46 protein-coding genes are annotated in these 54,660 nt (G+C 60.5%); 26 read left to right on the top strand and 20 right to left on the bottom strand.

The window, feature by feature from the left end:
- The coding region (locus B0D78_RS07790) for a helix-turn-helix domain-containing protein (RefSeq protein WP_143521727.1) at nt 1-276 on the bottom strand (276 nt) is incomplete at its 3' end.
- 516 nt (nt 277-792) lie between these two features.
- Between B0D78_RS07790 and B0D78_RS07785 the strand changes: the two genes are divergently transcribed.
- The 3 genes from B0D78_RS07785 to B0D78_RS07775 all read left to right on the top strand — a co-directional run bounded on the left by B0D78_RS07785 (nt 793) and on the right by B0D78_RS07775 (nt 4,752).
- Entirely contained in the window at nt 793-1,962 is a 1,170-nt protein-coding gene (locus tag B0D78_RS07785; protein ID WP_078016408.1) for a hypothetical protein, read from the top strand.
- Nucleotides 1,963-1,986: 24 nt separating this feature from the next.
- Entirely contained in the window at nt 1,987-3,189 is a 1,203-nt protein-coding gene (locus B0D78_RS07780) for a M20 metallopeptidase family protein (RefSeq protein ID WP_078016407.1), read from the top strand.
- Nucleotides 3,190-3,405: 216 nt separating this feature from the next.
- Nucleotides 3,406-4,752, top strand: a complete 1,347-nt coding sequence (locus tag B0D78_RS07775) for an ATP-binding protein (protein ID WP_078016413.1) — start codon at nt 3,406-3,408, stop codon at nt 4,750-4,752.
- Nucleotides 4,753-4,966: 214 nt separating this feature from the next.
- On the opposite strand, the gene B0D78_RS07770 is transcribed toward B0D78_RS07775, so the two are convergent.
- On the bottom strand, nt 4,967-5,731 hold the full coding sequence (locus B0D78_RS07770) for a TVP38/TMEM64 family protein (RefSeq protein WP_078016406.1): 765 nt from the start codon (nt 5,729-5,731) through the stop codon (nt 4,967-4,969).
- A 151-nt stretch (nt 5,732-5,882) separates the two neighbouring features.
- Between B0D78_RS07770 and B0D78_RS07765 the strand changes: the two genes are divergently transcribed.
- Nucleotides 5,883-6,446 (top strand): J domain-containing protein, encoded by a 564-nt coding sequence (locus B0D78_RS07765; RefSeq protein ID WP_078016405.1) that lies wholly within the window; start codon nt 5,883-5,885, stop codon nt 6,444-6,446.
- 93 nt (nt 6,447-6,539) lie between these two features.
- Here B0D78_RS07765 and B0D78_RS07760 read toward each other — a convergent pair whose 3' ends face one another.
- Nucleotides 6,540-7,724, bottom strand: coding sequence for an amidohydrolase (locus tag B0D78_RS07760; protein ID WP_078016404.1), 1,185 nt, complete (start codon nt 7,722-7,724; stop codon nt 6,540-6,542).
- A 284-nt stretch (nt 7,725-8,008) separates the two neighbouring features.
- A complete protein-coding gene (locus tag B0D78_RS07750) occupies nt 8,009-8,599 on the bottom strand; it encodes a GNAT family N-acetyltransferase (protein ID WP_168170055.1) in 591 nt (196 codons plus the stop codon).
- A 172-nt stretch (nt 8,600-8,771) separates the two neighbouring features.
- Here B0D78_RS07750 and B0D78_RS07745 point away from each other — a divergent pair, with 172 nt between their 5' ends.
- On the top strand, nt 8,772-9,650 hold the full coding sequence (locus B0D78_RS07745; RefSeq protein WP_078016402.1) for a LysR family transcriptional regulator: 879 nt from the start codon (nt 8,772-8,774) through the stop codon (nt 9,648-9,650).
- Nucleotides 9,651-10,002: 352 nt separating this feature from the next.
- Here the strand turns inward: B0D78_RS07745 and B0D78_RS07740 are convergent, their stop codons facing one another.
- The gene (locus tag B0D78_RS07740; protein WP_078016401.1) at nt 10,003-11,442 is read right to left on the bottom strand and encodes a methyltransferase domain-containing protein; all 1,440 of its coding nucleotides are present in this window, start codon (nt 11,440-11,442) and stop codon (nt 10,003-10,005) included.
- 214 nt (nt 11,443-11,656) lie between these two features.
- Nucleotides 11,657-13,972, bottom strand: coding sequence for a hydratase (locus B0D78_RS07735; RefSeq protein ID WP_078016400.1), 2,316 nt, complete (start codon nt 13,970-13,972; stop codon nt 11,657-11,659).
- 308 nt (nt 13,973-14,280) lie between these two features.
- On the opposite strand from B0D78_RS07735, the gene B0D78_RS07730 reads away from it, so the two are divergent.
- The 8 genes from B0D78_RS07730 to B0D78_RS07695 all read left to right on the top strand — a co-directional run bounded on the left by B0D78_RS07730 (nt 14,281) and on the right by B0D78_RS07695 (nt 25,012).
- Nucleotides 14,281-15,279, top strand: a complete 999-nt coding sequence (locus B0D78_RS07730; RefSeq protein ID WP_078016411.1) for an ABC transporter substrate-binding protein — start codon at nt 14,281-14,283, stop codon at nt 15,277-15,279.
- A gap of 99 nt (nt 15,280-15,378) precedes the next feature.
- Nucleotides 15,379-17,556, top strand: coding sequence for an ABC transporter permease (locus B0D78_RS07725; protein WP_078016399.1), 2,178 nt, complete (start codon nt 15,379-15,381; stop codon nt 17,554-17,556).
- A 30-nt stretch (nt 17,557-17,586) separates the two neighbouring features.
- Nucleotides 17,587-18,693, top strand: coding sequence for an ABC transporter ATP-binding protein (locus B0D78_RS07720; RefSeq protein WP_078016398.1), 1,107 nt, complete (start codon nt 17,587-17,589; stop codon nt 18,691-18,693).
- Nucleotides 18,694-19,025: 332 nt separating this feature from the next.
- Complete coding sequence (locus B0D78_RS07715) at nt 19,026-19,970, top strand: tripartite tricarboxylate transporter substrate binding protein (protein WP_078016397.1); 945 nt, start codon at nt 19,026-19,028, stop codon at nt 19,968-19,970.
- 27 nt (nt 19,971-19,997) lie between these two features.
- Entirely contained in the window at nt 19,998-20,501 is a 504-nt protein-coding gene (locus tag B0D78_RS07710; RefSeq protein WP_078016396.1) for a tripartite tricarboxylate transporter TctB family protein, read from the top strand.
- A gap of 16 nt (nt 20,502-20,517) precedes the next feature.
- A complete protein-coding gene (locus B0D78_RS07705) occupies nt 20,518-21,984 on the top strand; it encodes a tripartite tricarboxylate transporter permease (RefSeq protein ID WP_078016395.1) in 1,467 nt (488 codons plus the stop codon).
- 194 nt (nt 21,985-22,178) lie between these two features.
- Nucleotides 22,179-23,549: a Trk system potassium transporter TrkA gene (gene trkA / locus B0D78_RS07700; protein WP_078016394.1), complete on the top strand. Its 1,371-nt coding sequence runs from the start codon at nt 22,179-22,181 to the stop codon at nt 23,547-23,549.
- The gene (locus B0D78_RS07695; RefSeq protein WP_078016393.1) at nt 23,546-25,012 is read left to right on the top strand and encodes a TrkH family potassium uptake protein; all 1,467 of its coding nucleotides are present in this window, start codon (nt 23,546-23,548) and stop codon (nt 25,010-25,012) included. Before trkA ends, B0D78_RS07695 begins: the two co-directional genes overlap by 4 nt.
- A 194-nt stretch (nt 25,013-25,206) precedes the next feature.
- Here B0D78_RS07695 and B0D78_RS07690 read toward each other — a convergent pair whose 3' ends face one another.
- Nucleotides 25,207-26,091 carry a YitT family protein gene (locus tag B0D78_RS07690; RefSeq protein ID WP_078016392.1) on the bottom strand — a complete coding sequence of 295 codons (885 nt, stop codon included), beginning with the start codon at nt 26,089-26,091 and terminating at the stop codon, nt 25,207-25,209.
- 212 nt (nt 26,092-26,303) lie between these two features.
- On the opposite strand from B0D78_RS07690, the gene B0D78_RS07685 reads away from it, so the two are divergent.
- On the top strand, nt 26,304-26,903 hold the full coding sequence (locus B0D78_RS07685; protein WP_078016391.1) for a lactate utilization protein: 600 nt from the start codon (nt 26,304-26,306) through the stop codon (nt 26,901-26,903).
- A gap of 185 nt (nt 26,904-27,088) precedes the next feature.
- Here B0D78_RS07685 and B0D78_RS07680 read toward each other — a convergent pair whose 3' ends face one another.
- Entirely contained in the window at nt 27,089-27,460 is a 372-nt protein-coding gene (locus B0D78_RS07680) for a RidA family protein (protein ID WP_078016390.1), read from the bottom strand.
- A gap of 169 nt (nt 27,461-27,629) precedes the next feature.
- Here B0D78_RS07680 and B0D78_RS07675 point away from each other — a divergent pair, with 169 nt between their 5' ends.
- The 10 genes from B0D78_RS07675 (at nt 27,630) to B0D78_RS07630 (ending at nt 38,808) form a co-directional block, all read left to right on the top strand.
- On the top strand, nt 27,630-28,478 hold the full coding sequence (locus tag B0D78_RS07675) for an endonuclease/exonuclease/phosphatase family protein (RefSeq protein WP_078016389.1): 849 nt from the start codon (nt 27,630-27,632) through the stop codon (nt 28,476-28,478).
- A gap of 3 nt (nt 28,479-28,481) precedes the next feature.
- A complete protein-coding gene (locus B0D78_RS07670; RefSeq protein ID WP_078016388.1) occupies nt 28,482-30,464 on the top strand; it encodes a DUF2207 domain-containing protein in 1,983 nt (660 codons plus the stop codon).
- Nucleotides 30,465-30,749: 285 nt separating this feature from the next.
- Nucleotides 30,750-31,847: an ABC transporter substrate-binding protein gene (locus B0D78_RS07665; protein WP_078016387.1), complete on the top strand. Its 1,098-nt coding sequence runs from the start codon at nt 30,750-30,752 to the stop codon at nt 31,845-31,847.
- On the top strand, nt 31,847-32,866 hold the full coding sequence (locus B0D78_RS07660; protein ID WP_078016386.1) for a FecCD family ABC transporter permease: 1,020 nt from the start codon (nt 31,847-31,849) through the stop codon (nt 32,864-32,866). The genes B0D78_RS07665 and B0D78_RS07660 overlap by 1 nt, the downstream gene beginning before the upstream one ends.
- Nucleotides 32,863-33,651 (top strand): ABC transporter ATP-binding protein, encoded by a 789-nt coding sequence (locus B0D78_RS07655; protein WP_168170054.1) that lies wholly within the window; start codon nt 32,863-32,865, stop codon nt 33,649-33,651. The genes B0D78_RS07660 and B0D78_RS07655 overlap by 4 nt, the downstream gene beginning before the upstream one ends.
- 6 nt (nt 33,652-33,657) lie before the next feature.
- Nucleotides 33,658-35,217, top strand: coding sequence for an aldehyde ferredoxin oxidoreductase N-terminal domain-containing protein (locus B0D78_RS07650; protein WP_078016384.1), 1,560 nt, complete (start codon nt 33,658-33,660; stop codon nt 35,215-35,217).
- A gap of 152 nt (nt 35,218-35,369) precedes the next feature.
- Nucleotides 35,370-36,170: a transporter substrate-binding domain-containing protein gene (locus B0D78_RS07645; RefSeq protein ID WP_078016383.1), complete on the top strand. Its 801-nt coding sequence runs from the start codon at nt 35,370-35,372 to the stop codon at nt 36,168-36,170.
- Between the two features lie 106 nt (nt 36,171-36,276).
- The gene (locus B0D78_RS07640) at nt 36,277-36,951 is read left to right on the top strand and encodes an amino acid ABC transporter permease (protein ID WP_078016382.1); all 675 of its coding nucleotides are present in this window, start codon (nt 36,277-36,279) and stop codon (nt 36,949-36,951) included.
- Entirely contained in the window at nt 36,951-37,721 is a 771-nt protein-coding gene (locus B0D78_RS07635) for an amino acid ABC transporter ATP-binding protein (protein WP_078016381.1), read from the top strand. The genes B0D78_RS07640 and B0D78_RS07635 overlap by 1 nt, the downstream gene beginning before the upstream one ends.
- On the top strand, nt 37,705-38,808 hold the full coding sequence (locus B0D78_RS07630) for a uroporphyrinogen decarboxylase family protein (RefSeq protein WP_078016380.1): 1,104 nt from the start codon (nt 37,705-37,707) through the stop codon (nt 38,806-38,808). Before B0D78_RS07635 ends, B0D78_RS07630 begins: the two co-directional genes overlap by 17 nt.
- 287 nt (nt 38,809-39,095) lie before the next feature.
- On the opposite strand, the gene B0D78_RS07625 is transcribed toward B0D78_RS07630, so the two are convergent.
- The 8 genes from B0D78_RS07625 to B0D78_RS07590 form a co-directional block, all read right to left on the bottom strand.
- Nucleotides 39,096-40,457: a short-chain fatty acid transporter gene (locus B0D78_RS07625; protein WP_205948275.1), complete on the bottom strand. Its 1,362-nt coding sequence runs from the start codon at nt 40,455-40,457 to the stop codon at nt 39,096-39,098.
- 81 nt (nt 40,458-40,538) lie between these two features.
- Entirely contained in the window at nt 40,539-41,723 is a 1,185-nt protein-coding gene (locus B0D78_RS07620) for a thiolase family protein (protein WP_078016379.1), read from the bottom strand.
- Nucleotide 41,724: 1 nt separating this feature from the next.
- Complete coding sequence (locus B0D78_RS07615; RefSeq protein WP_078016378.1) at nt 41,725-42,423, bottom strand: 3-oxoacid CoA-transferase subunit B; 699 nt, start codon at nt 42,421-42,423, stop codon at nt 41,725-41,727.
- The gene (locus B0D78_RS07610; protein WP_078016377.1) at nt 42,407-43,096 is read right to left on the bottom strand and encodes a CoA transferase subunit A; all 690 of its coding nucleotides are present in this window, start codon (nt 43,094-43,096) and stop codon (nt 42,407-42,409) included. Before B0D78_RS07610 ends, B0D78_RS07615 begins: the two co-directional genes overlap by 17 nt.
- 34 nt (nt 43,097-43,130) lie before the next feature.
- The gene (locus B0D78_RS07605; RefSeq protein ID WP_078016376.1) at nt 43,131-45,089 is read right to left on the bottom strand and encodes a TRAP transporter permease; all 1,959 of its coding nucleotides are present in this window, start codon (nt 45,087-45,089) and stop codon (nt 43,131-43,133) included.
- Nucleotides 45,090-45,185: 96 nt separating this feature from the next.
- Nucleotides 45,186-46,139 (bottom strand): TAXI family TRAP transporter solute-binding subunit, encoded by a 954-nt coding sequence (locus tag B0D78_RS07600; protein ID WP_078016375.1) that lies wholly within the window; start codon nt 46,137-46,139, stop codon nt 45,186-45,188.
- 287 nt (nt 46,140-46,426) lie between these two features.
- Complete coding sequence (locus B0D78_RS07595) at nt 46,427-47,764, bottom strand: aminotransferase family protein (protein WP_078016374.1); 1,338 nt, start codon at nt 47,762-47,764, stop codon at nt 46,427-46,429.
- Between the two features lie 563 nt (nt 47,765-48,327).
- Complete coding sequence (locus B0D78_RS07590; RefSeq protein ID WP_158606310.1) at nt 48,328-49,911, bottom strand: PucR family transcriptional regulator; 1,584 nt, start codon at nt 49,909-49,911, stop codon at nt 48,328-48,330.
- A gap of 283 nt (nt 49,912-50,194) precedes the next feature.
- Between B0D78_RS07590 and B0D78_RS07585 the strand changes: the two genes are divergently transcribed.
- The gene (locus B0D78_RS07585; RefSeq protein ID WP_078016409.1) at nt 50,195-50,890 is read left to right on the top strand and encodes a 2-phosphosulfolactate phosphatase; all 696 of its coding nucleotides are present in this window, start codon (nt 50,195-50,197) and stop codon (nt 50,888-50,890) included.
- A 93-nt stretch (nt 50,891-50,983) separates the two neighbouring features.
- Here B0D78_RS07585 and rbr read toward each other — a convergent pair whose 3' ends face one another.
- The 4 genes from rbr to B0D78_RS07565 all read right to left on the bottom strand — a co-directional run bounded on the left by rbr (nt 50,984) and on the right by B0D78_RS07565 (nt 53,974).
- Complete coding sequence (rbr, locus tag B0D78_RS07580) at nt 50,984-51,526, bottom strand: rubrerythrin (protein WP_078016372.1); 543 nt, start codon at nt 51,524-51,526, stop codon at nt 50,984-50,986.
- Between the two features lie 110 nt (nt 51,527-51,636).
- Entirely contained in the window at nt 51,637-52,014 is a 378-nt protein-coding gene (locus B0D78_RS07575; RefSeq protein ID WP_078016371.1) for a Fur family transcriptional regulator, read from the bottom strand.
- Between the two features lie 145 nt (nt 52,015-52,159).
- Nucleotides 52,160-52,654 carry a hypothetical protein gene (locus tag B0D78_RS07570; protein ID WP_078016370.1) on the bottom strand — a complete coding sequence of 165 codons (495 nt, stop codon included), beginning with the start codon at nt 52,652-52,654 and terminating at the stop codon, nt 52,160-52,162.
- 24 nt (nt 52,655-52,678) lie between these two features.
- Nucleotides 52,679-53,974: an HD domain-containing protein gene (locus B0D78_RS07565; protein WP_078016369.1), complete on the bottom strand. Its 1,296-nt coding sequence runs from the start codon at nt 53,972-53,974 to the stop codon at nt 52,679-52,681.
- Nucleotides 53,975-54,172: 198 nt separating this feature from the next.
- Here B0D78_RS07565 and B0D78_RS12570 point away from each other — a divergent pair.
- On the top strand, nt 54,173-54,660 hold a 488-nt coding region (locus B0D78_RS12570), incomplete at its 3' end, for a helix-turn-helix domain-containing protein (RefSeq protein WP_143521782.1).

The raw sequence follows: 54,660 nt of genomic DNA, 5'->3' as shown, positions 1-54,660 counted from the left end.
AGAGGTGTTACAAAGGGAAGTAACGGAGCAGTCATACCGGTGAAGGCAGCAGTTTGCTGTCCGGCCATAACAGCCTTTGAAGACAGTCTCTGCATGTTTTCTGATCTCTCTGGAGATCGTACTCGGCGACTTCAGAACTGTTGAGGCAATACTTCTGAGAGATTCTCGCCGGTTGAGGGCGCTTTCAATGGCTTTTCTTTCAGCCAGAGTCAAATGTTTGTTCATGATGATGAACTCCTTTCCGAGATCTGTTGTCTCGTAAGAAAGGTCTTTCATCAATTCAGACTAAATGCAAGCTCCTTTTAATTCAGATTTAATGCAACGGGGTACCGGATGTTGCGTTGCATTTACCTTGAAGAATTTCACGAACGCTTTTCCGCCGCTTTCGTCTCATTTCGTCCTTGACAGCGAATAATTTCCGTGCTATAAGATGCCTCAAGCGATTTCCAATCTTTCGCAAAGGCGTGGATTTTCATGATCTCGGCAACCATCCCAAACAGCTTTGACAACGGCATGTGGTGGCGCAGCGTGGGGACTCTCTTCGACGAGGACCGACGCGCTGTCGTGCTGCGGTCTGAATAAATCCGTCCGGATACGAAGAGCCGGTTCCCATTCACGCGGGGACCGGCTCTTTTTATTTTATGCTCGGCGTCCGGAAAGGGGGGATGTCCATGGAGCCCGGTTGGCGGCTCAAACAAAGCGAACAGCGCAGCGTGCGGAACTCGTCGGCCGTCGTCGGCCGGACTTCACGGATCCCCGCGGGATCCCGTTCATCTCAGGGAGGTTTTTGTCATGCAGTTCACTCAGCTTCAGTCGATTCTCGTCGTTCTCGGCTTCTTCACCGTCGGCGATCTGATCGCCTCGCGCACCCGGGCGCTCGTTTCCATGCGTTTCGTCTCCTCGGCCATGATCCTCGCCGCTTTCTGGCTGGGGATGCCCGCGGACTTGTTCAAGACTACGGGCCTGATGAGCCTGGCGATGACGTTCATTCCCGTGCTGATGGTGCACATGGGCACGATGATCGACGGCCGGGCCATGCTGGCGCAGTACCGCACCGTGCTGATCGCGCTGGCGACGATGTGCGCCGCCTCGGCCGCCGTGATCCTGATCGGAAGTCCGCTGATCGGCATGAACTTCGCTCTCACCGCCACGGGCCCCATCTCCGGCGGCAACGTGGCCATGCTGATCATGAGCGAAGCCGCCCAGGCAAAAGGGCTGAACGACATCCTCGTGTTCATCACGATGCTCTTGATCCTGCAAGGGTTCATCGGCGTGCCCATCGCCAGTTTCTGCCTGCGCCGCGAAGCGCGCCGCCTCAAAGCCGCCTTCGCCGCCGGCGGGCAGGTCGCGGAAACCGAAGCTGAAAAGGGCGAGCGCAAAAAGCTGATCCCCGAACTGCCGAAAAAGCTGCGCACGCCGTTCGTGCTGCTGTGCAAGAGTTTTCTCGTCGCCGCTCTGGCCGTCGCCGCCGCGCAGGCGACCGGCAACCGCGTCCATCCCTTCGTGATGGCGCTCGTCTTCGGCGTCGCCGCGTACGAGCTGGGCTTCCTCGAGGGCCGCATCCTCGACATCGCCGCCTCCAGCGGCCTCTCCATGTTCATCATGCTTTTGCCCACGTACGTCAACCTCAGCAAGGCCACGCCGCAGATGGTGCTGTCGCTCTTTTACCCGATCGCCGTGTCCTTCGCCGCCGCCGTGATCGGTTTGGTCGCCTCGGCGTACCTGATCAGCCGTTTCGCGAAAAGTTCGTTCGACATGACGCTGGCCATCGGCGCCTGCTGCCTGATCGGCTTCCCCGGCACCTACATCGTCGCCGACGAAGTGTCGCGCAGCTTCGGCGACACGCCCGCGGAAAAGGAGTTCATCGAAAGCCGTATCATGCCGCAGATGCTTGTTTCCGGCTTCACGACCGTGACCATCGCCTCGGTGTTTCTGGCCGGGTTCCTGGTCAACTTCATGTGATCTCGAGAAAGGAAGAATAAAATCATGGACAAAGCGAAGATCCTCGCGCTGGCCGCTCAGGCCGAAGGCGAAATGACCGCGTTCCGCCGCGAGCTCCACCGCCACCCCGAACTGGGCTGGCAGGAAGTGCGCACCACCGACGCGATCGAACGCGAGCTGAAAAATCTCGGCTGCGCCGTTTTCCGCCGCGGCTTCGCCGGCACGCGGTGCGGCATCGTCTGCGACGTCAACCCCGACTCGCCCGGCCCCTGCGTGGCCGTCCGCGCCGACATTGACGCGCTGGCCGTGGCGCGCGAAGACAACGATCTGGAATACGCCTCCGCCGTGCCCGGCGTCATGCACGCCTGCGGGCACGACGCCCACGCCGCCTCGCTGCTGGGCGCGGCCAAAATCTTCAAGGCGCTCGAAAAAGAGCTGCCCGGCCGCGTTCGCCTCATGTTCCAGCCTTCGGAAGAGCAGGCCACAGCGCCCGGCGCCAAAGCCCTCATCGCAGAAGGCATGCTCGACGGCGTCGACGCCGTCATCGGCTATCACGTGCGCGCCGGTGCGCCCGAAAGCGAGATCCAGTTCACGCCCGGGGCCGCCACCACTTCCGGCGACATCTGGGAACTCGACGTCATCGGCAAGGGCGGCCACGGCAGCCGCCCGCAGGACGCCGTCGACCCCACCGTCGCCGCCGCGCAGATCATCTGCGCCCTGCAGACCGTCGTCAGCCGCGAGATCCCGCCCGGAGAGCGCGTCGTCGTCAGCATCGGCACGCTCAAAAGCGGCAGCGCCGTCAACGTCATCCCCGAAAAGTGCGAGATCACCGGCAACATCCGCACCACCAACCCCGATATCCGCGCCGCACTGCCCGAACGCATCGAACGCATCGCCAAGGGCGTCGGCCTGGCCATGCGCTGCCGCACCGATTTCCGCTTCATCCCCGTCTATCCCAGCATCGTCAACGACGAAGCCATGTGCCAGCTGCTCGAAGAGGCGGCCGGCGAACTGCTCGGCGCCGAAAAAGTGAAGCGCGTCCCCATCTCCTCCGGCTCCGACGACTTCAACTTCTACTCCGCCGAACGCCCGTCCGTCTACTTCAACGTCGGCATGGGCGGCCCCGGCACGCCCTACGCCGCCGCCCACCACTCGCCCCAGTTCCGCACCAATGACGCCATCCTCAAAACCTGCGCCGCCGCCGTCGTCGCCACGGCGTGCAAATTTCTGGAAGCGAAAACGAAATAAAGCATGAATGCAGTGCGAGGCTGCCTTTTTTCCCGCTCTCAAGCGGGTCAAAAGGCAGCCTCGCGCCGTGCGTCCCATAGTGTTACCTGCCTTTTCGTGAGAAAACTGCCATCTATAAAGTGCCTTTTCGTGATAAAATGGGAACAAACAAAGTGCCTTTTCGTGATGCACAACGACTGCTCGCTTTTAAACAGCGACGTGTGGAAGGAGGAAATCATGGCGGACATCAGACGAAAAATTTATGACCGGATGCTCGAGTGGAAGCGCCGCGACTGCGGCGCCAGCGCGCTTCTGATCGACGGCGCCCGGCGTGTCGGCAAGAGCTATATCGCCGAAAAATTTGCGAGGAGCGAGTACCGTTCGTATATTCTCATCGACTTCGCCAAAGCGCCGCAGACGATCAAAGATCTCTTCGACGAAGACGCGGACGACCTGGACCTGTTGTTCGGCAAGCTGTCCGCCTACTATGGAACGCCTTTGCACGAGCGCGATTCGGCGCTGATCTTCGACGAAGTGCAGATGTGCCCGTCCGCGCGCCAGCTCGTCAAGTACCTCGTGCAGGACGGACGATACGATTACATCGAGACCGGTTCGCTGCTGACGCTGAAACAAAACGTGCGGGACATCGTCATCCCCTCGGAAGAGGAGCATCTCGAGATGTTCCCGCTGGACTTCGAGGAGTTTCTCTGGGCGCTGGGAGACGAAACGACCATCCCGTTCCTGAAAGAGCGTTTTGACACCCTGACGCCGGTAGGACAGGCGCTGCACCGCAAGATCATGAACGATTTCCGCCAGTACATGCTGGTCGGAGGGATGCCGCAAGCCGTCGCCGCATACGCAGGGAACAAAGATTTCGCGCAGGCTGACCGGATCAAAAAAAGGATCCTCAATCTGTACCGCGAAGACGTCTCGAAATTCGCCCGAGGCTATGAAAGCCGAGTCTACGCCATTTTCGACGAGATTCCCGGACAGCTGTCAAAAAAGGACAAAAAATACCGTCTGACGTCGCTGAACAAAAAGGCGCGTTTCCGAGAATATGAAGACGCGTTCGTCTGGCTCAGCGAAGCCATGATCGTCAACACGTGCGTCAACGCCACCGATCCGACGGTAGGACTGTCGCTGAGCCGCGATCACACGACGCAGAAATGCTACATGGCCGACACGGGACTGCTGGTGACTCAGACCTTCGTGGACGACTCCTTCGCGGACAACCGGCTGTACCGGGACATCCTTTTCGACAAGATCAACGTCAATGAAGGCATGGTCATGGAGAATGCCGTCGCCCAAACGTTCCGCAGCGCCGGACACAAACTGTTCTTTTATTCGAGAGCGGACACGGATCACCGCGAAAACCACATGGAAATCGATTTTCTGATTCGCCGCGACCGGAAAATCTGTCCCGTTGAAGTCAAGTCCGCCGCCTACCGCAAACACTCCTCGCTCGATAAATTCATGAAGAAATTCAGAGGCCGGCTCGGCCAGGGCTACGTGCTGTATCCCAAAGACGTGATGGTCAAAGACGGCGTCGTCCATGCGCCTCTGTACATGTCGATCTTCCTTTGAAGCAAAGCCAGAGTGCCGTAAATAAACGACGTCGGACGACGGCTGCATGAGCCAGCCAGCGTCCGACGTCGTTTTAAAATCGGTCGAGTGCAGCCTGAGATAAAGCGGCGTTTCCTCGCAGAGCGCAACGACCTCGGCGCGATTGACCGAGCCCCGTTTTCGGACAAGGGGCGAAGCCGACGTGTCTGTCTCGGAAGTATCGCTCCGCAAGGCGTTACTTCCGGCGCGGCTTCATGACCAACGCGCGGATCTTTTCTTCGATGATCTCCCAGAAGATCCACAGCGGGATCGAAAGGACCATCAGCGCCGTGAACAGGACCTTCACGCCCACCGTCAGCCCCGAGGTCAGCTCGGACCCCAGCAGCGACAGCACCGCCATGCCGGGAGCGCGCCCCAGCAGGCAGACCAGCGACAGCGGCAGCAGTCTCAGTTTCGTCATGCCGGCGATGAAGCACACCGCGTCGTCGGGCAGCGCCGGCAGCAGGAAGATCATGAAGAACATCGTGTAGCCGCCTTTCGTCAGCAGCGAGTCGAAACGCTTCATCACGCCGTCGGGCACAAGGCGGCGCACGAATCTCTCTCCCAGCAGACGCGCCAACAGCATGGCGAGCAGACTGCCCAGCGCCAGTCCCAGCGTCGTCAGCGCCCAGCCTTTCCAGAAGCCGAACACGAAACCGCCGGCCAGCGCCACTGCCTGGCCGGGGATCGGCGCGAACAACACTTGCAGCACCTGTACGCCGACAAAAAACCACGGCGCCGCCCCGCCCTTGCGCCGCAGCAGGTCGCGAAAACTCCGCGGATCGGCGAAAAACTGCCCGACGAACGACTGCCATCGCCCGGCAACATCTTCGGGCAGCAGCCACAACGCCGCCTCATACACGGCGAACATCGCCGCCGCGATCGCGCAAGCCGCCACGACCACCGCCGCCAATCCCGCCGCCTTGCGCCGCAGCAGGGCGAGGAACTCTCTTTTGTTCACCGGGGCATCCTCCGTTCAGATACGCGCCATCATCCCGATGCGGGCGGCGGCAAACCGCCGCTGCGCCGGCCGGAAAGATTCTTTTTCGTTCCACTTTACGCTACAATAGAGGCCGTTTCCCTTAGTCTCCTCCAAAGGAGTGGTTCCCTTGATGCGTCTTGGACTCCTCGGCGGCATCGTCGGCGTGCTCTTCGTTCTCTGGCTGATCCCCACGCTCGTGAGCGTTTTTTTCAGCCTCGTCTGGTTCCTGGTCAAGCTGCCGTTCCGCCTGCTTCATCTGATCGTCGTCGACGGGCTCTTCGGCCTGCTCGGACTCGCCTGGAAGCTCTGCCGCGGCTTTTTCGCCCTTTTCGGCGTCGTCGGCACCGTCGTCATGTGGCTGCTCATCGCCGCCGCCGGCGTTTGGGTCGGCATCTCCCTGCTCAACGCGTGCGCCGGAACTTCGCCGCCCCGCAAAAGCGGCGGCGCCTCCCCAGTGCCGCGCGCTCCCGAAGAAAAATTCGACGCCGGGGCGCCGCGCTTCGCTTCGCGCCGGTGGGCGCTGGGGATTTTCGGCCTCGGCAGCGACGCTTCGCAAAGCGACATCAAAAGGCGCTATCGCGAGCTCGTCGCCGCGGAACATGCCGATCGTCCCGCGTCCGGCGCCGCCCCCGACGGAACCGGCGAACGGCGGCTGGCGCAGATCGACCAAGCTTACGAAATCCTCACCCATTGAATTATAAATCGTCACGGCAGCGCCGGCAAATCATTTTCCGGCGCTGTCGCGACGATGTTGGCCGCTCACAAGATCGCCGCGCTTCTCAAAGATTCAGCACGCCTTGTTCGGCAGGGCGTTCCGCTCGAAATCGGCCTTCATCGCGGCGCGCAGCTCCGGCGACTGGAACACGTCGAGGCCGGTCATGGCCAGCCCCTTGGCGGCCAGCAGCACCACCTCGTCGGCGCGGCGAGACACGGCGGCTTCGCGCAGCTCGGGCGTGTGGCCGCCGACGCCAGGCGCGTGCAGCGACAGATAGGGATGGATCGACGGCGTGCGCACCGACACGTTGCCGATGTCCGACGAGCCGCTCATGCGGTCGGGCTCGGGCCATGACATGGGCTCGCCCAGCGCTTCCATGTTGGCCTTGAAAGTCTCGTCCAGCGGCCGGTTCGGATAGCGCTCGGAGCAGAACGGCGTATGGGCGATCTTCAGCTCCGCTCCGGTCATGGCCGCAGCGGCCCGCGCCAGACGCTCGAAATCGGCGTACATCGGCCTGAGCTGGTTCAGCTTCTCGGCGCGAATGGAGAACGCGCAGGCGCTGAACTCGGGGATGATGTTCGGGGCCGTGCCGCCGGCGGTGATGATGCCGTTGATCTTGCTCTTGTTGGGCCAGAGATGGAGCTGGGCGTTGACGGCCGCAAACAGGTGCAGCGTCGAGGTCAGCGCGTTGACGCCGAGAGCGGGACGCGAGGAATGGGCCGACGTGCCGTGAAACTCGACGAACACGTCGGTGACGGCCAGGCTGCCGGCGCCGACGAGATTTTCGCTGGGACTGGGATGGAACATCATGGCGCAGTCGAGCCCGTCGAACGCCCCGGCGTCGGCCATGGCGATCTTGCCGCCGCTCGTCTCCTCGGCCGGCGTGCCGAAGAGGACGACCGCGCCCTCCCTGCCTTCCAGCGCTTCGGCCAGCGCGATGGCCGCGCCGCAGGAGGCCGCGCAGATCATGTTGTGTCCGCAGGCGTGACCAAGGCCGTTGAGCGCGTCGTATTCGGACAGAAAGCCGATCTGCGGCCCTTTGCCCGGCGTGCCCTTAACGGCGCGGTATGCCGTGTCGAGCCCGCAGCAGGGATTTTCGACGACGAAGCCGTATTTTTCCAGCAGCGTCTTCTGCCAGGCCACGGCCTGGCGTTCCCGCATGCCCAGCTCGGGATGAGCGTGCACCTCATGGCTCAGCGCGATCAGCTCGGGGGCAAGACGTTCCACCGCAGCGGCAATTTTCTGTTTCGGATCCATCACCCAGCCTCCTTAAAATAAACTCTTAAAGATTATCCGATCGTATTTAAATTTTTGTTTCAGCCCAGTGTCGTTATTCTACACGCTCCCCTTCAATTCCGCAATCGAAAAAGCCATGCCGGCGCCGAGTTCTTCATCGGCGGCAGAGGCCGTTCCGCCGCGCAAAAAACCGCGCCCCGAAAAACAAAATTTCGGAGCGCGGTTTTGTCGTTTTCGTCGCAGCCAGCACCCGATCCGCCCCGGCGAACGCCCGATGCGGAACGTTATGGCATGGCGAGCCTTTTTCAGGCGTTTCCCCGCGAACCCACGAAGGAGGCCCTTCCGGTCCCGTTTCCTTCGCCGCCCGCGGGCGCCCATTCGTAATAGGCCCGCTCGTCGGCTCCGGCTCCGAAGCGCACCGCGTTCTTTCTGCCGGCGCAACGGAAGCCCAGCTTTTCGCACAGACTCACGGCGGGCACGTTGCCCGACCACACGTCGAATCTCACGGCACGGCAGCGCATGCGGGAAGCCGTCTCCATGACGAAGTGCATCATCTGCGTGCCCAGCCCTTCGCGAAAGCGCAGCGGCGAAACGCACAGCGCCCGCACAACCACAACCGACCGCGGCAGAGCGCGGAACTTCCAGTTCACGCGGGCGTAGTCCTCGGGCTGCTCCCGGCTGATCGCCATGGCCGCGTAAATTTTTTTGCCCTCGCCCTTCTCGTCCCAGAGCGCGTACATTTCCTGCTTGGCGACGGCGCGGCGCACCGTCGTGCGGTCGGGATAAACGCCCGACACCCATTTGGAGTACGCCTCGTGACGGCGCTCCCAGGCGAACAGCTCCATGTAGATCTGCTGCACCGCGTCGATGTCGCGTCCCGTCGCTCTTCGTATCATGCGGAGCTCGCCCCCCTTCGCAGACTGCGCCCAGTTTAGCACGAAAGGACGCGGAAGGGAACCGGGCGCGGCGCGTCCCCATGCCGACGTCATTCTTCTTTTCCGTTTGGCGCAATAGCGCCGTTTGGAGGAAAGACTGCTACAATGAAGCGGAAAAAAGGAGGCGAGGTGCATGAACGAGAAGGATTGGACACTGCTGACGGCGCTGGCGGCGGAAAAAAATCTCACGCGCGCGGCGCAGAGGCTGTACGTCACCCAGCCGGCCGTGACGCGGCGCATCCAGCAGATCGAGCGGGAGCTGAACTGCGCTATCGTCGTCCGCGGAGCGCGCGGCGTCGAGCTGAGCGCCGAAGGCGAAGCGCTGGCCCGTTACGCCGCCGAGGAACTGCAGCGTTTGCAGGCGCTGCGCGAATACATCGACAACCGCGGCGCCGACGTGCGCGGCACGATCCGCCTGGCCTGCGCCAACGCCTACGCGCGAGCCTGCCTGCCGGGGATCCTCAAAGAATTCTCCGCCCGCTGCCGCGGCGCGGACGTCCACGTCGTCACCGGACACAGCGCCGCTCAGGCGCGCCGACTGAGCGCGGGTGAAGTCCACGTGGCCATCGTGCGCGGAACGTTCGATTGGCCGGAAGAAAGTTTGCCCCTCGACGCCGATCCTTACTATTATATCGTCAGCGCCGCGCCCGTCGAGCTGGAGCGCCTGCCCGACCTGCCCCAGATCCGCATCACCACCGACGCGCCGCTGGAAGCTGAACTGCACCGCTGGTGGACGGAGCGCTACCGCCGGCCGCCGCGCGTTTCCACCGTCGTCGACCGTTCCGACATCTGCGTGCAGATGGTGCGGCACGGGCTGGGCTACAGCCTGCTTTCCGGGCTCGACGTACAGGACTGCCCGGATCTGTTCCGCGCGCGGCTCGTTTTCGCTTCCGGCAAACGCGAACTGCGCCGCGACACGCGGGCTTACTGCCGCGCCGCCTCGCTGCAGCTTCGCGCCGTCAGAGCCTTCTGGGATTTTCTGCGCGAACGGGGCCAGCGGAGCGAAAATTGATTTTCCCGTCCAGCCGCAATATCCTGATACTGTTTCTTGATTGAAACGCCGAATGACAAAAGCGCCCCCCAAAGTCCCCGCTATGACCAGCCGTGTAAACGGTCAAAAAACGCGGGATCAGGTCCAGCACAGTCCGCGCGGCTCTTCCGTTTGACTTTCCTGACGAACGAATCTCCTTCCATTGCCGATTCTCCTTCCGGCCAGATCGAAAAAAAGACACGGCAGCGATAAAACGTTTGCACGTCTTATCAGCGCCGCGTCTTGGCGTCTGGCTTCTTGACGGCGGAAACTTTCCCGTCTCCGGCGTCTCCATGTTTTCCTCGCGTCCCGTAAATGTTTTTTGTTCGGCGACTCAGGCGTGGTTCCTGATCAGACCGATAGCGCGGTCGAGAAAGCCTTTCACGTCGGCCAGCCGTTCTTCCGGCATTTCGGCGAGGAAATCGAAAAGCGCCCGATCGTTCTCGTCGTGGTACTTTTCGTGGGCGCGGTAGGCCCGTTGTCCTTTTCCCGTCAGATGGAGGAGGAAGCGCTTTTTGTCGTCGGGATCGTCCTCTTTGCGGATCAGGCCGCGCTCGCTCAGTTTCTGCAGCGTCTTGTGGACGACCGGCGGGGTGATGCCGAAGCGGCGGGCCAGCTCGGCGCTGTGGATGCCAGGGACGTCGCCGATCATCTTGATCATGTGGATCTCGCCGCGGTAGAACGTCATTTCCTCGCTGCCGAAATCAAGGACGTTCGTCTTGCCGTTGGCGATCCGCTCCGTCAGTTCGATAAAAGCGCGGACCACGTCGTCGGAACGCACGCCGGTTTCTGCGCCGCCTTTGCGGTACAGACGGCCTTCGAACATGCCGCCGTCGAAGAGACCGGCCGGCTCGAGCCCCGCTTCCCGCGCTGCCGCCGCGATCTCCTTCCGGCTCGGCGGCAGCGGCGCGCCGCCAAGGAAAGCGGGCAGCCAGGCGAGCGCGTTGGGCGGAGCTTCCCCTTCGTTTTCCGCATAGGCCCCGACGACGAGCAGATGTCCGCCTTCGGCCAGAGACGCCGCGACTCTGGCGAGAAAACGGGGCAGAGGGCCTTCCACGAAATTCAGGATGCCCGAGGCGACGACGAGGTCAAAGGGGCCGCCCAGCGGATCTATATTAAAATCGCCGCTTCTGACGCCGACGCGCCCGTCGGCGCCGCTCCGGCGTATCGTTTCTTCCGCCAGCGGCGCCACGAGCGGCGTCTCGAAAACGACGGCGTTGCCGCGGGGGAAACGCTTGGCGAACTCTATGGCCATGATCCCCGCGCCGCCGCCCAGGTCCAGCAGGCGCAGCGGCCGGTTCCGCTCAGGATAGAGCGCGTCCATCTTCTTGAGAAAGGCTTCCACGCGCCCCGTCGCGTACATTTCGGGAACAGCCAGTTTCGCCAGCTCCGCGAAATCGCAGGGCGCGCCGCGCTTCGGCGCGGCGGATCGCACGCGTTCTTCCAGATCGGCCAGAGAGGTCATCTTTTCGCGAAACAGCAATATGTCGCCCAGAAAGAGCCGGCCGGCGCGGGATAGGAACTCCCGCGTTTCCGGCGCGTTCACGTAGAACTCCCCCTGCTTGGCGACGAAACCGCAGGAACTCAGCGCCAGAAGCAGCGGCCCGATCCGCTCCGTTTCAACTCGCAGCTCTTTGGCGACCGCTTCGGCCGCCGCCGGCTGGTCGAGATGGGAAAAAACGTCCAGACGCAGCGCCGCAAAGAGCAGCTGCGCTTCCTGATGGGCGCGCAGGATGCGGTAATACCGGAGCAATCCGCTTTTCGCAGGTCCCATGGCGTCTTCCGCCTCCTTTCCGAAGGGACGCTCCTTCGTCGAAAATTTTCAATTAAAAGCCTAGCATATGAATTTAATATTTGTCAAGCTAATATTATGACGTCGAAAAGGGACGTTTTCGCCTGAAATCGGCTACGGCCGATCGAGAAAAGGATCCGCACGGACTTCTTAATTCAAAGAGTCCACGCGGATCCTTTCGTTTTTGTTCGTTTGGCTATTTTTTCTCGGCGCGGTAGGCGTTCATCAGACAGCCGGCGAGGAGCATGTCCCGCTCGCCGCGCGTGACGCCGGGCAGCGACAGCGTCACGGGGAGGCGCGTTCCGCCGTCGAGCAGTTCGGCTTCGATCTCCGTGCCGTCGCCGCTCACGAACGCCTTCACGCCGGGGACGAAAAGCCAGGCGCCGGTTTTGAACTTGGCGCGGTCTGCGTCGCCGACGATCCACGGGGCCATGCCCCAGTTGACGAGGTTGCTGCGGTAGCGTTTGGTGGCGTACTCGCGGGCCACATTGGCCTGGCCGCCCAGCATTTTCTGGCTGCTGGCGGCCTGCTCGCGCGCCGAGCCGTCGCCGGGTTTGACGGCGCAGACGAGGCTGCCGAGGCCGACGCGTTCGGCGGCGATCCCGGCGAGGTCGAGCAGTTTTTTCAGCTCCGCGGGCATCTCGCCGCCGTCTTTCACCGCCGCGGCGCGCGCTTCTTCGAGCGCTTTCGCCCTCTTGGCCGCGGGCACGTAATTTGGATCCTTGCGCTGCAGCGTGAACTCGGCCAGCTTGAGCGGGTTGCTGCGCAGCGACGAAGTTTCGCCGGAAGGGATCAGCTCGTCGGTGGTGGTGACGGGATCGTCGATCACCGAGGCGACCAGCAGCAGCTGGTTCTCCGGCAGCGGGGCGATCTCGGGCCACGGCTTGATGTTGGGGCCGTAGCGGAGCGCCGTCTCCGGCCGCGGCCTGCCGAAGCCGTTATAGACGCGTTTGGCGTAAATTTCGCCGTCGAAGACGTACGGCTCGTGTCCCGCGAGGCGGTCGGCGAACTCGAAAGCGCTGGTGAGCACGCCGCCGTTGGCCGCCGTGGCGGCGATGCTGCGCGCGTCCATGAGGGCCACGGCCGACCACTGGCCGGCGTTGGGCTTGGAACCTTCGCGATTGGGGAAGTTGCGCGTCGTGTGTCTGACGCTGAAGCCCTGGTTGCAGGGCGTTTCGCCGGCGCCGAAGCAGGGGCCGCAGAAGGCCGGATAGTTGACCGCTCCGGCGCTTAGTAGTTTCTGCATCCAGCCGCCGTTCATCAGCGCCTCGCCGACGGGCATGCTGGACGGATAGACGCTGAGGCCGAAGCTGCCGCAGCCGGTGCTGCCGCCGTCGAGGATCTGCGCCGCGGCGACGAGGTTTTCGAAGTTGCCGCCGGCGCAGCCGCAGATCACGCCCTGTTCGACGTGAAACGTTCCGCCGCGCAGCTTGCCGGTCAGGTCGATGTCCAGCTCGGGATTGTCCATCAGTTCGCGCGCGTCCCGTTCGGCCTGACGCAGGATGTCGCCGGCGTTGGCCTTGAAGTCGGCGATGGTGTAGGCGTTGCTGGGATGGAACGGCACGGCGATCATCGGCTCGACGGCGCTCAGGTCGACGACGAGCGCGCCGTCGTAACGGGCCGCCGCGTCGGGTTCGAGCGGGGCGTAGTCCTGAGGGCGGCCGTGGACGCGGAAGAATTCTGCGATCTTCTCGTCGGTGCGCCAGATCGAACTCCAGCAGGCCGTCTCCGTGGTCATCACGTCGACGCCGAGGCGGAACTCGGCGCTCAAGCTGGAGACGCCGGGGCCGACGAATTCCATCGCTTTGTTTTTCACGAATCCGTTTTTAAACACCGCGCCGCAAATCGCCAGCGCCACGTCGTGAGGCCCCACGCCGGGACGGGGCGCGCCGGTCAGATAGACGGCGATCACGCCCGGCCAGGCGAAGTCGTAGGTGCGGCCGAGAAGCTGCTTGACCATTTCCGGCCCGCCTTCGCCGACGGCCAGCGTCCCCAGCGCGCCGTAGCGGGTGTGGCTGTCGGTGCCGAGGATCATGCCGCCGCTTTTGGCCACGGCCTCGCGCATGTACTGGTGGATCACGGCCAGGTGACGGGGCACGAAAATGCCGCCGAACTTCCGCGCCGCCGTAAGGCCGAACATGTGGTCGTCCTCGTTGATCGTGCCGCCCACGGCGCAGAGGCTGTTGTGGCAGTTGGTGAGCACGTAGGGCACGGGGAACTTCTCCAGCCCGCAGGCGACGGCCGTCTGCAGCGCCGCCACGTAGGTGATGTCGTGCGAAGTCAGCGCGTCGAACTTCAAATGCATCAGACCGTCGCCCCGAGCGGAATCGTGCGCGGCGACGATGCGGCGGGCCATCGTGCCCTCGCCGCTTCCGACAGGCAGCGCGCCTCCGTAGTGAATTCCTTTTTCCGCGAGCCGCGCATTCAGTTCCCGCGCCTCGAGTTTTTCCGCCTCGGGCACCAGCGCCGTTCCCCCGAACAGCGTCACCGGCCTGTCGATCAAAGTAATCATGCGAATCCCCTCTTTCTCCGCAGAATAAGAACTTGATGAGCCAAGGATACCGCATTTATCGATAAAATTAAATCACGATTTTTCATGTTTTATCATAATGGTTTTGCATGAATAGGCGTATACAAACAATATTTTTACGGCGAGATATTATCTCTCGCCCAGCGACGATAAAATCTCCTGTTTTTTTAGCGCGTTTATGGTAATATTAGTTTGCATTGTGATGATAAACGTTTTCCGTTTCAAGAAGCGCCGCCATGAGGCGCGCTTCGGGCAAACACCATTTCTGTTTTTCGAAAGGACGAGATCTCATGAAAAAGTTTTTGGCCGCGCTGCTGTGCGTGACGGCGCTTTGCGTTCCCGCTCTGGCGGCGGACAAGGTGCGCGCCTACACGACGCTGGAAGAAGTTTTCGCGAAGGAAATTTTCGACGCCTTCGAGGCCGACACGGGCATCAAGGTGGAGTGGGTGCGTCTGGCCAGCGGCGAGGCCGTGGCCCGCATCGAGGCGGAGAAGGAGAACCCGCAGGCTTCGGTCTGGGTGGGCGGCGTCGGCACGCTGCACATCAACGCCAAGAACAAGGGTCTGACGGCGCCGTACCGCTCGCGCGTAGCGGCCGAGAACGTGCCCGCGCGTTTCCGCGATCCCGACAACTGCTGGTCGGGGCTGTACCTCGGCTGCATCGCTTTCGCCACCAACAACGACCGCGCCAGGGCGCTGAACGTCGCCGCGCCCACGAAGTGGGCCGACCTGCTCAAGCCCGAGTACGCCGGGATGGTGCGCGTCGCCAATCCCGCCACCTCCGGCACGGGCTACAACGTGGTCACCAACGTGATCCGCATCAACGGCAACGACGAGGACAAGGGCTTCGAGTTCCTCAAGAAGATGAACGCCGCCATGGATCAGTACACCAAGTCCGGTTCCGCGCCCGGCAAGTCCTGCGCGATCGGCGAGGTGCCCATCGCCATCGGCTATCTGCACGACCTGATCAAGCTGGTCGTCAACGGCGCGCCGATGACGCTGGCCGTGCCCGAAGAGGGCGCCGGCTACGAGACGGCCTCGATGTCGCTGCTCAAGAACGGGCCCGAACCGGTCGAGGCCAAGAAGCTCTACGACTGGGTGCTCAGCCCCAAGGGACAGAAGATCATCGGCGGCTGGTACGTGATCCCGCTCGGCGCGGACGCGGAGATCCCGGTGCTCGGCAAGAAAGTCTCCGAGCTGAAGTTCGTCGATCAGGACGACGTGTGGGACGCCGCCAACAAGGATCGCCTGCTGGCCCGCTGGAACGCCGAAGTTCCCGACGCGAAGTAATCGAATCCGAACCGCTGTGACGGGACAAGGCGAATCCTTTGTCCCGTCTTTCGTATCTCGGGTTCGTCGCGCGCTTTTATACAATAAGGAAGTGATCCCGTGACGTACAAGAAAAAGCTTCCGCCGCTTCTGGCCGCGCTGATCCTGTTCGGCGGCTGCGTCTGGTGGGTGTGGAGCAGCCTTTCCGGTTCGTTCGCCTCGCTGACGGCGTCTCAGCAGAAGAGCGCGATCCAGAGCGCTCTGGCCGGCGTGCCGGAAAAGCCGGAGGAGATCGCGCTCTGGCTCGCGCGTCTCAAGGAGCAGAAAAGCGGCTTCGACCTGCTCTACGTCCCGCTCGGCGCGGGCGAGGCGCAGAGCGGCAGCGCGGAACTGGCGGAATTTTACGGCACGCGCAGGGATTCGCCGCTTTTCCGGCGCGGTTTCGAGTCCGCCGAATACGAGGAGATCTTCGACGCCGGGCGCTTCGAGGTGGGCGGTTCGCCGCGGCAGCTGCTGTTCGCGCCCGTGTACGACGCCGAACGTTACGTTTCCGGCGTGGCGCTGTTCAGCTTCGACGTGGCCTCCGGCGCGAAATACCAGCATCTGCTGACGCTGTTCGCCGTCGGCGGCTTCTGCCTGTTCGCGGCGCTGCTGTGCATCGGCCGTCTCAGCCGCGATTCGTTCCTGAGCTTTTCCGTGCTTGGGCTGGTGCTGATCGCGCTGGTCTTTATCGTCTATCCGCTTTATGCGGCCGTGCGGCTGACGTTCATGCCCGACGGCCGGTTCGACCTGCGCGTGTGGCGGGGGGTCCTTTCCAGCAAAAGCTCGCTGGAGGCGCTGTTCGGATCGCTGAAGCTTGGCGTCTGCACGGCGACGCTGTCGACGCTGGTCGGCTTTCTCTTCGCCTTCGTGCTGACGCGCACGCACGTGAAGGGGCGCAGGTTCCTCAGCGCGATGGCGACGCTGCCGGTGATCTCGCCGCCGTTTTCGCTGACGCTGTCGATCATTTTGCTCTTCGGCAACAACGGCCTGATCTCCAAGGCGCTGGGCTGGACGAACGCGAGCATCTACGGCCTCGGCGGCCTGACGGTGGTGCAGACGATGGGCATGTTCCCGATCGCGTTTTTAACGCTGTCGGGCGTGCTCGAAGCGATCGACTCGACGCTGGAGGACGTGGCGCTCGACCTCAGCGCCACGCGCTGGACGACGTTCCGCACGGTGACGCTGCCGCTCTCGGCCCCGGGCATCCTCAGCGCCTGGCTGCTGGTGTTCACCAACTCGCTGGCCGACTTCGCCAATCCGATGATCCTCGCCGGCAGCCTCAAGGTGCTGTCGGTCGAAGCCTATCTCGAGGTGACGGGCATGAACCGCCTCGGCGAAGGCGCGGCGCTGTCGCTGCTGCTTCTGCTGCCGACGCTGACGGCTTTTCTCGCGCAGCGTTTCTGGGTGGCGCGCACGTCGTTCGTAACGGTGACGGGCAAGCCCTCGGGCCGCCTGCGCGAGATCACGTCGCCGGGCTGCAAGCGCGCGCTCACGGCCGGCGTGTGGGCCATCTCGTTCTTCCTGATCGCCCTCTACGGCACGATCGTGGCCGGCTGCTTCGTCAAGAACTGGGGCATCGACTACACGTTCTCGCTCGACAACATCGCCGAGGCGCTGTCGCGCGCCAAGGACGCCTTCGCCGACACGATGACGCTGGCATCCTGCGCCACGCCGATCGCCGGTCTGCTGGCGATGCTGGCGGCGGTGATCCTCGTGCGGCGGAAGTTCCACGGCAAGCGCCTGCTCGAAGCGCTGCTGATGACTCCCTTCGCGCTGCCGGGGACTCTGATCGGCATCAGCTACATCCTCGCCTTCAACAAGCATCCGCTGCTGCTGGTCGGCACCGGGGCGATCATCGTCGTCAACTACGTGGTGCGCGAACTGCCCGTGGGCATCGAAGGCGGCGTGGCCTCGCTGCGCCAGATCGACCCGTCCATCGAGGAGGCCGCGCAGGATCTGGGCGCGAACAGCGCCGTGGTCTTCAAGACCGTCGTGCTGCCGCTGCTGCGTCCCGCCTTTTTGTCGAGTCTTTCCTACACTTTCGTGCGCGCCATGACCGCCGTCAGCGCCATCATCTTCCTGATCTCGGCCAGGTGGAACCACCTTACGGTGCTGATCCTGAACTTTTCCGAAAACCTGCGTTTCGGCTACGCCAGCGTGCTCTCCACGGTGCTGATCGTCATCGTGCTGGCGGCTTTCGGGCTGATGCGCGTGATCGTGCGCAAAAACGAAAACCTGGAAAAGAACCTGGTCTAGGTTCCTTTGAGCCGTAAACGGAGGATTTCCATGAGACGAAGCATCTCGGTGACTCTGGAAGGAGTCTCGAAAGTTTTTCACGACGCGCAGACGGGGCGCGACGTCGCCGCCGTGGCCCCCTGCGATTTCACGATCGAACCGGGCGAACTGGTGACGCTGCTGGGTCCGTCGGGCTGCGGCAAGACCACCATGCTGCGCATGATCGGCGGTTTCGAGCTGCCCACGACGGGGCGCGTCCTCATCGGCGGCGGCGACGTCACGGCCCTGCCGCCCAACCAGCGCGACACGGCCATGGTGTTTCAGAGCTACGGCCTGTTCCCGCACATGAACGTGTTCGACAACGTGGCCTACGGCCTGCGGCTGCGCAAAGTCCCCGCCGCGGAGATCGCCTCGCGCGTCGGCGAGTATCTGAAGCTCGTCGGGCTGGAAGAGCTGGCGCTGCGCCCGCCGTCCCGCCTGTCCGGCGGCCAGCAGCAGCGCGTGGCGCTGGCCCGTTCGCTGATCGTCAATCCCGGCGTGCTGCTGCTCGACGAGCCGCTTTCCAACCTCGACGCGCTGCTGCGCGAACAGATGCGCGTCGAGATCCGCCGCATCCAGCGCGGCCTCGGCATCACCGCCGTCTACGTCACGCACGACCGCGTCGAGGCCATGAGTCTGTCTGACCGCATCATCGTCATGAGGAAGGGGCGGATCGCCCAGATCGGCACGCCGTACGAGATCTATCTCGATCCCGTTTCGGCGTTCGTGGCCGAGTTCTGCGGCAAGGTCACGTTCTTCCGCGGCCGCGTGAACGCGATCGAGGCGGACGGCTGCGCCGTCGAGGTGTGCGGGCAGACACGCCTGTTCCCGCGCTGGTCGAAAGAGCTGAAAGCCGGCGACGAATGTTCCGTGATGTGCCGCCCCGAGTCGATGGGCGTGGCCGAGCCGGGCGCGGGCTTTATCGACGCCGCGGTGAACACGAACGTTTACCTCGGCCACAGCATGGAGACGTACCTGAAGGACGACCGGGGCGCGGAAATCCTCGTGCAGATCGACGACCCGCACGCGCACAGGATCTACCGCGAAGGCGAGCGCTGCGCCGTGACCATCTCCGAAGAGGCGGCCAAAGTCCTGCCCGTGGAAGCGGAGCCGCGCTGAAAAAACGCCATTCCCCGCATCTGCCTTTTGAGACCGCGACCCAAACCCGATCCCGAGAGGGACCGCATGTAAATATTCCCTCTGCTTCGTTGTATTTGGGCTGATTATTCATCCCTAAACAATTTCGATATAAAGAGCGGCGGCGCTTCTGCATCGGACGAAGCGCCGCCGCTTTTCCGCCTCGAAGGCGCCGACGGCGGGATCGTTTTTCGATTTCCAAAAGAAATTCTTTTTTCCGTCAACTTTCCTTTGAAAAAAAACTCTCTGAATTGTACAATAGAGAAGCGGTTTGTTTCACCAACATCATATCCAAAGAACGGAGTGATCGTTTCATGAAGAAACTGTTTGCTGTTCTCGCTTTCGTCGCTGCGGTGGGCTGCGCCGGCGCGGCCGCGGCCGCCTATCCCGAAAAGCCGGTGCACGTGATCGTCCCCTCCGAGGCGGGCGGCGGCACCGACACGATGGCCCGCCTGCTGGCCAAGTTCGGCGAGAAGTATCTGGGCGCGCCGATGGTGATCGACAACCTGCCGGGCGCCGGCGGCCAGATCGGATTCCAGGCCATCGCCAACGCCAAGAAGGACGGCTACACGTTCGGCTGTCTCTACACGCCGCACCTGACGGCCCACGTCTCCGCCAAGCGCGCGCAGTACACGCTGGCAAGCTTCGACTACGTCGGCAATCTCGTCACCGATCCGGGCGCGATCGTCGTGCCCGGCAACAGCCCGATCATGGATCTGAAGGGGCTGGCTGAATACGTCAAGAACAACGAGAATTGCACGGCCTCCACGTCCGGCCCCGGCGGCGACGACGATTTCGCCCGCCTGGCCACGGAGGCCGCTCTCGACATCAAGCTGCGCCCCGTGCCCTCCAAGGGTTCGTCCGCGGCCAAGGCCAACGTCATGGGCGGGCACGTCACGGTGGGTTTCATGAACGTCTCCCAAGTTGAGGCGCAGGTCCGCTCCGGCGAGATGCGCTGTCTGGCCGTGATGGCTGGCAAGCGCAGCGACATGATGCCCGACGTGCCCTGCACGGCCGAGCTCGGCTATCCGACGATGGTCTCCGACTCTTCGCGCGGCTTCGCGGCTCCCGCCGGCATGGACGCCGAGGCGCTCGCCAAGATCCGCGAGATGTTCACCAAGACGATCGCCGATCCCGAGTTCCAGGAAGCCGCCAAGGGCGTGCTGCTGATCAACGAGATGAACGGCGACGAGTACAAGGCGTATCTCGAAGCGCTGCAGGCGGCGACCGACAAGGCCTACGAAGTCGCGCCCTGGTAAATTTTCGCCGCAGACATCCGAATCCTTATGAACAAGAAAACGGTCAGCATCCTTTCCGGCGCCGCGGGGATTTTCCTCGCCGGCGCCATCTATTCCGAAGTTCTCAAATTTCCGGCGTACGCCGTGCACGCTTCGCAGTACGTCAAATTCCTGCTGGCGGTGATGGCGATCCTCTGCGCTCTGCTGATCGCCGCGTCGCTGCGCGGCGCGGATCCCGGCAAACCGCAGTGGGTGAAGGCTCCCGGAGCGTTTACCGCCACGGTGGCGCTGACGCTCGTTTATGTGCTGTCGCTCAAATACGCGGGATTTTACGTTGCCAGCGCCGTTTACATGCTCGTCTTGGCGTTCCTGCTGGGGCTGCGCCGGCCGCTGCTGCTGATCGTCAGCGCGGTCGTGCTGCTGGCGCTGGTGTACGGGGTGTTCGTGCGCTTCCTCGGCGTGCCGGTGCCGCTGGGGATCTTCGAGGAATTCACGTTCGCCGACGTGCCCGGCTCGCTCGCCAAGGCCAGAGCGGCTCTGGCGCTTCTGTGAAGGGGAGTGACGGTCTATGGAAATGATCATTGAGGCGGCGCTGAGCCTGTTCGCTCCCGCGCCGCTGCTCGCCATCGTCGCGGGCACGCTGGGAGGCGTCATCATCGGCGCCATTCCCGGTCTGACGGCGACGATGGCCGTGGCGCTGCTGATCCCCGTCACGTTCGGCATGAATCCCGTCGTCGGCCTGGCGCTGATGGGCGGCGTCTATTCCGGCGGCATGTTCGGCGGCGCGATCTCGTCGATCCTGCTGTCCACGCCCGGCACTCCGGCCGCGGCGGCCACGGCGCTCGACGGCTACCCGATGACCCGCAAGGGCAAAGGCGGCGTGGCGATCACGATCGCCACGGTGGCCAGCTTCTGGGGCGGCATCATCTCTACGCTGGCGCTGCTGCTGGTGGCGCCGGTGCTGGCCAAGTTCTCGCTGCGCTTCGGGCCGCCGGAGAACTTCCTGCTCGCCGTCATGGGGCTGACGAGTATCGTCACGCTGACGAGCGGCAATCTGATCAAGGGGCTGATCTCGGGCGTGATCGGTCTGCTGATCGCTTCGATCGGCATGGATCCGATGGACGCCTATCCGCGCTTCGCCGGCAGCGTGCCGGAGCTGTTCGACGGCGTCAAGGACATCCCCGCGCTGATCGGCCTGTTCTCGGTCAGCCAGCTGCTCGACCTGACCGGCGAGGCCAGCATCGTGCAGGAGCTGGCGGCCGACGTTTCGACGCTGAAGGACAACAAGCTGCCCAAGGGGCTGGCGCCGACGATCGCGCGCGGCGGCGTCATCGGCACGATCGTCGGCATGCTCCCCGGCGCGGGCGCGACGATCTCGGCCTTCATCTCCTACAACACGGCCAAGTCGCTCGACAGGGAACCGGAGACGTTCGGCCACGGCAACCCGAAGGGCGTGGCCGCGTCGGAGAGCGCCAACAACGGCTGCGTCGGCGGCTCGCTGGTGCCGATGCTGACGCTGGGCATTCCCGGCAACTCGGTGGCGGCCTGTCTGATGGGCGGCCTGACGATCAACAACCTGATCCCGGGGCCGGAGCTGTTCACCAAGTACGGCACGATCACCTACGGCTTCATTCTCTCGCTGTTTCTCGCCAACGTCGTGTTCCTGTTCCTCGGCATCTATCTGGCGCCGTTTTTCGCGCGCATCTCCACGGCGCCCAACTCGCTGCTGGTGCCGGCGATCGCCGTGCTCTCGGTGGTGGGCAGCTTCGCGATGCGCAACATGATGTTCGACGTCTGGACGATGCTGGCTTTCGGCGTCGGCGGTTACTTCCTGCACCGCATGGGGTTCGATCTCGGCGCAGTGGTTCTGGGGCTGATCCTCGGGCGCATCACGGAGGAGGGCTTCGGCGGCGCGCTGGCGATCTCCAACGGCTCGCCGGCGATCTTCTTCACGCGCCCGCTCTGTATCGTGCTGTGGGCGCTGATCGTCCTGCTTCTGCTGCCCGCGTTCCGCACAAAAAAGAAAACGGCTTGATTCGCGCAAAAAAAATCCTCTCGCCGCGGCGAGGGGATTTTTTTACAAAAATTTTTCCGCTTCAAGCGCCGCCTCTTCGTCGGCGCAGTCGCTCTATGCTATAATCTGAACCGGAGTTCCCGAACTGTCTGATATTACAAAGAAAAGAACGCCGCGAAGCGGTTTTTTCCGCTGCGGCGCAGGAGCGTGAGATCATGAAGATAGTGGTCGTAGGCGCGGGCAACGTGGGGTATACGGTGGCGCGCACCCTGTCCGCCGAAGGGCGGGACGTGGTGATCATCGAGCGCGACGCCGAGACCGCCGCCCGTCTCGAAGAGGAACAGGACGTCAGCGTCGTCCGCGGCAACGGCGCGCGTCCCGCCGTGCTGGAAAAGGCCGGCGTCGTCAAAGGCGGCGATGTGGACGCGCTGATCGCCTGCACCGATCGCGACGAGACGAACCTGATGGCCTGCTGGCTGGGCAAACGCGCCGGCGTGCGGCAGGTGCTGGCGCGCGTCAGGGATTTGGAATTCACCGACACGCCCGACTGGGCCGAAGACCTCGGCATCGACGTGCTGGCTTCGCCGGAACGTTCGCTGTCGCGCGAGATCGCGTCGCTGCTGCGCTTCAACGCCGCCGTCCATTCGTCGGAGCTATTCAACGGCCGCGCCGGCAGCTTCGCGTTCCGCGTCGAGGCCGATTCGCCGATCTGCGGCATGAGCCTGCGCGAGCTGGGCGTCAAGTATCCGGGGCTGGGGGCCATCATCGTCTACGTGGAACGCGGCGACGACGGCTTCGTGCCCTCCGGCGACTGGACGGCGCGCGCGGGCGACCTGTGCTTCGCCGTGACGCTGCACGAGCGCGTGCCGTCGCTGATGCGGCTGTTCGACGTGGAGCATCACAAACGGCTGTCGCGCGTCATCATCGTCGGCGGCGGCAAGCTGGGGACCAATCTGGCGCACCGTCTCAGCTCCAACGTGCCGCGCGTGGAGACGACGCTGGTCGAAAAGGATCTGGAAAAATGCGCGCGTCTGGCCCGCGAGTTCCCCGACGTGAAGGTCATCAACGGCGACGGCATGGACAAGGATCTGATGCTCCAGCTCGGCGTGGACAAGGCCAACGGAGTCGTGGCCGCCACGTCCAACGACGAGATGAACGTGATCATCGCCGCGCTGGCCAACGTGCAGGAAGACGTGAAGACCATCGCCGTCGTGCGCAAGGACGTGTACGAGGATCTGGAGGACAAGCTGCCCGTGGACGTGCTGGTCAATCCCAACAAGACGCTGGCGTCCACGTTCCTGCGCTACATCCGCTATCCCAATTCGGCCGGCATGCTCTCGCTGATCGACCGCATCGGCGCGGAGATGCTCGAGTTCCTGCTGCGCCCCGGCAATCCCGCCGTCGGCAAACGCATCATGGATTTGAATCTGCGCAAGGGGATCCTGATCGCCATCATCAAGCGCGGCGGCAAGTACCTCGTGCCCGGCGGCGCGGAGGTGCTGCTGGAGGGCGACGTGATCTCCGTCTTCGCCATGGCCGAGATGATGCCCGAAGCGATGCGCTTCTTCAAGGTCGATCAGGCATGAATTTCCGCGTCGTCCTTTTCGTGCTTTCGCTGATCGGTTCGATCGTCTCCGGCAGCATGTTCCTGCCCGCCGCCTGGGCGTGGTTCGACGGCACGCCCGACGCCGCCGTGCTGCTGCGCTGCGCGGTCTTTTCGCTGGCCGCCTGCGTCGCGCTGGCGCTGGTCACGCGCCCTTCGCGCAAAAGCGCTCCCGGCCGTAGCGACATCGGCGTGCGCGAGGCGTTCGCCATCGTCTCCTTCTCGTGGGTCGTGGCTTCCGTCATCGGCGCGCTGCCTTACGTGCTCCACGGCACGACGGCGAACTTCACCGACGCGTTCTTCGAGGCCATGTCGGGCTTCACGACCACAGGGGCGTCCATCCTCGTCAACATCGAGGGAAATCCCCGCGGCATCCTGCTCTGGCGCGCGCTCACGCACTGGCTCGGCGGCATGGGCATCATCGTCCTCAGCCTCACCATCCTGCCCTTCATCGGCGGCGGCGGTATGCAGCTTTTCAAGGCCGAATCGCCGGGGCCGCTGCCGGAAAAGCTCACCCCCCGCCTGCAGCAGACGGCCGCGATCCTGTGGGAGATCTACATCTTTCTCACCGCGCTGGAGGTCGGCGCGCTGATGCTGTGCGGCACTTCGTTCTACGAGGGCGTCACCCACGCGTTCGCCACCGTCGCCACCGGCGGCTTCTCCATCTACAACGACAGCATCGCCCACTTTCGCAGCCCCGCCGTCGAGTGGGTCGTCACCGCGTTCACGTTTCTGGCCGGCGTGAATTTTTCGCTGCACTATCTGTTCCTGCGCGGCTGCTTCGGCGCCTATTTCAAGGACGACGAGTTCCGCTGGTACGTCCGCATCATCCTGATCGTCGCCGCGGCCGTCGCCTGCTCGGCGCTGAAAAGCGGCATGGACATGCCCTTCGGCCAGGCGCTGCGCCACGCCGCGTTCCAGACCACAACGCTGATGACCACGACCGGTTTCATGGTCACCGACACGCTGCAGTGGCCGTACTTCGCCCAGATGGCGCTGCTGGCGATCATGCTCGTCGGCGGCTGCGCCGGATCCACCTCGGGCGGCATCAAGGTCGTGCGCTTCATGATCGCCGCGCGCCACGCCAAAAACGACATGATCCGCTCGCTCCAGCCGCACCGCGTGCTCTGCGTGCGCGTCAACGGCAAGCCGCAGGAGAGCCGAGTGGTCAGCACAGTGCTCTCGTTTTTCGTGTGCTACATCGTTATCCTCATCGCCGTCAGCCTGTTTTTGGCCGCTCTCGGCATCGACCTGCTTTCGTCCTTTTCAGGCGCGCTGGCCTGCGTCAGCAACGTCGGCCCCGGGCTGGGCGCCTTCGGCCCCGCCAGCAACTACGCCTCCGTCCCCGCCGCCGGCAAATGGGTCCTGGCCTTCGCCATGCTCGTCGGCCGCCTGGAACTCACCACCGTGCTGCTGCTGTTCGTGCCCGACACGTGGAGACGCTGAGACGCCACGGCGCTTCCGCCCGTCTCCGTTCCTGATCGGGGCGGAAAACTTTTCCTTATAAAAATGACCGCGCCGATGTTCCACGTGGAACATCGGCGCGAAAAACGCCCGGCAGCTCAGCGGCTGTCGGGCGTTGCCTTATGTTCGGATATTCGCGTTTTTTGTCTGCCGTCGTTTTTTTGAAAACGGCGGCGCTACGACTCCCACTTCTTGAAACCTTCGCCGACGACTTCGGAGACGTCGCTGAGGATCAGGAACGCGGCCGGGTCGATGGAGCGCACGAAGCGCTTCAGTTCCACGGCCTGACGGCGCGTGAGGATGACCATGACCATCTCCATGGGAGCGCGGCGATACGCTCCTTTGGCGGCCACGAGCGTGGCCGTGCGTTCCAGCGAGTCCATGATGAAACGGGTGATCTCGTCGGTCTTGCCGCTGATGACCATGACCTGCGTGCGGCGGTCGAACGACTTGATCACCCAGTCGATGACGACTGACTCCACATAGAGGCTGAAAGCGCCCATGAGGATGCGCTCGAAATCGACGGCCACGAAGGACAGCACGAGGATGCCGACGTTGACGAAGAACGACGCCGAGCCGACGTCCACGCCCCAGCGTTTTTTCGCCACGGCAGCCGCCACGTCCATGCCGCCGGACGAAGCGCCCTCGCGAAAGAGGATGCCCATGCCGAGGCCGCCGACGACGCCGCCGAACAGCGCGGCCAGGATCGTGTTGCTGATCAGCGGATAACGGAACATCTCGAACAGCGGCAGCGCCAGCGAGGTGAGCAGGGTGTTGTACAGCGTCCAGAGAGCGAAGCGCGGCGACAGGGCTTTCCAGCCCCAGGCAAGCAGCAGCGCGTTGCCGCCCGTGAGCACCCAGACGGGCGAAATTCCCCAGAGGTAGTTGGTGATCAGGCCGATGCCGGTCACGCCGGTGCTGGCGAACTGATAGGGTTCGATCAGCGCGGCGATGCAGAGACAGATAAGCAGCGTGCCGACGGTAACGTTCAAAAACGTCCCCAGCTCCCGCCGGCAGGCCGCCCGAAGCGCCAGCCCGCCGATTTTCAACCGTTTATCCATGGACATGCCCCCTTGCAGAGCGAAAATAATTTTAACGAGTCAACCGGGATATGATAGCATAAAAACGGCGCGCGGAGAAATTATTCAACCGCGCTCGACGCGTCGGTTCATTTTTTTCGCACCGAGGCAAAACCGGCTTGCCTCGCGGCCGAATCCTTTTATAATGAGGCACCGTCGGCGCTGCCGCAAAAAAAACTTTCGGAGGTGAGCCCATGCCCTGTGAAGAATTCATCGCCAATCTGCGCCGCAACCGTTTTCAGGCCGTTTATTTCGCCGCCGCCGAGGCCGCCGACTATCTGGCTTCTCGGGTGCGGAACAAGACCGTCGGCTTCGGCGACTCGCACACGCTGCTGGAGATGGGGCTGGCCGAACGGCTGCGCGAGCACAACGTCGTTTACGATCCCACGCCGCTTTCCGGCGCCGAATTCAAGGCCGCGGCGGACCGGGCCATGACGGCGGACGTCTTCATGCTGTCGGTCAACGCCGCCGCGGAAACGGGTGAACTGGTCAACATCGACAGTTCAGGCAACCGCGTCGCCGGCTCGCTGTGGGGGCACGAAAAAGTCTATTTCGTCTTCAGCGCCGACAAGATCGAGCCGACGCTGGAAGCGGCGATCTTCCGCGCCCGCAACACGGCGGCGGTGATCAACGCCTCGCGCTTCGGCTTCAAGACGCCGTGCGCCGCCAGAGGAGACAGATGTTACGACTGCTCGTCGCCCGACCGCATCTGCAACACGCTGGTCGTGTACATGAAAAAGGAGAAGTCGATGGACATGGAGGCGGTGATCGTCGGCGAAAAACTGGGGTACTGAATTCGGAACAAATTCCACCACGGAAGCGCCAAAACACGAAAAAAAGGCAAAAGACCATCGATATCGACAAATAAAAGCGCGAGTCTCAACGTCGAAATACACGCCGACGTCGAGACTCGCGCTTTCTGTTAAAAAATTTCCTCCGCGTCTCTGTGCCCTTTGTTTCAAAGCCGTGCGACACGACGTTACTTGACGGCCACGACCTCGATCTCGACCTTGCCGTCCTTGGGCAGTTTGGCGACCTGCACGGCGCTGCGGGCGGGGAACGGCTCCTTGAAGTACTGGGCGTAAATGCCGTTCATGACGGCGAAGTCGTTCATGTCCTTGAGGAAGACGGTGGTCTTGACGACCTTGTCCATCGAACTGCCGGCGGCTTCGAGCACGGCCTTGACGTTTTCGAGCGACTGCCTGGCCTGCTCTTCGATCGTCTCGGGCAGTTTGCCGTCGGGCGTCAGGCCGAGCTGGCCGGATGTGTAAACCATGCAATCGGTGGCGATGCCCTGCGAATAGGGACCGATAGCGCCGGGAGCTTTTGTCGTTGCGACTGCGCTTTTCATTGTGATGCTGCCTCCTTGGAATAACCAATATGAACTTCACGGGAAAAATCCCGGAACCTTTTTTAATTATACCCATCCGCGCGCGTTAAGGCAAATTCCAGGCGGACGCTTCCGCGGACGCCGTCTGTGCTAGAATAGATTCCAGAATTTTCCACAAGGAGGAATCACCGTGAACAAAACGTTCCGCCGCGCTCTGGCCGCCGCGTTCGCCATGCTTCTGAGCGCCACGCCGGTTTTCGCCATGACGATCGGCACGTTCAACATCGAATTCTTCACCATGAGCGGTTCCAGCGAAGACCGCTCCCACCCCTACACGCCCGCGGACATGCGCGAGCTGGCGGATTCGATCTGCCGCAGCGGCGCCGACGTGCTGGCGCTGCAGGAGATCGAGGGCAACGCCACGATGCGCTTTTTCACCGCCACGGCGCTGCCGGGCTGGAAATATTTCGGCAACGACACCGACGGCACGCAGGACCTGTTCTTCCTCTGGAACCCGGCCAAGGTCACGCTGGTCGGGACGCCCCAGCTGTATTACGCCAACCGCACGGGGATTTTCGAAGGGCGCAAGTTCAAGCTCTTCGACCGCCCGCCGCTGGTAGCGCGCTTCAAGGACAACGCCTCGGGCAGGATCTACACGCTCGCGGCCGTCCATCTCAAGAGCATGACCACCGTCGGCAAGAGCGACGCCGAAGCCGCCCAGCGCTACAACCTTGCCAAGCGCGCCGCGCAGACGGAAAAACTCAACGAGCTTGCCGCCCGCATGGAAGGACCGCTGTTCATCCTCGGCGACTACAACAGCCCCGATCCGCAGAAGGAAGTGAGCTTCCCGCTGCTGGGGCTGCGGCACGGCTACAGCTTCGACAACTGGAACAACAATCTCGACTACATCGGCTATGTCGGCATCGGCCGCGACAAGCTGGGCGAGGTGAAGGAGACCGAGACGCGCATCCGCCACCGCTCCACAAGGCGCAAGGATCATCCAGACCACGACATTATCGCCGTCGAGATCCGGGATTAGGCCATGAGCGCCCGCCGTTCCTCCTTTGTGCGGCTTCTCGCGCTGCTTGGCGCGCTCTGTCTCGGCGGCGCGGCGCAGGCGGCAGGCGAGCCGCGGCGCGAGCGCATCCTCCGCTTCGACGTCGGCGCCACGGTCAACGAAGACGCTTCGCTGACCGTGCGCGAAGACCTCGAGTTCATCGCCATGGGAGTCAAGATCAGCCGCGGCATCATTCGCGGCATCCCCGTCCGCTATCGCGACGAGAACGGCCGTCCCGTCGCCTTGGGGCTGAAGGTGCTGTCCACCTCCGTCGACGGGGTCGAACTGCCGTGGAAAGAATCGAACGAAGGGCGCGGCCGTTTTATCCGCATCGGCGACCCCAAACGGACGCTTTCACCCGGCGTCCACCGTCTGTCGCTGACCTACCGCACCACAAAGCAGCTGGGGTTTTTCGCCGACCACGACGAACTGTACTGGAACGTGACCGGCAACGACTGGGACCTGCCCATTCAGAACGCCTCATTCCGCCTCGCCCTGCCGGGCAAGACCGCGGGCGAGGGATTCAACCGCGTCGCCTGGTACGCGGGACACTACGGCAGCACGTCGAGCGACGGCGCGCGCCTCGACGATTCCCGCGCTGTCGTCACCACACGGGCGTTGCAGCCCGGCGAAGGACTGACCGTCGTCTATTCGTGGCCGAAAGGCGTCGTCGCGCCGCCGCAGCCTTCCTTCGGCGAGCGCTTCGGGGATTTCGTCTCCGCCCACGGCGACGCCATTGCCAGAGGGCTGATGTGGGCCGGCACGGCGCTGGCCGCCATCTGCCTCGTCTGGGGCGCGCTGCGCGCCCGCGGCGAGCACAGCGGCGAGATCACCGTGATCCCGCTCTTTCACGCGCCCAGGGACATGACGCCCTCGCTGGCGCGGCGCCTCACGCGCGGGACCGACGACTTTGCCAGCCTCGGCGCCGAGCTGATCGCCCTAGCGGTAAACGGCGCGCTGAAAATCAGCGGCGACCGGCGCAGCGGCTACCGCCTCGAAAAGACCGGCGGCGCGCCGTCCGACGGATTGCCCGCCGCGCTGATGGACACGCTCTTCCCTTCTTCCTCCCAAGAGGCGCTGAACGTGACCAACGCCTATCGCAAACGTTTCGAAAAGTCGCTCGAACTGATCAAGGGCGACGCCCAAAAACGCGCCGAAGGCAACTTTCTCGACCGGCGCACGCCGCTGCGCCGCGCTTATTCGACTTTGCTGGCCGGCGCGGCGGCGGGGGCGTTGTTCCTGCTGACCGAGGCCGTCTCCGCCGAGTGGGGAGCCGTCGCCCTGCTCTTGGGCGCGCTGGCGCTCCTGTCGCTGCGGCATGCGCGGCGAGAGCCCACGCTCGCGCCGCGAAGCTTCGCGCGCTCGCTGCGGAACGCCTTCGGCCTGAAGGGCTTCTTTGCGGCGCAGGCGGGCGTCCTCGTTGCGGCATTGCTGGCGATGGCCGCGGCGCACAGCAGCGACCGTCCCTTGATCTTCGCGGGCGCAGCGCTGGCGCTGCTGGGACTGCCGCTGGGTAAAAAGCTGATCTTCTGGACGGACAAAGGACGAAAACAGTTCGAACAGGCGCTGGGACTGAAAATGTTCATCACGGCCGCGGAAAAGGAGCGCCTGGAGATGCTGAACGCCCCCGACGACACGCCGCAGCTCTTCGAGGAACTGCTCCCCTACGCCGTCGCCATGGACTGCGCCCAAACGTGGGCGAACCGCTTCGAGAAAGTCCTCGCCGCCGCGGCCTGGCAGCCTTCGTGGAGCGACGGTCCCGCCTGGCGCTCGGGCGCCGCAGGCACCTTATGGGGAGGAACGAGCGATATCTCCCGCGGGCTGAACGACTTCTCCAAAGGCTTCTCGTCCAGCCTCGGCGCCGCCTCGCGCGCCCCCGGCTCCTCCTCCGGCGGCAGCTTCGAAGGCTCGTCCGGCGGCGGCTTTTCCGGCGGAGGCGGAGGCGGCGGCGGGGGGCGCGGGTGGTAATGCGTTTCATATAAAAACGCCAGGAAAGACGACGCGAAACGGCGGTCGGAATCCGATAAAAAATTATCGGTTCCGGCCGCCGTTTTTTAGAGTGAAGAGCTTTTTCAAGAGAGTCTTTCCACCTTGCGCTTAAGATTCCTTTACGTTATACTCACTACTGAAAATAATTTTAAACATGCCGCTCGACCAACGCGGATAAATTCATTGAAACGCGTTATTCAAAAGGGATCCCCGGGGCGAACGAAACACGCGCTCCGAGAAACAAGAAAAGGAGAATTCGGCACCATGAAAAGAATCGCGGTACAGCTCTTGGCAACGCTGGCGTTTTTCGGCGCGAGTGCGGCGGTCGCGCAGCCAAACGTTTCGGAATTTCCGCTCACAGTCACGGATCAAATCGGAAGGACGGTCACGCTGAAAGCGCTTCCGAAACGCATCGTTTCCGGCTATTACATTTCTTCTTCCGCCTGTCTGGCGCTCGGACTCAAACTCCGCCTGGCCGCCCTTGAGGAGAAGATTGAGGTGCGCCCTATTTACAAACTGGCCGCGCCCGAGCTGATCGGAACCGTGGGCAACGTTGGATCCGCCAAAAACTTTGACCTGGAGGCCTGCATCGCCGCCAAACCCGACCTCGTCATCCTGCCCAAGCGGGGCAAGGATTACGCCGCCACCCTTGCGGAGATGGACGTCCCCGTGCTCGTCGTCAATCCCGAGAACCACCGCCGCCTCGTCGAGATGATCACGCTCATCGGCCGGGCGACCGGAACCGCCGATGCAGCCAAAAAGCTGATCGCCCGTTACGACGAGATCAGCGCCAAGGTCAAGAAGCTGACCGCCGCGATTCCCGACGGCCAGAAACCCTCGGTCTATCTCTGCAGCCCCGCTTCGTACCTGAGCACCGCCCCGCGCGACATGTACCAGGCTTCGCTGATCGCCTCGGCTGGCGGGAAAAACGCAGGCAGCGTCCTCGACGGCGACTCGTGGACCAAAGTGTCCTACGAGCAGATCCTCGCTATGAATCCCGATGTCATTATCATCCCGACCAACAACATGGCCAGCGGACAGCCTGGCTTCACGGCCGCAGAGATTTCCGCGGACGAACACCTCGCCGAGGTCAAGGCCGTCAAGAACGGCATGGTGTACAACATGCCGACAGGCTTCGAGGCCTGGGACTCGCCTGTACCGTCGGGCGTGCTTGGCATGCTCTGGATGGTTTCGGCGCTGCACCCCAAGCTTTATTCCGCGGCTGAGTTTGCGGCGGACGCGGCCAATTTCTACAAGACCTTCTACGGCTTCGACATGGACGCCTCGAACCTCGCGCCCCGAAAACAGGACGCACCCGTCGCCTTCCTCGGCATGCGGGGCGCAGGGCGCAACGTCGCTTGATGAACGCTTCCGAACCTCTGGAAAGGCCGGTCGCGCCATTCTTCATCCTGACGCTTCTGGCGATTCTGGTCGCGGCGGCGACCTCGATCTGCGTGGGGAAATACCGCATCTTTCCCGGCGAGATACTCGCCATGTTCCGTGGCAGCGCCGACGTACCCGCGATGACCCGCAAGGTGTTTTTCACGCTGCGCCTGCCGCGGACGCTGATGGCCATGCTGGCCGGAGTCGGGCTCGGCTTCGCCGGCAGCGTCTACCAGACGATTTTCAAAAACCCGCTGGCCTCGCCCGACATCATCGGCGTGGCCGGCGGCGCGAATCTCGGCGCTGCGGCGGCCATTGTCGCCATGTCGGCCCTCAGCGTGCCCGCCATCGCCGTCGGCGCGTTCACCGGCGGATTTGCCGCCGTCGCGGGCGTCATGCTGCTGGTCAGGGTGACGCGCTCGCACTCCACCTCCACCTACGTTCTCGCGGGCATCGTGATCAACGCTCTGTCGCGCGCCATGATCATGGCGCTGAAATACTTCGCCGACCCGGAAAACGAGCTGGCAGCCATGGAGTACTGGGAGATGGGGACCTTCGGCAACATCACCCGCGCCAAGCTGCTGGCAGTGCTGCCGATGTTCGCGGCCGGGCTCGCCGGGCTGATCCTGCTGCGGCGTCAGATCGACCTGATGGGACTGAGCGAGGACGAATGCCGCGCGCTGGGTGTGCGCCTGAAGCCCACGCGAATCGCCGTACTGATCCTCTCCACACTGCTGGTGGCGTCGATCGTCAGCGTGACGGGACTGGTCGCTTTCGCCGGGCTGATCGCGCCGCACACCGCGCGGCTTATGCTCAGGCGGAACAACTCGACGACGCTCTGCATGAGCGGCGCAACGGGCGCTTTCATCGTACTCGCCGCGGACATCCTCGCGCGCGTGCTCTACAGTGCCGAGCTGCCCATCTCCATCCTCACCACGGTAATCGGCGTGCCGCTGCTGCTCTACTTCATGTGCATCGGAAGAGAGCGTCTGCTGTGAGCAGGATCTTTTCCCTGCGCGGGCTGCGCATCGCCTACGCCCGCGACGAGATCATCCACAGCGTGAGCTTCGACATTCGCGCCGGCGAGTTCTGCGCGCTGCTCGGACTCAACGGCAGCGGCAAGACGACGATCCTGCACGCTTCCTGCGGCCTACTGCCGATGTCCGGAAGCTGCGCTGTGAACGGGCAGGATTGCTCCGCCATGAACGAGAGAGAACGCGCGCGGCTGATCGCCTTTATCCCGCAGAACTGCGGCGTCATGGCCGGCAAAACGGCGCTCGAAATCGTCATGATGGGTTTTAACACGCAGCTGGGACTGTTCGAATCTCCCTCGAAAGCACAGAAGCAGGCCGCGCTAGTCACTCTGGACCGTCTCGGCTGCGCCGCGTTCGCGCGCCGGGATTTCGCCGCGCTGAGCCAGGGACAGCGGCAGATCGTAATCCTCGCCCGCTGCCTCGTTCAGAACACGCCGGTGATGCTCATGGACGAACCCGACAGCGCTCTGGACTTTCTGAACCGCCAGATGGTACTGGAAAAGATCCGATCGGTCATCCACAGCGAACGCAAAGCGGGACTGATCACCCTACACGACCCCAACTTCGCCATGCGCTACTGCGACCGCTTGCTGCTGCTCAAAGCGGGCGCTCTGACCGGCGAGATCACCATGAAGGACGCTTCGCGCGAGGAACTCAGAGAAAAACTGTCCCTCGTCTACGGAGACATTGAGCTGTTCCCCTGCAGCCACGGCTTCTTCATGGCCCCCAATACCACACGAAAAGAGTGAACGTCCGTGGAAAAAATCTATACCGTAGACCTCTCGACGGGACGCATCGAACACAGAGAATACGACATCCGCAGGGAAAAGCTCTACGGCCGCGGGCTGGCAGTGGCACTGCTGGCCGCGGAGACACCGCTGAAAACGGGCCGCTATGCGCCGGAGAATGCGCTGGTTTTCGCGCCGGGGCTGTTCGCCGGCTGCCGCGCCCCCAGCGCCGGGCGGATGACCGTTCTCGCCAAAGGCGGCGAGACCTCGATCCAGGTCTGCAACGTGACGGGCAACATGCCGCAGAAACTTGGCTCGCTGAATGTCTGCGCGGTAGTCATCAAGGGCGCGGACCGCGACGGCAATGCCGTGCTGCACATCGGCGAAGACGGGGCAGAACTGCTTCATATGCCCGAGCTTGGTGCTCTCTACACCGACGACCTCGTCACCGCGCTCAAATCCCGTTTCGGCCGCGAAGCGGCCATCGTCGGCACGGGAATGGCCGGTGACATGAGAATGCCGCTTTCCACCTTTTTCTGCACGTACCCCGACGGTGAACCCGAGTACAGCTGCCCGCGCAGCGGCTTCGGAGACATCCCGGGAAGCAAGGGACTGCGCGCGGTCGTCGTCACCGGCAGCGCCTACTTTTCGCGCGAATGCGCCGCGCCGGAGGAGTTCGCCCGCACCGGAAAAGAGTTGGCTTCGCTCATCGTCCGCAACGAAATCTGCGGTTCCGCTCTACCCGCACACGGTTCAATCACGCTGCTGCGCCTGCTCAAAAGCGGCGGCGCGATGGAGAAATCGCCTCCCCCGCCGCGCGTCGCCGCGTCTGAAAAGCGCCCGTCGTCCCGAAAGAAAAATTACTGCTGCGCCCCCATGTGCGTGATCGGCTGCCTCAACCGGCACAGCGCTGCCGACGGCGCGACCTACGACGCGCCGGATCAGAGCGAACTCGTCGCCGCCCTCAAAAACTGCTTCGGGATCGACGACGAAGATTTCACGCGGCGGCTCCAGCGACGGCTCCGCAGCCTGTGCCTAGTGCTTCCCGAGTTCGTTACGGCCGCCAGAAGCTACTTCGCCGCCAAGGGACTCGCTCCCAGCCAGCCGGCGCTGCTCGCGCTCGTCGACGAGATCGAACGCGGCAGCAAAGCCGGGCGTCTAATCGGTTCCCGCACGGAAGGTATCGCCGCCGCCTTTCCCGATAACCCGGCGCTGCGCAAGCTGACGGATCGGCCGGCCATCACCGACGAGAAAAGCTTCACCGTGAAAATGGACCTCGCCTACGAAGAACTCACCGGAGTCGACGACATGACACTGATGTACCGTCAGATCTTCGTCCTCGAGAACCTCGGCATCTGCATGTTCGCCGCCTTCGCCCTCGTGAGCAGCATGGAAGCCGTCGAGCTGCTGGCCCGCCTCTTCCGTTGCAAAACGGGGCTTTCCGGCGTCACTGGCGCAACACTGATCGCCGATGCCGCGAACTGCCTCGCCGCGGAGAGCGCCTACACCGCCGCCAACGGCGCCGCAGCGCCCCAGACCAACATTCCTTCGTTCACCAAAGTGCTGTACCGGTATTTTTCCAGATAAAAAACGGCCGGACGACGTTTTCAGAAAGGCTCGCAAGAGGAGGTGAACGCTTTTCCCTCGCTGGCCAGCGCCTCGGACGGCTCGGAAGCGCCGCCGTCATCGAACGGCAGCCGCTAGTTTTGTATTGATCGATCATCAAGGAGGAAATCCAAATGGGTCGCAAAAAAATGGTCGCGGTGCTGGCTCTGTTAATGGGAGCCCTCGTGTGCGAAAACGCGGAAGCCGCTTTGGCGAAAAAGGATCTCGGTATCGTCCGGGCCGGCATCGACGGAGCGTATCCCCCGTATTGCTACCTGAACAACAAAGACGAAGTGGACGGTTTTGAAGTCGCCGTCATGAAAGAAATCGCCAAAAGAAACGGTCTCGACATCCAGTGCCAGGTCACCGCATGGAACAGCATGTTCGGCCAGCTGGACTCGGGACGCATCGATACCGTCGCCGAAACGATCACGATCACCGAGGAGAGGCAGGCGAAATACGTTTTTTCGAAAAGCTATATCGAGGATAGCAACCGCTTCCTGGTCAGGGCGGGAAAAGAGGATTCCATCTCTTCCTTCAAGGATCTGGCGGGAAAGAAAATCGGCGTTGCCAGCGGCCAGTCCGCTTACAATCAGCTGCTGGCCATTCAGAAGGAACAGGGCGTGCAGTTTGAGATCGCGCCCTACGAAACGTCTACCAACGCCTACGACGTTTCTATTGGGAGAATTGACGCGTCTTACATGAATCCCGTCGCCGGCATGGATATGAGCAATAAGGGCAACATGAACCTCGCCGTCGCGTCTTGCCCCGCCTTTATGGCGGCTCGATGCGCCTACCCCTTCCGCAAGGATACGGAGCGCGGTCGGCTGCTGGCGCAGATTTTTTCGGACACTCTGGCGGAGATGGCCAAAGACGGCACGCTGAAAGCGCTGTGCGTCAAGTGGCTCGGCGTCGACATCTCCCGCGTCGAATAGAAGGACGTATCGCGTATCGTACGCCGCAGGAAGGTACAACGTACAGCGGGGCTCCGAGGAGTCCCGCTTTTTTACGGGACCAGAGATTCAGGAGAATTGATAAATCATGAATTTTAATTCGGCTTATGCCATTCGACAATTCCCGACCATCTTCAAATACGCAGGCATGACGTTCAAGATTGCCGTTGTCTCCATGCTGTGTACTCTGGCGCTTTCACTGGTGATCACCCTCGTCCGTTATTATCGAATTCGGGGATGGTGCACCGTCGTCGACGTTTACGTCGATCTGTTCCGCGACACGCCGCTTTTAGTGCAGCTGTTTTTCATCTATTATGGCCTCCCGCAGATCTTCCCAGTCTTCGTGAAGCTCTCCGGTTATACGGCGGCCGTTATCGGCCTGACGCTGAACGCGGCGTCGTACATGACCGAAGACATGCGCGGCGCGCTCGAGTCCGTACCACAGGGCCAGATCGACGGCGGGCTTTCCGTCGGCATGACAGATCTGCAAGTAATGCGCCATATCATCTTGCCGCAGGCCGCCAAAGTCGCCCTTCCCGTCCTGGGCAACGAGTTCGTTTCCCTCGTGAAAAACTCGTCGATGGCCTTTACCCTCGGCGTGCGGGAAATCATGGCCGAAGCCTCGCTGCTGGGCACTTCCAGCAGTCGTTACATGGAGACCTATATGGACGCCTTCATCATCTACTTCATTCTGTGCAAGCTGATTTCCCTCGCGCAGAAAAGGCTGGAAAGGCGTCTGAACAGGCAGAGAGGCGGCGTGTGATGATCAGCATCCGAGGGCTTCGCAAGCAGTTTGGCCCGTTGGAGATCCTGAAGGGGATCGATCTGGACGTCGCGAAAGGCGAAGTCATCGCGATCATCGGCCCATCGGGAACGGGCAAGACCACGCTTCTGCGGTGCATCAACTTTCTGGACGAGCCGACGGCCGGTTCCGTCGCCATCGACGGCCTGGAGCTCCAAGCCGGAGACCATACCCGCCAGCAAGTCTATGAACTGCGGAAGCGCGCCGCCATGATTTTCCAAAACTTCAATTTGTTCAGCAACATGACGGTCCTGCAAAATATCACGCTGGCGCTGAAGGTCGTTCAGAAGCTCGGCCGCGATCAGGCGATCCGGCGCGCGGAAGACGTTCTGGGCCAGGTCGGCCTAAGCGGCAAGAGGGACAGCTATCCCTCGACGCTCTCCGGCGGTCAGCAGCAGCGGGCCGCCATCGGACGGGCAATGGCGCTGGGCACGAAAGTGATGCTCTTCGACGAGCCGACCTCCGCTCTGGATCCCTGTTTGGTGGAAGAAGTCCTCGCCGTCATCAAACGCCTCGCCATGAAGCACAGCGTCGCCATGCTGATCGTCACTCACGAGATGCAGTTTGCACGCGACGTGGCGGACAGAGTTCTTTATATGGACGACGGGATCATCGTGGAAGACGCGCCTCCGAAGAAACTTTTTCATTGTCCGGAAGACGCGCGAACGCGTCAGTTCCTGCAATACTATCGGGGAACGGGAGGCGGTGAACGCTGTGAAGAGCTCGACTGACGACGCTCCGGCAACACATACGGAACGGCTGCAAAATCTGCTGCACGGAAAATCGTTGGATCGCCCGCTCTTTTCCGCGTGGGGACACGTAATGAACTTCTGCGACCGAAACGCCAAAGATTTTGCCAAGGCGACGATTGACTTTCAAGACGCCAACGATTTCGACTTCATCAAAATCATGTCAAACCCCTATTACCTGCTGGAGGACATGGGGATTCTTCTGAATGCCCCAGAGCGCTACGACCAGTGCGTCACACGTTCGAACCGGCTGCTTGTCCCTTCTCCGAAAGACTGGGGGACCATCGCATTTCCGGACGTGAACGCCGGCAGCCTGGCGCGGGAGAGGGAAGCGATCCGCCGCGTGATCGGGCATTATCAAGGCACGGTCCCCGTCCTCGCGACCATCTTCACTCCCGCCATGTGGATCGCGTACTCGTCGCTGCGGAGCGAGGATATGGATCAGTTCGGTTCCTATATCCCGCTTTTGGAACGATATCTGACGGGTCATGAACGCCACGTTCGCCCCGCGCTTGACCGCTTTGCGGAGCTCAACCAACGATACATGGAGGCGCTGCTGTCCGACGGCGTTTCGGGATTTTTCTACTGTACCGAGTACGCCAGGGATCTGTGGACCGACCGAACCGTTTTCGAAGATTTCGAGAAAAGGTACGACCTTCGGATCCTGGATTCCGTGCGCAAGGACTCGCTGTTCAACATCCTCCACGTGTGCGGCGTCGGCAAACTCCGCATGGACTGGGTGCTTGACTATCCCGTCGACGCCTTCAACTGGGACGACCGGCAGCCGGGCAATCCTTCGCTGGCCGACGTCAGAGCGGCAACCGAAAAGATCCTCGTTGGCGGTCTGGATCGTTTCCGAGACCTCGCGGGCGCGTCCCGCGAAGAAATCAAAACCCGCCTGCTGGAAAAAATCCGCCGCGCGACGGAGCAGGCGGGGCGGGACCTCATCGTCTCCGGCGGATGCGACTGGACGATCGGCGCGAGCCACCGCTTTTACATTTGGCGGGAAGTCATGGAGGAACTGAGAACAACGGGACAGGGAAGCGAAACGTTTAAGCTGTACCAGTAATTTTTCCAGATAAGAACCGGCCGGAAACCGACGAGGGATGCTCGTCGGTTTCCGGCCGGTTTTCACGTTTCGCTCGGAAATCTTCACCTAAAAGAGATGACAATATCATACTATTTCTCGATAAAAAGCACTAACATAATTTGCAAGGCGCTGCGAGGGAGTTCAGCCGCTCAGAGCTACTTCGACTGCTGCGCAGTCTGCGCACCTCGCTTTGTGAATCTCCCTCGCAGCGCCTCTGTGTTCGGTATTTTAATTAAGAAATAGTATAACAATCGTTAAATCTATAGCTATAACAGAATAAAAGCCGCCGAGATAAAAATTCCTACCAACAATGCGATCGACAAGCAATATCCCATGATATCCCGTACGCCCAATCCCGCAATGGCAAGGATTGTCAAAGCCCAGAACGGCTGAATCTGGTTCGTCCAGCTGTCTCCCCAGCACAGAGCCATCGCGACTTTTGCTCCGTCGGCGTTCAGTGCCCGTGCCGCCTCCATCATGATCGGCCCCTGAACAGCCCATTGACCGCCGCCGGACGGGATAAAGACGTTGATCAGACCGCCGCTCCAGAACGTAAATAACGGAAGCGTCTTAGCCGAAGAGATACTCACAAAGAAATTGGCGATCGCTACTGTCAGACCGGAATCTCTCATCATTCCCATCATGCCCGCATAAAACGGGAACTGCAGGATGATGCCGCCGACGCTTTTCACCGCTTCGCCGACTGCTTCGGAATATCTCGCGGGCGAACCGTGCACCAGCAGTCCGAGCATCATGAACGCAAAGTTGATGGTATTCAGGTTGAGATTGAATTTCTGCTGGCCGGCAAAGAAATTATACAGATACCAGAAGCCTGCAGCGACAAGAAGAATCATGATAATGACACTATTATCAAGACGTTCGGCCGGACTTCTGTCCGCTTTCTTGATACGCCCAGCCCGCTCTTTTTCCTGGCGTTTTAACTCTGCCTCAATGATGGCGGAATCGAGTTCCACAGGCGGATACTTGTCATTTTTGCTCGGAGACAACAGGGCACACAGCCCGGGGATGATGAAAAACAGCACTACCGTAATAAACATGTTCCAGCTGCTGAACAACGTATCGGAAACAGGGATGATGCCGCACACTTTCTCCAGGAAATGTCCAGGTGTCGCGATCGACAGGGGGATTGCCGATGAGGGGCCGCGAAGCACATTGCCGCCGTAGACCGCAGCGATCATAAGCGGATAATGGATGCCCATGCCGCGTTTCTTGATTGCCACTTCCTTAGCGATAAGAGCTCCAATCACCAGTCCGAAACCCCAGTTGATATAACTGACAAGGCAGGAAATAAAACCGACAATGAAGATTGCAGATTTTGGCCCGCGCGGTACGGAGGCGAGAGCGCCAAGCATACTCTGCACAACCGGCGCGCTTGCCAGTGCGTGCCCTGTTACGACGATCAGCACCATCTGCATAGTAAAGGGGAACAGTCCAAAAAAGCCCTTACCCCAGTAATTTACCATATCAGCTGCGGACTTGCCGCAAATCATCATCCCCAGCACGCCGACAAGTCCGCTGAGGATAATGGAAAGGGTAAATGGGCGGGGAAGCCAGCGCTGGACTAAGCTAATAAACACATTGGTCATTGCCTGCAGAAACTTTCTCACTATTGTTTTCTCCTTCTGTGGGGGAACCGAAACAATTTTTATTCTGATGCCGTCACAAAGACGGCATCAGAAAAGAGCATCTTACAGTTTGCGCACCACCATAGCCACGCCCTGGCCGCCGCCGATGCAGGCGGAAGCGATGCCGAGCTCCTTGCCCCGCTGACCGAGCGCGTTGATCAGCGTGGTCGCGATCTTGGCGCCGGTCGCGCCGATGGGGTGACCGAGGGCGATCGCGCCGCCGTGGACGTTCAGCTTTTCCATGTCGAACGGCATTTCGCGGTGACAGGCGATGACCTGAGCCGCGAACGCTTCGTTGATCTCGATCAGTTCCATGTCGCTCAGTTTCAGTCCGGCTTTGGACAGCGCCTTGGGCATGGCGACGACGGGGCCAAGCGGGAAACGCTCGGCGTCGAGCGCTGCGGCGCTGTAGCCAAGGATCTCGGCCAGCGGCTTGAGCCCGCGTTCTTTCGCCCATTCGCGGTCGGCAACGATGACGATCGCGCCGTTGTCGCACAGGGCCGAACTGCTGCCGGCGGTGATGGTGCCGCCGTCTTTTTTGTAGATGGGAGGGAGTTTGGCGAGTTTCTCCAGCGAGGTATCGGTGCGGAAGATCTCGTCGGTGTCGCAGACGATCTCGCCCATCTTTTTGTCCTTGACGGCGACGGGGACGATCTCGTTCTTGAAAAGCCCGGCTGCCGTCGCGGCGGCGGCCTTTTGATGAGAGGCGAGCGCGAACTCGTCCTGTTCCCGGCGCGAGATTTCGTACTCGGCGGCGATTTCTTCGCAGAGTTCTCCCATCAGGTGCTGAGCGACGGGGCAGAAGAAGCCGTCTTTGTGCAGGGCGTCGAGGACTTTCTGTTCGCCCATGCGATAGCCCCAGCGCGCCTTGGGCAAAAGGTAGGGGACGTTCGAGGCGCTCTCCATGCCGCCGGCGACGATGACTTTGGCGTCGCCGAGGCGGATGCGGTCGGCCGCCAGCATGATGGCGCGCAGGCCGGAACCGCAGCGGATGTTCACGGTGAACGCGGGAACGGAGCTGGGGATGCCGGCGCCGTACATGGCGATACGGGCGGGGTTGGCGCCGACGCCGGCCTGCCAGCCGGTGCCGAGGATCACCTCGTCGACGTCCTCGCCTTTGACGCCGGCACGCTGAACGGCCGCTTTCAGTGCGACGGCTCCCAACTCGGGGCCGCTCAGCTTGGAAAGCGTGCCGCCGAACTTTCCCCCGGCCGTACGCGCTGCGCTGATAATGACAGGGTTGCTCATTTTATTTCACCGCCTCCGTTTCTGACACTTCCGTGCCTTTCATCTGCGTGATATTTTCAGCCTCGACATAGTTCGCTTCGGTGTGAGAGCGAACGTCTTCCTTGGTCACTTCGGGCGCGATCTCCAGCAAGGTCATCGTGCCGTCCTCGATGGAGAACACGGCGAACTCCGTGACGATCAGGGAAACCACGCCTACTGCCGTCAGGGGCAGGCGGCACTTTTTGAGGATCTTGGGATGGCCTTTTTTATCGCAGTGGGTGGTGGCGACGATAACGCGTTTGGCGCCGACGACGAGATCCATCGCGCCGCCCATGCCGGGCAGCAGTTTGCCGGGGATGATCCAGTTGGCGAGATTGCCTTCCTGATCGACTTCCAGCGTGCCGAGCACGGTGGCATCGACGTGTCCGCCGCGGATCAGGCCGAAGCTCATGTCGCTGCCGAAGAACGAGCAGCCGGGCAGCGGCGTGATAAAACGTCCGCCGGCGCCGATGAAGCGGTAATCTTTCTGCTCGGGTTCGGGGCCGGCGCCGAGACAGCCGTTTTCGGTCTGGATGACGAGGCGGCGCCCTTCGGGCACAAAGTTGGAAACCAGCGTGGGGATGCCGATGCCGAGATTGACCACGTCGCCGTCTTCAAACTCCAGCGCGATGCGTTTGGCGATGCGATTGCGGACGACGTCTTCGTTAAGTACGGGCAGCATAGTAGTTGTCTCCCTTCACGACCAGAATATCCACCAGGATGCCGGGGGTCACGACGTTGTCGGGGTCGAGCTCGCCCACGTCGACGATCGAATCGACTTCGGCAATCACCAGATCGGCCGCGGTGGCCATGGTGGGATTGAAGTTGCGGTTCGTGCCGAAATAGGTCAGGTTGCCCATGCGATCGGCCCTGTGGCCCCGGATCAACGCCACGTCGGCGCGCAGCGGCAGTTCGAGCAGATATTTTTTGCCGTTCACTTCAATGACTTGCTTGCCCTCCTCCACTTTGGTGCCGACGCCGGTAGGCGTCAGGAATCCGCCCAGACCGAAGCCGCCGGCGCGGATGCGCTCGACGAAAGTCCCCTGGGGAACGAGTTCCAGTTCGAGCGTGCCGGCGTTGTACTGCTCGCCGGTCTTCTTGTTGATGCCGATATGCGAGGCGATGACTTTTTTGATCTGCCCCGCGGCCACGAGCCGGCCGTGGCCGACGTCGGCGTAACTCGTGTCGTTGGAGATCATGGTCAATCCGCCGGTGCCGGCTTTTTCAAGCGCTTCGACGAGCGTGTAAGGAACGCCGCCGAAGTTGAATCCTCCGATCATGACGGACATGCCGTCTTTGACGTTTTTAACGGCTTCATTGGCCGACATGACCGGCTTGATCACATTTCGTGCCATATTCTTCCTCCTTAGTCCGATCTTTGAGAACCCCTTATTTTTCCACTGCAAGATTTACACGCTGGCGGTACTTCTGCCACAGGAAGAGGGTGGCGATAATGGCGCAGCCTATGACATTGCTGGTCAGCGTGGGATAGATGATAAAAAACGGCACGGAGACAAGAGCCATTCGCTGCAAAACGTTCAGATCGTCAACCAAAAAACCTTGGACGCCCGCTGAAAGTCCTACAATGCCAACCAAGGCGGTACCGCAACCGATAATGATGTGCCAAATATCACCCTGGAGCAGTAAATAGGGATTGTAGACAAACATATAGGGAACCAAAAAACCTGCCACCGCAGTCACCAAGGCAGTATAACCCGTTTTCATGGGGTTTGACTTCGCTATGCCGGCTGCCGCGTAGGTAGCGAGCGCCACAGGAGGCGACACATCGGCCAAAACGCCAAAATAGAGACAGAACAAGTGGGCCGATATCATCGGAACTCCCATCTCGTAGAGCGCCGGAGCTGCCAACGTAGAGGTGATGATATACTGCGCCGTGGTTGGGATGCCCATGCCCAGTATGATGGAGCCTATCATGGTAAGAAATAGCGCCAGCGGCAGGATACCGCGGGAAAGACTCAGCACGTAGGACGAAAAAGCCAGTCCCACGCCAGTAATGGAGATCACGCCTATGACAATGCCGGAACACGCACAGGCCGCCGCCACCTCGATTGCGCCGAGACCTCCCGCAATGAGAGCCTGAAGTATCCGGGCAGGCGTCAGACGGTGTTCAGGCTTGCCGAACCAGGATACGACAATGAGCATCACGATGGACCAGAACACAGCCTTGACAGGCGAGAACCCCTTGCCAAGAAACATGACCAGTACGATGATGGGCGCCAGCAGAAACCATCCTTCCTTAAGGGGTTTCAGGATGCTGGGCACTTCGTCGGCATTAAGGCTTGCCATACGTTGTTTGCCGGCACGAAAGTGCACCATGGCAATGATGGAGATGAAGTAAAGCGTAGCAGGAATGGCTGCCGCCACCACGATATCCCAATAAGCGATTCCCAAAAATTGAGCCATGATGAAGGCAGCCGCGCCCATGACCGGTGGCATGACTTGCCCTCCCGTGGAGGCCGCCGCTACGATAGCCCCTGCGAAATTAGACTTATAGCCCGACTGTTTCATCAAAGGGATGGTAAAAGCGCCGGTGGTCACTGTATTGGCGCAAGAACTCCCCGATACCATGCCCATAAGGCCGGAGGCAATTACCGCGGCCTTGCCGGAACCGCCACGACTGCGTCCCGCTACCGCTACGGCCAAATCGATGAAGAATTGCCCGGCTCCGGACAAGTTCAAAAACGCTCCGAAAAGCACGAACAGAAAGATGAACGAGGCCGATACGCCTAAGGGAGTGCCAAAAATCCCATCGGTTCTCAGATAGAGGAAGGGGGCTATTTCCTCCAGGGGAAACCCCCCGTGGGCCAGCATACCCGGGAAATAGGGGCCCCAAAATGCATAGGCCAAAGCCACAGCAGCCATGATGGGCAGAGGCCAGCCCATGGAACGCCGAGCGCCATCAAGCACCAACAGCGTCATGATTGTGCCTATCCAGATATCCGAAGGAATCGCCATTCCCTCGCGCATGGCGATATCCTCAAAATTGAGGAGGATATTGAGGCATCCTGCGATGGAAAGGGCGATCAGCACCCAATCCCAAAGGTCGACCTTGTTCTTGGGGCGACTCTTCGTACAGGGATAGCGCAAAAAGAGCATGGCGCTGATGAACATCCAGTGCCACCCTCGTTGATACATGGCCGAAAGCTGGCCAAAATAGGCCGTATAAAGGTGAAAACAGGACGCACAAAGAGCTAACCCGCACAGCAAGTAGTTTTGCCAGCCCGACAGAATTCGAAACTTGGCTTCCTCGGGGTTGTCTATTTTTACCCTCTCGGCCTTTGGAGGATCGATTTGAGACTCCCTCTCCTGCAAACGCGGTTCTACCATGAAATGCCTCCTTAAAAAATTAAGAGGGGGCCGGGAGAGTTTTCCAGCCCCCTTCCGGGACACCGAATCTTGCTCACTTGCGAAGGCTGGCACGTTTTATTTGAGAGTGTCAAACCCCTGCTCTTTGAAATACTTTACGGCGCCAGAAGCGAAGCGAATGATACCCACGCTGGCCTCTTTGGGATTGAAGTGCTCCGCCTGGGTCGTTACCTTTTTAAAAGCCTCGCGGTTTTCCACGATGGTCTTGACGAGACGATAGGAGAGGTCTTCCTTCATTTTGCCGTTGACCACCAGGAAGTTGCCATCTGCCACGGTCAGGCAGTCTTCTGCCTGATTGTATATATTCTTGTCAATAGTGTAAGAAAACAGGAAAGGATTCGCCTCGCATACTTTCTTGACCACGTCCTCAGGAATCGGAATCAATACTACGTCGCGTACCGCTGCCACTTCGAGCACCGCCGAACCGGGAGCCGCGAAGTTCCAGAATACCGCATCGATGTTGCCATCTACCAAAGCGGTAGCGCCCTCGGGTTGGGTCAGCTGCTCCCGCTTGATATCCTTCTCTGGATCCCATCCAGCCGCTGCAAGAATGAGGTTGGTCAACACCTGATCTCCGCCGCCGGGGGCACCTACAGAGACCCTCTTGCCTCTCAGGTCTTCGAAGGTTTTGATGCCCGTCCTGCCGGTAGTAACAATATGCTGGGGGGCCGCGTACATATTCATGAGGATGTAGAGATCCAGCTTGCCATCCTTTTCGAAGGCTTCAGTGCCCGTATAGGCCTGCCACAGCGTGGAGCCCATAACCATACCTATCTGCACGGCGTCGCGAGCCAGCAGGCGGCAGTTTTCGCGAGAGGCTGAAGTGGCCCGGGAAGTCGCTTTTACGTCAATTTTGGCGTTGTTCAAGATCTCCGCCATGGAACCGCCCAGTGGATAATACGTGCCGCCCACGCCGCCGGAGCCAATGGTGACGAAGTCAAGAGCGAGGGCAGAATTTACGATGGCAAAAAACAATGCACACGCCATCAACGTAATCTTCGTCTTTCTCATGGATAGTATGCCTCCTTCAAAAATGGAATAAATGGACGATACTCTCGAACTCATGGACCATCAAGCGCAAAAAAATGCCTCTTGTCTCTTGTGCATAAGACTAATCCTTGATAGAAAGTATTAGCATAGTTTTCTGGGCGCTGCGGGGGAGTTCAGTCGCTCAGGACTATTTCGACCGCAGCTCGCTTTGTGAATCTCCCCCGCAGCGCCTCTGTATTCGGCATTTTAATTGAGAAATAGTATAAGACATCTTCCCCGATTCCTTTCGGCGCTGGGAAAGACTTTAGCTATGCCAGCTTCGCTGCGGCGGCCGCAAGTCCCATTTCAAGTTTTTCAAGCAGCTCGTCAATCTGCTCTGACGTGGTGATCAGCGGCGGAGCTACCAGGAAATTGTCGCCGTCAATGTAGTCGACCATGCCACCGCCGGGATAGATGACCAGCCCGCGGGCAAGGCATTCTTTCATTGCCACGTTAGCAGCGCCGACATTCTTTGCAAACGGCGTCTTTGCAGCCTTGTCCTGAACCAGTTCAAAGCCCCACATGAAACCTTTGCCGCGGACATCGCCCACGATAGGATTGCTTTCGCCAATTTTCTTGAGCCCCTCGCCAAATTTGATCCCCAATGTAGCTACGTTCTCCACAAGCTTATGTTTCTTCATGTACTTGATCACGGCCGCAGTGGCAGCTCCGCTCAACGGATTACCCGTGTAGGTGTGTCCATGAGTAAAAGCCCCGGTACCTTTCTGGATCTCTTCAGCAATCCAGTTCGAGGCAATCACGCCGCCGGTAGGAATGTAACCTGCCGCCATGCCTTTTGCGGTCGCAATGATGTCGGGCTTCACTCCCCAGTGATTGACGCAGAAATTTTTCCCCGTGCGTCCCATGCCCGTCATCACTTCGTCGGCAATAAGCAAAATGTCATATTTGGTACAGATCTCGCGCACCAAAGGCCAATATTCGCCCGGCGGCACCAAGGCCCCCACAGAGGAGCCCACGATAGGCTCAGCAATAAACGCCATGACATTGCCGGGGCCTACGCGCTTGATGACCTCCTCGAGCTGACGGGCACAGCGCATATCGCAGGAAGGATGCGCCAGACCGAAAGGACAGCGGTAGCAATAGTGAGGCACAATATGGGGATTCTCTTTGAAGAGAGGGGCGTAGATGCGCCGCCTGGGAATTGAGCCGCCGATGGCCATAGTGCCCAGAGTACTCCCGTGATAAGCGTTCCACCGAGATATTATCGTCGACTTGCTGGAGTACCCTCCGTCCCGTTCGATGTAGTATTGGCGCGCTAGCTTGACTGCCGCCTCGATAGCCTCGGAACCTCCGCAGGTAAACCACACATACTCCATACCCTCCGGTGCCAGCGAAGCCATTTCTTCTGCCGCCTCCGAGACGCTGTCCAGACGCCAGCGTGACGTGTGGGCGAACTCTATTTTGTGCATTTGCGCCACTACAGCTTCGATAACTTCTTCGTTGCAGTGTCCCAAATTGCAGATCAGAGCTCCGCTGCATCCATCCAGATATTTCTTTCCTTCCTTGTCATAAATATAAATACCCTCGCCTTGGACCGCCGTGAGATATTCCGTCTTAAAACTCCGCGGAAACAACTTGCCAGTCATCTTCGCTCCAACTCCTTTCCAAGACTTATGATTTATGGCCCCCTGCAAAGAATGCGCTTTATGGTGATGCAGGACAAACTCGCCTCTCGTTTGAGAGTTCTTTCACACCTCGTGACATCCTTCAAAACCAAAAGCTTCGCTGTTCATCGTCATCGGGAAATCAGCCATTTAGCGAGAGAGACTTCTTGGCGCTACAAATAATACTATAATTCATATTTAATCAACAAAACCGACAAACATTTTCTCTCTCCAAGATACTCAAAGCAGAGCCACAAACAATTTTATGGTACGCTTACCGCTTTCTTTCTACATGACCCATACTCATTTCATTACTTAGATAGCTGGTTTAATATTAATAGAAAACACAACTGCAGTCTTTATTCAAACAAACAGAAATAATAAACAAATTTTGTAGAAAACAACAAGAGGTCACTTCGAGAATAAACCGAAGTGACCTCTTTAATTACCATCTCAAGAATACCAGACGCACATCATAGGTAAAAAAATGAAAGTAATCTCTCCTGTTTTCAAAGGCTGTCTTCATCGTCTGAAATGAACGTCGGTCATTCTCGGCTCATTTCAAAACAGAACAGCGCGCGGGCCAGCATCGCCCGGTCTCTGTAGCGGAACAAATCGAGCCCCGTCAAATCCTTCATGCGCTGCACGCGGTAACGAAGCGTGTTTTCATGCACGTGAAGAACCCCTGCAGCCTCGCTGAGGTTCTCCGTTCGGTTCATTGCCCTCAACGTATCCTGAAAAGCGGTATTGCCGTGGTCGCGGTCATACCGAAGCAGAGGATCAAGAACTTTCTTCACGAGCAGGCGGCTCTCCAGCGTATCCGCCCCTTCGATCTGGGACAGTTCGAAGAGCCAATCGTCACAGCAAAGGAGCGATTCCGGCCTGTCATATCGGCTGCAGACCGCGCGGAAACAGTTTTTCGCCATACGGTAGCTGTCGCGGATCTCTTCGATCCTCCTTACCGACGGTCCGACCGATAAAACGGCCGATGGATCGGGGGCCAGCAGTTCTTTGGCCTTGATCATATACTGAGGCAGTTTCTGCCCGCCGGTCGACGAACACAGCAGCACGCATTCCGATGGGGTCACCCAGAGCAATATCTTATGCGGGATCAGACGTCCAAGGCTCCCCATGGTAAACTGCGCTCCCCGCCGAAACGCCTCGTCCAGTCCCGGACGGGCCGAGAACACCAGCACGCGGAACGCTTGTTCGGCGTCCAGTCCGCAACGTTCCAGCGTATGGCTGATGAACTCTCTTTTATCTTTGGGATTGTAGAGCAGGCTGTTCCACAGGCTCATCAGCGTCCGGCGCGTATCCTCGAAGCGCTCGTTCCACTTCATCGTCAGTCTCATCTGCAGCTGTTGGATCATCAAACGTTCCTTGTCGCCCAGAGCCGGCTTATGATGCACGACCAGATAACCAAGACAATAGTTCTTGCCTGTCAGCGGGAAGATATGCCACGGAGGTTCATGAAACTCTCCCTGCGTCACGCAGGCCTTGCGAAAGACTTCGTGCGCTCCCTGCAAAAGCGTGTTTTCAGCTCGCCCGATCTGCCGTTTTTGCGGCCATATGGGCCCCTGCAAGTCGGGAGGAAGAAGAAAGCAGAGCGCGCGAATCCGCTCGGAGAGCTGCGACAAAAGGACGGAATCCCGGCTGTCTTTCATCGCCAGTTCGTAGAGGTCGTGAAAATACTGGTTCACCTCCATCAAAACGCTGGCCTGGTAGAGATTGATCTCGGCCATGATGGACTGGATGAGCCACCTGAACTGACAGTCTGCGCGAATCTCGAACAGAGGGACGTTTTTCTCGTCGGCGATCTTGATGAACTCAGCGGGGATTTTGTCGATATGCGGCCCGAGTTTGAACCCCATCGCCGATACAACGTTCGTCAACGCCCGAAAACCTTCCAGCGCCAGAGGCGGATTGGTTCGCGCCAAATAGCCCACGCTGAAGACAAACTCCTGCCCTTCGAGGCGGCTCGCCAGTTCCGGCGATTCCCAGACAGTGGTATATGCTACCGTGCGGTCGAGCCCTTTCTCGCCGGCGACAAGGCGCGTGTATTTCTTGAAATTGTGCAGCCGCGCGATCTGCCGCACCGTCACCGCCTGCGGAGCTCCAAGCGTTTTCACATGATGTTCCCCCTTTCCTTGAAGGCAAATTCGCCCGCGTCTCAGCATCATCATACAAAAAAACAACGAAATTGAAAGGCCCTGCCCCGTTTTTATGCCGCAGCGCCGTTACTCCAGAGCGAGAAACGCGGCGGCCCGCGTTTTCGCCGGACGGTTTTCGGCGCGGAGTACGTCGCCCGTCCCAAAAGCCCCATTCCCAGACGGCGCCGTTCATCATATAATGGACGGGAAGCGCTCCCGGAAGAGATTCACGCGGCGCAATCCCACGAAAGCGGGGGATCCGATGGACATACAAATTCTCGAACTGCTCGACGGCGCGCGGCGGGCCCGCGGGCTGACGGTCGTCATCGACGTGTTCCGCGCTTTTTCGCTGGAAGCCTGGCTGTTCGCGCGCGGCGCGGCGTCGATCTTCGCCGTCGGCGCGGAATCCGAAGCCCGGCGCCTCAAAGCAGAACATCCCGGCGCCGTGCTGATCGGCGAGCGCGGCGGCGCGATCCTGCCGGGGTTCGACTTCGGCAACTCGCCGTCGCAGACGCGCGGCGCGGATTTTCGCGGAAAGACCGTGATCCACACCACCAGCGCCGGCACGCAGGGGCTGGCGGCCGCTTCCGGCGCGGCCGAGATCGTGGCCGGCAGCCTCGTCAACGCCGCGGCCACGGCGCGCTATATCCGCAGCCGCGATCCCGAGCGGGTGTCGCTGGTGGCGATGGGCCTGGCGGGCGTCTCCGGCACGCCGGAAGACCGCCTGTGCGCGCGCTGCATCGCGGCGCGGCTCAGGGGGGAAACGCTGGACATGGAACGCGAACTGGCCGCCGTGCGCGCCGACCCGGAGGGGCGGAAGTTCTTCGATCCCGCCCGGCAGGACGTGTTCCCCGAGGACGACTTCTGGATGTGCGTCGACGCGGACCGCTTCGACTTCGTGATCCGCGCGCAGCGCCTCGGCGACGGGCTGTTCCGCATGAGCGCGCTCGCGTGCTGAAACACCCGCGTTCCACGCGGAACAAAAAACGGCCGGAAGCCGACGAATGGGCGTTCGTCAGCTTCCGGCCGTTTTCACTTTTCCGCCTTTTCCCTAGTAGTTCTCGGCGTGGATCTCGAAGTAGCTCTGCGGATGGGCGCAGGCGGGGCACACGGCGGGCGCCTTGACGCCGACGACGATGTGGCCGCAGTTGCGGCACTCCCAGATCTTCACTTCCCCCCTCTGGAAGACCTCGCCGCTTTCCACGTTCTTGAGCAGGGCGCGGTAGCGCTCCTCGTGATGCTTTTCGATGGCGGCGACAAGGCGGAACTTGGCGGCCAGCGCGGGGAACCCCTCTTCCTCCGCGGTCTTGGCGAAGCCGTCGTACATGTCGGTCCACTCGTAGTTCTCCCCCGCGGCGGCCGCGGCCAGATTGGCCTTGGTGTCGCCGATGCCGTCCAGCTCCTTGAACCACATCTTGGCGTGCTCCTTCTCGTTGTCGGCCGTCTTCTGGAACAGCGCCGAGATCTGCTCGTAACCTTCCTTCCTGGCGACCGAGGCGAAATAGGTGTACTTGTTGCGCGCCTGCGATTCGCCGGCGAACGCCGCCTGCAGGTTCTTGAGCGTCTGGGTGCCTTCATACTTGTTCTGCGCCATTTCCAATGATCCCCCTGATCTTTTCAAAACATGTCTTCCTCCGTCCCCCCGGACGGAGGAAAATTTCCCCCTGGCTGCCGGCAGGACCGCCAGCCTTCCCACACACGCGCTTACGGCGCCGTCCCCTCCGCCTTGCGGCGGCATTCGGGGCAGACGTAAAAGACTTTGAGGTCATAGGACGTGACACGTTCCCCCAGCTGCTCTTCCAGCCCCCCGGTCAGGTCGGCCAGCGTCACGTCCGCCAGCTTGCCGCATTTCTGGCAGATCAGATGATCGTGCTTCTCGATCCGGTCGTAACGCTCTGGCGACCCCTCGACGTGAACGCGGCGGATCAGCTTTTGCGCGCAGAGCGCGTTGAGATTGTTGTACACCGTCGCCAGAACGACCTTCGGCTGCGTCTTTTTCAGCTCCCAGAAAATCTGTTCCGCCGTCAGGTGGCTGCGCGAAGCGTTCACGATGTCGAGAATTCCCCGAGCGTATTTTGTCATGGCCTCGCCTCTTTTCTAGAATTATTCTAATTCTATTTTTTTGATCTGTCAAGCGCCTCTTTTTTTCCGCCCGGCGCAAAAAAACGTCGGCTCGGTTTCGTCAGCCACTCCGGAACGAAACTGCGCCGACGGCGTATTTTTCCTCTCACGCCGCAGTAATATAACCCGTGGATTTCAGCCGTTCAATCGCGGCGTCAATCTCCTCGTCAGAATATTTGCTCCCCTTGATCTTTTTGACGCCGGCCGAGATCTTTTGAGGATTTTTATGTACCTGAAGGTAAACATAAAGCGCCGTTGCGATCAGTTCAAGCCTGCTGGGCGTTTCTTTAGCAAACTCGTCGACGATTTCGTTAACGGTTTCATCGTTATAGTCGTTGCCAAATGAACTCTTTCTCACGGAAATCCGGTGCTCTGTCGGCGTATAGTCGATCTTCAAAATACCTTCATCGCTCAGTTCCCTGACCGCAAAATCGAGATCCGCACTGTAAGGCCCATAGAAATGAATGCCGTAATCACAGCCGACATCTATTCCTTTCATTTCAACAAGGAATACGATTTTCTGGAGCTTTTTTTTGCAGGGATTCTCGCTCTTACAAGAAATCCTGTCGATGATTTTTACGACAGCCGCTTCGTTAACCATGGGCTCCCCTCCATTTCACATTATTTACTCGCTTCGAATCTTTTGTATTTCCTTCCTAACCTCAGCAGCTATATTTTTATCTGCATAGATCCGATTGATGCTGATCGGTTTTACAATGGACTCCCAAATAATGGACTCCTCCATAATGTTTTTGACATCTCCCGTCCCCTCGTCAAGGATCATGATTCCCCTACCGCTGTCATCCTGTGGGGCCAATAGTGCCGGCGCTAGTCTGTGCGCCGCTTTATCGACGCTGTCATAGAGCACGCGACCGCCGTACTTCCTTTTTAGCTGATTAAAGATCAGCTTTGTGTTCTGTTTATCGACCTGGTCGGCATGGGTTTTGGATTCAAATACACAGGTCATGATCCCCCGGTTCTTAAAGGGCACGACGTCGCTATCTTCCGATCTCGCAATCAGATCGAGTATTCGCGCGTCATTCCATCTCAGGTATTCTGAAACGTCGTCGGGATATTTTCCTCCCGGCAAGACAGCTTTCAAACTCTTAACAAGAACCTTGTCCAAATAACGGCGCGTCTTATGGAAATAAACCTGGATAAACATGAAATACCTGGCGAGTATAAATTCTTCAAGAGCCTGAACGCCGCCCCTTTCGATGGCGAGCTGAAGCTGATTATTCTGTTTATACGCCGTCAGGGTCGATATGAACCTGTCCAGATCGTAAGTGCCGTACGTAACGCCGCAATACAAAGAGTCGCGCAGCAGGTAATCCATCTTGTCACAATCGAGTTCGCCGTCCATGAAATTTTTCAAAAAAAAGAAATCCGGAACAATGAATTCTTCGTTCAGAATATCTTTTCCCTCGTAGATCATCCACACAAGTTCCGGTGTTATATCATAACGGTCACCGTGCTGCTTTTTGAATTTCGCGCCGATCTCGCGGATGTACCCCGAAATTTCCGTCCCACAGATCACAAGCTTTGTAAAATCCTCATGCTCCTTGCCGGGCTCGAACAGCTCTTCCGATACGTGAGAAAAGGGTGCGTGCCCCAAATCGTGGGTCAAGCCGATAAGCCGCAGCAACTGACGGTACCATGCTGTTTTATGTGCGTTTTCCTCTTCGTCGTCAGAAAAGAGATTCGGCACTTTTCGCGTCACGGAATCGAAAACTCGCGAAGTCAGGTGCATCACGCCGATAGAATGTCCAAAACGGGAATGTTCGGCTCCATGATATACCAAATACGTGGTCGCCAACTGGCGTATGTTTCGGAGACGCTGAAAAGGAGCGGAATCTATAATTTTCAGTTCATCGTCGGAAATGTCAATAAAACCATGGATCGGGTCTCTGAATTGGTACATCACTGTTTCTCCTGTTTTTATTTTTAGAGAAGGAACATTCTGAGCCTATAAGCTTCCATATATACTCTTATATATTTGCTTTCAGTTTATCAAAACCCGATTCAGAATTCAACCATCCGCCGGAATCTGTGTCGTTGTTCAGTGATAAAGTCCCCCATAACTGTTCCAAGAAAATGTCACTCTGAGATAATACCGTTCATGAAACAGGAGCGAATGACATTGTCACAAAAGGAACTGGATCGTATCAGGATTATCGGAGCGCTTGTCGACGGACGCATGACGAACAGGGAGGCGGCGGAAAAGCTGGGGCTCTGTCAACGGCAAATCATCAGGATCAAGAAGAGGTTCGTCGCTCAAGGGGCGGCGGGGCTTGTTCACGGCAACCGCGGCAGAACGTCTCGGCGCAGGATCGGAGATGAGGTTCGGGAGTCGGTGCTGAAGGCGTATGAGGAGGTCTATTACGATTTCAACTTCTCTCACTTTGCGGAATGCCTGAACGAACGGGAGGGGATCGGGATCAGTCGTTCGAGTGTCGTCCGCATTCTGAAGGACGAGGGGATCAGGAGCAAGAAGAGTGTGCGGCGGCGGCCGAAGCTTCACCGTTCCCGACCGCGGAAGGTGGCCGCGGGGATGTTGTGGCAGACTGACGCCACGTCGTTTGAATGGTTTGGCAGGGGGAACGGGCG

The organism is Pyramidobacter sp. C12-8 (assembly GCF_002007215.1).
GTDB lineage: Bacteria > Synergistota > Synergistia > Synergistales > Dethiosulfovibrionaceae > Pyramidobacter.
This window is presented reverse-complemented; position numbering and strand designations above follow the sequence as displayed.

Coding starts and splice junctions, on each gene's coding strand:
- B0D78_RS07760 (WP_078016404.1), bottom strand. CDS start 7,724: ATGGATCCGAAACAGAAAATTGCCGCTGCGGTGGAACGTCTTGCCCCC.
- B0D78_RS07740 (WP_078016401.1), bottom strand. CDS start 11,442: ATGGGACCTGCGAAAAGCGGATTGCTCCGGTATTACCGCATCCTGCGC.
- B0D78_RS07690 (WP_078016392.1), bottom strand. CDS start 26,091: ATGGATAAACGGTTGAAAATCGGCGGGCTGGCGCTTCGGGCGGCCTGC.
- B0D78_RS07595 (WP_078016374.1), bottom strand. CDS start 47,764: ATGACTGGCAAGTTGTTTCCGCGGAGTTTTAAGACGGAATATCTCACG.
- B0D78_RS07750 (WP_168170055.1), bottom strand. CDS start 8,599: ATGATACGAAGAGCGACGGGACGCGACATCGACGCGGTGCAGCAGATC.
- B0D78_RS07710 (WP_078016396.1), top strand. CDS start 19,998: ATGAACAAGAAAACGGTCAGCATCCTTTCCGGCGCCGCGGGGATTTTC.
- B0D78_RS07695 (WP_078016393.1), top strand. CDS start 23,546: ATGAATTTCCGCGTCGTCCTTTTCGTGCTTTCGCTGATCGGTTCGATC.
- B0D78_RS07775 (WP_078016413.1), top strand. CDS start 3,406: ATGGCGGACATCAGACGAAAAATTTATGACCGGATGCTCGAGTGGAAG.
- B0D78_RS07645 (WP_078016383.1), top strand. CDS start 35,370: ATGGGTCGCAAAAAAATGGTCGCGGTGCTGGCTCTGTTAATGGGAGCC.
- B0D78_RS07585 (WP_078016409.1), top strand. CDS start 50,195: ATGGACATACAAATTCTCGAACTGCTCGACGGCGCGCGGCGGGCCCGC.
- B0D78_RS07785 (WP_078016408.1), top strand. CDS start 793: ATGCAGTTCACTCAGCTTCAGTCGATTCTCGTCGTTCTCGGCTTCTTC.
- B0D78_RS07640 (WP_078016382.1), top strand. CDS start 36,277: ATGAATTTTAATTCGGCTTATGCCATTCGACAATTCCCGACCATCTTC.
- B0D78_RS07720 (WP_078016398.1), top strand. CDS start 17,587: ATGAGACGAAGCATCTCGGTGACTCTGGAAGGAGTCTCGAAAGTTTTT.
- B0D78_RS07565 (WP_078016369.1), bottom strand. CDS start 53,974: ATGTACCAATTCAGAGACCCGATCCATGGTTTTATTGACATTTCCGAC.
- B0D78_RS07615 (WP_078016378.1), bottom strand. CDS start 42,423: ATGCTGCCCGTACTTAACGAAGACGTCGTCCGCAATCGCATCGCCAAA.
- B0D78_RS07745 (WP_078016402.1), top strand. CDS start 8,772: ATGAACGAGAAGGATTGGACACTGCTGACGGCGCTGGCGGCGGAAAAA.
- rbr (WP_078016372.1), bottom strand. CDS start 51,526: ATGGCGCAGAACAAGTATGAAGGCACCCAGACGCTCAAGAACCTGCAG.
- B0D78_RS07685 (WP_078016391.1), top strand. CDS start 26,304: ATGCCCTGTGAAGAATTCATCGCCAATCTGCGCCGCAACCGTTTTCAG.
- B0D78_RS07735 (WP_078016400.1), bottom strand. CDS start 13,972: ATGATTACTTTGATCGACAGGCCGGTGACGCTGTTCGGGGGAACGGCG.
- B0D78_RS07780 (WP_078016407.1), top strand. CDS start 1,987: ATGGACAAAGCGAAGATCCTCGCGCTGGCCGCTCAGGCCGAAGGCGAA.
- B0D78_RS07660 (WP_078016386.1), top strand. CDS start 31,847: ATGAACGCTTCCGAACCTCTGGAAAGGCCGGTCGCGCCATTCTTCATC.
- B0D78_RS07600 (WP_078016375.1), bottom strand. CDS start 46,139: ATGAGAAAGACGAAGATTACGTTGATGGCGTGTGCATTGTTTTTTGCC.
- B0D78_RS07670 (WP_078016388.1), top strand. CDS start 28,482: ATGAGCGCCCGCCGTTCCTCCTTTGTGCGGCTTCTCGCGCTGCTTGGC.
- B0D78_RS07665 (WP_078016387.1), top strand. CDS start 30,750: ATGAAAAGAATCGCGGTACAGCTCTTGGCAACGCTGGCGTTTTTCGGC.
- B0D78_RS07705 (WP_078016395.1), top strand. CDS start 20,518: ATGGAAATGATCATTGAGGCGGCGCTGAGCCTGTTCGCTCCCGCGCCG.
- B0D78_RS07680 (WP_078016390.1), bottom strand. CDS start 27,460: ATGAAAAGCGCAGTCGCAACGACAAAAGCTCCCGGCGCTATCGGTCCC.
- B0D78_RS07715 (WP_078016397.1), top strand. CDS start 19,026: ATGAAGAAACTGTTTGCTGTTCTCGCTTTCGTCGCTGCGGTGGGCTGC.
- trkA (WP_078016394.1), top strand. CDS start 22,179: ATGAAGATAGTGGTCGTAGGCGCGGGCAACGTGGGGTATACGGTGGCG.
- B0D78_RS07575 (WP_078016371.1), bottom strand. CDS start 52,014: ATGACAAAATACGCTCGGGGAATTCTCGACATCGTGAACGCTTCGCGC.
- B0D78_RS07605 (WP_078016376.1), bottom strand. CDS start 45,089: ATGGTAGAACCGCGTTTGCAGGAGAGGGAGTCTCAAATCGATCCTCCA.
- B0D78_RS07570 (WP_078016370.1), bottom strand. CDS start 52,654: ATGGTTAACGAAGCGGCTGTCGTAAAAATCATCGACAGGATTTCTTGT.
- B0D78_RS07765 (WP_078016405.1), top strand. CDS start 5,883: ATGCGTCTTGGACTCCTCGGCGGCATCGTCGGCGTGCTCTTCGTTCTC.
- B0D78_RS07635 (WP_078016381.1), top strand. CDS start 36,951: ATGATCAGCATCCGAGGGCTTCGCAAGCAGTTTGGCCCGTTGGAGATC.
- B0D78_RS07610 (WP_078016377.1), bottom strand. CDS start 43,096: ATGGCACGAAATGTGATCAAGCCGGTCATGTCGGCCAATGAAGCCGTT.
- B0D78_RS07730 (WP_078016411.1), top strand. CDS start 14,281: ATGAAAAAGTTTTTGGCCGCGCTGCTGTGCGTGACGGCGCTTTGCGTT.
- B0D78_RS07620 (WP_078016379.1), bottom strand. CDS start 41,723: ATGAGCAACCCTGTCATTATCAGCGCAGCGCGTACGGCCGGGGGAAAG.